Source organism: Polaromonas glacialis, from assembly GCF_000709345.1.
Taxonomy (GTDB): domain Bacteria; phylum Pseudomonadota; class Gammaproteobacteria; order Burkholderiales; family Burkholderiaceae_C; genus Polaromonas; species Polaromonas glacialis.
In genome coordinates this window covers 25,952-81,545 of record NZ_KL448326.1, presented here as the reverse complement: position 1 = coordinate 81,545, position 55,594 = coordinate 25,952, and the positions used below count along the sequence as shown (strand labels likewise).

Sequence of the window (55,594 nt, the reverse complement as noted above, 5' to 3'; positions counted from 1 at the left end):
CACCATCAGAAGGTGCAGGCCAGTCACCTCAAGCGCAACGCCTACCTCTATGTCCGCCAGTCGACGCTGCGCCAGGTGTTCGAGAACACCGAGAGCACCAAGCGCCAGTACGGCTTGCGCCAACGCGCCGTGGCCCTTGGCTGGGCAGACGAACGCGTCATCGTCATCGATACCGATCTTGGCCAGTCCGGCGCCGCCACGGATCGCGAAGGCTTCCAGCGCTTGGTCGCCGAAGTCGGCATGGGCCACGCGGGCATCGTGCTGGGTCTGGAGGTCTCGCGCCTGGCACGCAACTCCATGGACTGGCATCGGTTGCTGGAGATCTGCGCGCTCACCTCGACGCTGATCTGCGACGAGGATGGAGTCTATGACCCGGCACACTTCAACGACCGGTTGCTGCTCGGCCTGAAGGGCACCATGAGCGAGGCGGAACTGCATGTGCTGCGCGCGCGCCTGCAGGGCGGAATCCTGAACAAGGCGCGCCGCGGCGAGTTGGAGATGCGCCCGCCCGTGGGGTTGATCTACACCAGCGATGGCACGCTCGTGCTCGATCCTGATCAGCAAGTCCAGCATTGCCTGAGGTGGCTGTTCGCGGCGTTCGCCCGCACCGGCTCAGCCTGCGCCACGGTCAAGGCCGCGCGTGATGAGAAGCTGGCATTTCCGCGGCGCTGCGCCAAGGGTCCCCACAAAGGCGAACTGCTGTGGGGCAGCCTGACGCACGACCAGGTGCTTCGGGTGCTGCACAGTCCCCGATACGCTGGAGCGTTTGTTTATGGACGTTGCCATACGGTCAGGACCATCGATGGCCGCACCCGGCTGCGTCGAATGCCGCGCGATGAATGGGTCACGTTGATCCCGGGTAACCATGCGGGGTATATCTCTTGGGACGAGTTCGAGCTCAACCAGCATCGCCTGCATGCCAACGCGCAGGCGATGGGCACCGATCGGCGGCGCGGACCACCGCGCGAGGGTCCTGCGCTGCTGCAAGGAATGGTCTTGTGTGGGCGCTGCGGTCAACGCATGACGGTTCGCTATCACGATCGTCATGGGCAATTGTGTCCCGACTACATATGCCAGCGCGAACGCATCAAGCACGGTCAAGCGGTGTGCCAACACGTGCCCGGAACCGGCATTGACCAAGCGGTCGCAGCGGTGCTCATCGAGGCGGTCAATCCGGTTGCGCTCGAGGTGTCGCTGGTCGTTCAACAGGAACTGCAGTCTCGCTTTGAAGAGGCGGACCGCATGCGCCATGCCAATGTTGAACGCGCGCAGTACGAATGCGAACTGGCGCAGCGACGCTATATGCGCGTTGATCCCGACAACCGGCTGGTGGCCGACTCCCTGGAGGCGGATTGGAACGAGAAGCTGCGCGCGCTGGGCGATGCACGCGAGGAGTACACCCGTCGCCGGGATGAAGACGCACGCTTGTTGACCGACGAGCAGCGCAAAGCGATCGTGCAACTGGCCACCGACTTCCCTCGCCTGTGGAACGATCCGGGTACGCTCGATCGCGATCGCAAACGCATGGTCAGATTGCTGGTGGAGGACGTCACCTTGAATCGTGACGACAAGATCACCATACATATTCGCTTCAAGGGTGGTGCGCGCAAGTCGCTGCATCTACCCCTGCCCAAGTGCTCCTGGCAGCAGCGTGTGACGCCCACTGCCGTGGTCCAGGAGATAGACCACTTGCTTGACGAACACACCACGGCGCAGATCGCCGACGTTCTCAATGCTCGTGGATTCGCGCCGGGTGCGGGATCGGCATTCAATACACGGATGATCGCGCGTTTGGCGCGCGACTACCATCTCAAACCGCGGTACGACCGATTGCGCGAGCGCGGCATGTTGACACTGCAGGAAATGGCCGACGCATTGCACGTCACCCCCCACACTGTCAAGATCTGGCTGCGGCGCGGCCTGTTGCGAGGCCACGCCTACAGCGACAAGAACGAGTCCTTGTATGAACCACCAGGCGACCTGGCTCCCCGCAAGAAGCCCGGCGCCAAGCTCTCGCAGCGGCGTCTGGAGGCAACGGTTCCACCTGAACGTACGGAAGGAGTGCAGTATGCGACGTAGTCCTTGTCGTTGCTTACGGACGGCCGGCTGCGCGTGTGCGCCACTCCCAGGCGCTGCATCGTGGCCAGCATGGTCTCGCCCTTCATCGGCGCGCCATTGTCCGAATGCACCGTCAGCTGGCCCGGGGGAATGCTGTGCCGCGCGCAGATGTCGCGCAGCAACTGGCTGGCCAGCTCGGCACTCTCGCAATCGAACACCTGCCAGCCAACGATCTTGCGGCTGAACAGATCCTCGAACAGGTACAGGTAGAAGTGCTGGCCGCGCACCTGGGTTGGCAGGTACGTGATATCCCAGCAAAACACCTGATCGGGCCCGGTCGCGGCCAGGGCGCGCGGCCGGCTGCGCTTTTGCGCTGAACGCTCTGCGCGCCGATGGGCCAACTGGCCCTCCTGGCGCAGCAGGCGGTACATCGTGGATTCGGACGCCACATAGACGCCGCTGTCGGCCAGGCGAGGCACGATCTGGCTCGGCGGCAAGTCCTTGAACGCTTCGCTGTTGAGCGTGGCCATCACGGCCTGGCGCTCTTCTTCAAGCAGCTTGTTGGCCGGGCGTGCATAGCGCCGCTTGCCTGAAGGGCGCTGGTCACCCTCGGCCGCCTCAGAGCGCTGCCAGCGCTGCACGCTGCGGCACGACAAGCCGATCTGGCGGCAAGCCGGTTGCAAACGCGCCCCGTCGGCGCAGGCCTTGTCAATGAGGCCGAGCAACTTTTGGCGCTGCTGGACGGACGTCATTTGTCCGCGCCCTCCAACAGCGCCTGGAAGTTTTTTTGCAACACCAGCAAGGCAGCCACCTCGGCCAGCGCCTTTTCCTTGCGCCTGAGTTCGCGCTGCAACTGATCATGCTGGCGCTGCAGCTCGCGAAAGGCGCCGCTCGCCTCGCGTGAAGCGGGCACGGCAGGGGTGCAAAACGCCTGGTGCCACTGCACCAGCTGATGCTCGAACACGCCATGCTCGCGGCACCAGCTGGCCCGGGCCATGTCATCCAGTGCATAGCTTTGCTGCAGCGCCATCAAACGCTGTGCAGGCGTCCAGGCCGACGCCGGGCCGTCCAGTGCAGCAGTTGCAGCGGACACCGGGGGGGCTATCGTGCCGGTTTTCTTGCTTGCGCTTTGCAGCCACTTCCTGAGCGTGCCGGCGGACATGTTGAGTTCACTGGCAACGCTGATAACGGAACGCGTGCCGCGATGCCTGGCTTTGAGCAATGCCTGCTCTTTAAATTCAAGGGAGTGATGTGAATGCGGTGTTCTGGTCATGAAATGTCGTTGCCGGGCAGTTAGCCATTGAAGAATTGGACGCGACAACAAGTCTGACACCCGGGGACGACATCGCCCGTGTGGCGCCGTCGATTTTTGCTGCCCAGGCGCACGCTAGCCGCTCAGAGCGCTACACCTACATTCCCACCATCGACGTGCTGCGCGGCCTGCGCCGCGAAGGCTTCGAGCCCTTCATGGTGGCGCAAACGCGCGTGCGCCAAGAAGGCAAGCGCGAGCACACCAAGCACATGCTGCGCCTGCGCCATGCCGACCAGATCGAGGGCAGGGAAGCCAACGAGATCATCTTGCTCAACAGCCACGACGGCACCAGCAGCTACCAGATGCTCGCCGGCATGTTCCGGTTCGTCTGCCAAAACGGCATGGTCTGCGGCGATACCGTGCATGAGGTACGCGTCCCGCACAAGGGCGACGTGGTGGGGCAGGTCATCGAAGGCGCCTTCACCGTGCTGGATAGCTTCGAGGCGGCCCAGGCGCAGCGGGACAGCATGCAGCGCGTGTGCCTGTCCAGTGGAGAACAGAGAGCGTTTGCCCGCGCGGCCCTGGCGCTGAAATACGACGAGCAAGCCGCGCCGGCGCCGGTCAGCGACGTGCAGCTGTTGACGCCGCGCCGCCTGGAAGACGGTGCGCCGGACCTGTGGACCACGTTCAACCGGGTGCAGGAAAACCTCACCCGGGGCGGCTTGCGCGGGCGCAACCGCACCGGGCGCGCGACCACGACGCGCCCGGTGAGCAGCATTGACCAGAGCGTCAAGCTCAACCGCGCCTTGTGGGTGCTGGCCGATGAAATGAGAAAGCTTCGCGGCTAAAAGTCCACGCCCTGGCATGGGGCCAGTCCCCGGTCCCCTGTCCAGGGCGTGTACTTCCCATAGGATGGCGCGCCTTGGATCTTGCCCTTTGTGGAGGCATAATTTATTGTCAATAAACAGCCATGCCTTGTTGACAACCATTGACCCACCATCCGGCGACCGAAGGACACCATGCCCACCCTTGAGAAAATGACATTGCAAGAGTTCGAGGCGCTACGTCCCCTGCTGGGGCGCCTGGCGCTGGACACGGTCGATATCGCGCGGGCCGTGCTGGTCGAGGGCGTCAAGCCCGCCGAGGCGGCCACGCGCAACCACATGAGCCGCCAGCGCGTGCATGGGATCGTGCAGCGCTTTCGCGCCGCTGCCCGGCAAGTGCCGGCCACCTGGCGGCGGGTCGAGGTCTGGCTGCCGCCCGAGCTGGCCGCGCAGGTGGAGGCCATCGCCGCCAAGGCGCGGGACGACCACGCGGCCGGCGTTCCTCATGGAAAAAAAGCCGTGCAAGCAGGCAGCACCCGTGCGCCCGGCGCCGATTCACTGCACGGTGCCGCAGAAGGCTGACCTGCCGGACAAGCCAAGCCATCCATTTTTTCTTCCTCCTGCCCGAATGGCGTTGCACCCGGCGCAGCGCCAGCGACACCGCGCCAAGGACTTGAACAGTGCAAGCGTTGGCGCCTTGGCCGACGGACCTGGACGACATGAATTTGCAAACAATTGTATTCATAACCTTTATAGCTATTTACTGAAATAGCACCAAACGTTAAAATAGAGGTATTGGATTCCCTGGTCCAATGGACGTCGCGGTGGTGGCAGCTGCTGCGGTATTGGCTGCTTTCCAGCAGGAGGAGACGGGATGAAAACCTTGGTGGTGATGAACGAGAAAGGCGGCGTGGGCAAGACCACCCTGGTCGCGCATGCCAGCTGGTATTTCGCCGAACGCCACCGAACCCTGGCTATCGACCTGGACCAGCAGGCCAACCTCACCAGCACGCTGGGCGCGCAGGTGGGTAGCGTAGACAGCGTGGCGCTGTTTGCGCAAGTCACGCGGGTTCCCAGCCTGGGCGACTTGACGGTCACGCGCTCGACGCGCGACCTGCTGGGCGTTGAAAGCGTGGACCGTGCCTGCATCGAGACATTCCGGGACAGCTTGGGCTGCATGGGGGACGACTACGACGCGTGCGTGATCGACACCCCGCCGGCCTTGAGCAATCGCACCTTTGCCGCCTTGCTGGCCGCCGATGCGGTGCTGGCGCCCATCGGCATCAACGACTACTCCATCCAGGGCGTGGCCGAGCTGCTGCGGGCAATCAAGGGCGTGTGCAGCCACTATGGCCGCGCCGAGCCGCAGTTCCTGGGCCTGCTGCCCTCGATCTTTGACCGCAAGAGCCGCCGCGAGCGCGAGATGTTCGAGGACCTGGCCGGGCAGGTCGGCCAGTTGCTGTTTCCCGGCATTGTCGCCAAGCGCGACAGCTATGCGCGCGCGGCCAGCGAAGGCGCGCCGGTCTGGCGCCTCAAGGGCGCTTCGGCCAGGCAAGCCGGCCAGGAAATCCGCACTGTTTTTGGCGCCGTCCAAACCCTGATGGAGTTCAAGCCATGAGCCAACAATCTATCAAGACCGCCGCCGCCCAGCCGGCAACTCCCGCCAGGGCGCGCGCGACGTTTGCCGCCGCCTCGTTCGGCAACCTGCGCGCCGCCAGCGGGGAAGGGCGGGGCCAAGCCCTGCGCCTGCTGCTGGCCGACATCGACGAGGACCCGCACCAGCCCAGGACCGTCTTTGACGCGGACGCGCTGCAAAGCATGGCCGAGAGCGTCAAGGCGCATGGTGTGGTGCAGCCCATTGTCGTGCAGCCACCTGTGAACGGGCGCTACCTGCTGGTGTTTGGCGCGCGCCGCCTGCGTGCGTCGAAGCTGGCCGGCGTGGCCGACATTCCGGCTGTGGTGCGCCCCCGGGGCGCGGGGGACTTTGCCGCGCAGCTGATCGAGAACCAGCAGCGCGCCCATCTTTCGAACCGCGACCTGGCTGCCGCGATTGCCCGGCTGGCTCGGGAGGGCTCGACCAACAGGCAGATCGCCGCGATCTGCTCGCTCAAGGACTACCAGGTGGCGGCGTTCCGGCAGGTCGGGCATTTCCCGCCCGAGTTGGCCGCGCGCCTGGACACGGCCGACATCCGGGCGCTGTACGACCTGTTTCGCCAGTGGGGCAAGACACCCGCGCAGGTCATCGCCGGCTTGCCGGAGCCGGAAATTTTCCTCACGGTGACCGAGGCGCGGCGCATCATTGGCGCCATCACGGGCAAGCCAACCGGCTCGTTTGTGCTGGACCGGCCAGCGGCGGATGCAGGCAGCATTCCGCCGCCTCCACCACCACCACCACCACCGCCGGTCGGCGATCCCGTCACGCCGGCGCCGGTGCAAGACCCGCCAGCGGCCCCGATGGTGCCGCCTGTCCAGGAGCCGCCGCCGGAAGCGCTGCTGGCCGCGCCCGCGTTTGACCCGGCGTCCCCGGCCCTGCAGCGGGCCGAGGCGCCCAGGACCGGCGAGCCCGTGTTCATCGTTGACCTGGGGGAGGGCCGGACGGGCCGCCTGGTCGTGCACCGGCGCGCCGCGCGCGAGGGCTGGGCGCTGGTGGCCTGCACCACCGGGAGGGAGAAGGCCGTGGTGGAAGTGGAAATGGAAATGGAGGTAGAGGTGACGCGGTTGCGCATTGTCCGCATCGCGTAGCACGCGCAAGGACGTTGATTTCTTCGTCGCGGGAGGTGCCGACATGGACCAGGAACTGGAAGACTTGCGCCGCCTGGTGGACTGCCGGGCGGTGCTGGAGCACGCCGGCTGGACGCTGGACGCGCGCCAAAGCAGTGTCAACTGTGCCAAGTACCGGGGCGGCCAAGCGCAAATCGTCATCGTTACGCACCAGGGCCAGGGCTGGTTCGATCCCTTGAGCGATGCGCGCGGCGACGTGTTCGCCCTGGCGCAGTACCTGTGGGGCGGAACGCTGGGGCATGCCAGGCGCGCACTGCGCCCGCTGGCGGGCATCGCGCCGGTAATGCGCCCCGAACTGCACCCGGGCCAACACCCGCCCGCGCCGGTCGACGCGCCCAAGGTCTGGGCGCAGGCCAAGCAGCTGGTGGCCGGCTCGCAAGGCTGGGTTTATCTCACCGAGCAACGCGGCTTGCCTGCGGCTACCTTGAACCGGGCCGTGCAGGCCGAGGTGCTGCGCGAAGGTATTTACGGCACGGTGTGGGCGCTGCACCGGACCGCCCAGGACGCGCCGTGCGGCTGGGAGATGCGCGGGCCGCACTACAAAGGCTTTTGCCGGGGCGGGGGCAAGGCGCTGTTCTGGCTGGGCGCGCTGGCCAACGCCCGGCGCGTGGCGGTAGCGGAAAGCGCGATTGACGCGCTGAGCCTGGGCACGCTGGAGGACTGGCCGCCAGGCACGGCGTACCTCTCGACCGGCGGCGGCTTTGGAAGCAGGACCGCCGAGGTGATTCGCGCCTTGGTGCCGCCCGGTTCGCGCTTGGTCGCAGCGACCGACCAGGACCCGGGTGGCGAGTTGCTGGCCGAGCGGTTGCGCGGCATTGCCCGGGCGAGCTGCGCTGGGTTCGGGCGGTTGCGGCCGAAGGCGAAGGACTGGAATGCGCAGCTGAAGGGAGAGTGAGGGGAGAGTAATACCAATCCCGTGTCATGAAATAACCGAAGCCGAAGGCAGCACTGCCCAGCTGCGGGAGCACAAAGAGCGGATGGCGCCAGGGATTTGCGTGAAGGCATTCCAGGCGTCGCAGCAGGCGTCAACAATCTGCTCGTAGCCGTCGTAGCAGCGGTTGGCCAAGTGCCGGTCGCGCAGTTGCGCCCACACCTGCTCGGCCGGGTTGAGCTCGGGCGACCCCGCTGGCAGCGGCAACAAGGAAACGTTGGGGAACTGCGGCAGTTTGAGCGTGGTGTGCCATCCCGCCCGGTCCAGCACCAGCACGGCGTGGCGCCCCGCAGGCACCGCCTCGCTCAGGGCCTGCAGGTGGTGGGCCATCGCCTCGGTATTGGCGTGCGGCATGACCAGACCGACGGCACTATCCTGCTGTGGACAGACGGCGCCAAAGATATAGGCCGACTCGGACTGCTGCTGGCGCACCACCCGGGGCCGCGTTCCCTTGCGCGCCCACAGGCGCGTTTGCGTGCCGCGCTGGCCGATGCGCATTTCATCCTGAAACCAGATGTGTACCTGCTCAGGCGCAATGCCTGGCGGCAGCGTTTGCAGGACTTTTGGGGCGAAGTTATTTTTTGAATTCGGCTTGTGCAACCGGATCGGCATAGGGCTTGAGGGCGCGTGCCGAAATCCATACCATGCCCAAGCGCTTCATCAGGTCATACACACCGTTCAGGCTGTAGGCCACGCCAAACTGCCGGGTCAGTAACTGGCGTATGTCTTCACCGCGCACCCGACCGCCGCCGCGTTCGCCCTACAGTTGCTCGACCGCCTGGCGAAACGCTTCCTCCTGTGCTTTGGCAAGGCGCTTGCCGTGCTCCAGTCGTGCGGCAGACCGGCCAGACGGGCCACGCCGCCAGCGCTAAACCACTGCACCCAGCGCATGACGGCGTGGCGGGTCACGCGCAGTGCAGCGGCCACTTCGGTATAGCTCTTGCCGTCCTTGAGGTGCGCCAGAGCAATCAGGCGCAGTCGCCGGCGCCCATCCTTTTCCTTGTGGGCCAGTCGGTCGAAATCATAGGGCTGCAGCTGATCAATGATGTGCTGAGATGACATTTTCGTAATCTCCTGCGAGAGCCAAGACTGCTCTGACTCCGATCGCTGGCTTTGGTTCTCTATATCTTGGGATTGGTATAAGGGCAAGTAGGCCCGGCGAAGGCTTGCACAGTGCAAGCGTTGTGCGTCCCCTGATTTTTCCTTTTCGCCTGCCCAGTTCGGCGCTCAGCCATAGGGGAACGTGCGTGAGAAGGGACTAGGGCAGGATATGTTTGGTGGTAGCAGGTTTAAAACTTGGAGGATTTATGCCGGTAAAACCTGGACACAAGATGCTTGGCGTTTACGTGGACGCAGCCCTTGCTGAGCAGTTCCTGGCCATGGCGCGTCAGATGGACGGCGGCGCTTCAGGCGCGCTGCGCCGGCTGATTGCGCAGGCGGTCGAGCAGGAAGGTCAAGCCCAAGGCTTGCACAGTGCAAGCGCGCAAGAAGCCATTGCTCCGCGCGGTGTGGGCCGGGGCGAGCAGGTCGGCGTGCGATTGAAAGCGACCGAGCGACAAGCGCTCGCCGAAGCGGCGCGTCTGCAGGGCACGAGCCCGGCGAACTGGCTACGTTCACTGGCGCTGGTTCACCTGGCGCGCCGGCCGCAGTGGAACCCGGATGAACTGGAAGCCTTGCGCGCGCTGTTCGGCGAACTGCGCGCCATCGGCAACAACGTCAACCAGATGGCGCACGCGCTCAACATCGCGGTCACGACCGGCGACTATCCGCCCGAACAAGGCACTGCAGCCCAGCAGGCGGCCGAGCGCATCCGGCTGGAGATGCGGCGCGTGGCGGCCGTCATCACGGGCAATTTTGACTACTGGGGCCTGCCCGACGCCGATCGTCCGAAAGCCGCGCCCGGAGCGCTTCAGCGTGAAAAAGCACAGGAAAGGGCCATGGAGACCGCACGCAAGCTGCGACCGAGGCGGCGCCCGGCACGCTTTGCGGGCGATGATGATTATTAAAAACGCCCTTTGGGAAAATGGCACTTACTTTGGCTGTTTGGCATTGAGCGACGGGCGTAAGTGCTTGAATGCAAAGGCTATTCACCTTTCGTGCAAAAATTCAGCAACGCTCAGGCAGGTATCCAAACCGTTGAATTGCATGTTGCGAAGCGGCAACAAAACAAGGGTTTTCCATGTGATTTGATTTCATTTTGCGCCGCACCATGAAAAAGCATTCACTGCTTTTTGAACATGCCCCCAGTTCATCTAATCAGTCAAGTAAATCCTATGCGTACTGATGACGGCCCGGCTTGCATCTTTTCAACGGATTTCGTTAACGATGCTTCCACGATGCAGAGCCATGCATCGTTTAAAGGGGAGGTCGCCGACGACGGTAATTTCGAAGTGTGTGCCTGTATGCTGACAAGAGTCGATTTCAAATGGTTGATGGCCGGTCAAGGGTGGTGGATTGACCCCCATCGCTTGGAGCACGACTGCCTGTACGCCGAAGAGGTGCTGAGTTTTGCGCTGGCATCGCCATCTCTCGTCTTGCGTGCATGCGCGGCTTCGCTACAGATGCAACTCAGGTGCCCGGTTTCTCATTGACTGGCGGCCCTGGCTCACCAAGCGGCTGCTTGCAGGCGTGACTTCGAACAGGAAACTATCGTGGATACCAACTCGACATCACACGGTCTGGAGCGTTTTGTGGAGGCGCAAGACCGGATCTATGCGGCGGTCAAGGAAGAGCTCGCGGCGGGCAACAAGACCAGCCATTGGATGTGTTTCGTTTTTCCGCAGCTCAAGGCCCTGGGACGAAGCAGCATGGCCAAACATTTCGGCATCGAATCCGGAGGTGAAGCGCTTGCTTATTGGCAGCACCCCGTCCTCGGCAAGCGTCTGAAGGAATGCACGGAACTGGTTTTGGCTGCTGGTGGCAAGACGGTCCACGAAATTTTTGGCTCGCCCGATGACCTCAAGTTCAGGTCATGCATGACGCTTTTTGCGCAGGTCGCCCCGGAGGAGCCGGTCTTCAGCCAAGCGTTGGAACACTTTTTTGACGGGAAGCCTGACACAATGACGCTCAGTTTGCTTCAGCCGGTTGCGGAGCATTGAGCTATTGGAGGCTTAAATCAGCGAAAGCAAAAGCGTTTGTTTCTTGGTCAACGCTGCAGGGCTGTCGAAACCCGCAATGGCACTTCCTTAAAGGGCTGTGGTGAACATTACTATGTTTGGGTGGTTTTCGCGATTCATCGGTAAAAGGGTGACTCTACTTTGCATTTGCTCCAAATTCCCAACGCCGTAGCTGCAGCTTGGCTACTGTTCGTCGGGAAAATGGCTGTTACTGGCAATGGCTATAAATGAAGCGTTTCGACTCATTGCACCATCTGACCAAACGGGCGCACTATTTTGGCGTGCAGCAGCCGCACACTGTGGCCCAGCGAGCGCAACTCACGCGCCCAGTAGTGAGCGCCACCACACGCTTCAATGGCGATCAGGCACGCTGGTTTGTTTGCAAAGCGCTCCAGTACCTTGGCCCGTTTGAGCTGAACGTTGACGATCTCGCCCGTGTTCATCTCCACCGTATGCATCTGAAACACCTGCTTGGCAATATCCAGACCGACCACCTGCAGGCCGTTCATGGTGCCGATCACTTGTCCCGCGTTCATACCCGTATTACGATTCATGATGGATCCTCTGTGGTGTTTGTGAAGACCGTGGTCTATCACGCCTTGGGCACTTTGATGCCGTATCCATCAGAGGATCCGCCTCGGCAGCGAGGCTTTTCTTCCTGAGCTTTTCTTCCTGATTAACGGCTACTCAATCTCAGGGCTCCAGTTTTCTTCCCTTTTAAAAAGGGGAGGCATCCATAGCATCTGGCATGACAACGGGAAACCCTGGCAATGGTTGAAGCCCGGGTGCAGCGCGCGATTGCCTTTCAAACACCTCCGGATTGCCGGTTGCTGCAGATCCATAACGACACCAGCCTTGACGCAGCGGGATTGAACCTTGTGCAATCTCTCAACCGCTTGGAAAAATGGCCGTCAGCAGTTTGGGTATGTACGCAAGCGCTGAATTGATCCGTTCTTCGGCAATACGCCCAGCATCGCATGAGAACCCCCCGCTTCATCAGTTTTTGTGGCTGGCTATGACTGATCGCAGGGATTGAATCGGCCGGGCCGACTTCATGGTCAGGAGCGACCGGGCGATCCAAAGCCACTGGAAGCCGGTGTGCTGCGCGTTTGCTTTTTGCTGGTGGCACGCTGTCTCGCAAGCCGGCACAGGCGAATCATCCATGAAACTGGCGGATACGCCGACAACGCTATCCAAGCAGAGGAAAAAACCAGCACCGCGCTGCCGTGCTGGCCGCGCAGTTCAAGCGTCTGCCGTCGTTCCTGCCAGGAATCCTGGATAAATCGTGCCTGCCACCTGGCGAATATGCCTGAGCAGCAGCTGGGCCCCTGGAGACAGTTCATGGTCGGCTCGCGTGATGATGCCGAAGTTGTCCATGCTGCAGCGCAGGTCGAAGGGCAAGATGGCCAACTCGCCTGACTCAACGTAGTACTGGGCAATCTCCATCGGCATGACATGCAGGAAGTCTGTTTGCTGCAGCAGGCTTTTGATCACCGACATGGCGGTGGTTTCCACCACGTTGGTCGGCGCCTCCAGGCGGCTGCGGTGAAAGACCATGTCGAACTGGTGACGCAAGATGCTCCCCCTGGGCGACAGGATCCAGCCTGCGCAGGCCAGTTCACGCAAGCTGATGTCCGGGCGCTGCAGCAGAGGATGGCCGATCCGCGCCACCGCGCAGTCGGTTTCCTTGGACAGGTCTTCGTAGCGCAGGCTCAATTGATCTTCCTGCGTCTGAATGCGGGCGATCAAGAAGTCGAGCTGGCCTTTTTTGAAGCGCTCCATCAGTACCGCGCTGGTGCCCACGTCAACGCCGATCGTCAACTGCGGCGCTTCCGACTTGGCGCTGGCAATGGCCCGGGGCACCAGGGTCATGGACGCGGTGATGATGACGCCCACATCGGCCTGGCCGCTCAGCCCGGCCTGCAGCGCGGTGATGGCATTCTCGCCTTGCGACAGCTTGTCCAGCGCCATCCGGACATGGCGCACCAGGGTCTCTCCGCAGGCGGTCGGCTGCATGCCTCTTGGCAGGCGCTCGAAAAAGGCAACGCCAAACGACTCCTCCATGTCCTTGAGCATCTTGGAGGCGGCCGGCTGGCTCATGCTCGTCGCCTGGGCCGCCCGGTGCAGGTTGCGCGTCCCATCGAGCGCCATCAGCAACTCCATCTGGCGAATCTTGAATTTGGGACGGGGAGCGGTCATCTGGCGATCATTCCTGTCGAACATTGATATTAATAAGTGTATCAATGACGCGTATTTATTCATTGGATATATATGAACAAACGCCCTACCATAACGCAACTTTTCACCACTTTGCCTTGAAAGACGCCCGATGTCCGACTCTCCAAAACGCCCCTTGCGGTCTGCTGCATGGTTTGGCAGCGCTGACAAAAACGGCTTCATGTACCGCAGCTGGATGAAGAACCAGGGCATCCCGGACCATGAATTCCAGGGCAAGCCGATCATCGGCATCTGCAACACCTGGTCGGAGCTGACGCCGTGCAATGCCCACTTCCGCAAGATTGCCGAGCATGTCAAGCGCGGCATCTCCGAGGCCGGCGGCTTTCCGGTCGAGTTTCCGGTGTTTTCCAACGGCGAATCCAACCTGCGGCCCACCGCCATGCTCACGCGCAACCTGACCAGCATGGATGTGGAGGAGTCGATTCGAGGCAACCCGATGGATGCGGTCGTGCTGCTGGTCGGCTGCGACAAGACCACGCCGGCGCTGCTGATGGGCGCAGCCAGCTGCGACATTCCGACCATCGTCGTTACCGGCGGCCCGATGCTCAACGGCAAGCACGAAGGCCGCAACATTGGCTCTGGCACCGTGGTATGGCAGCTGCATGAGGCCGTGAAGGCCGGAAAGATCACGCTGAACCAGTTCATGTCGGCCGAAGCGGGCATGTCGCGCTCGGCCGGCACCTGCAACACCATGGGCACCGCCTCGACCATGGCCTGCATGGCCGAGGCGCTGGGCACCTCGCTGCCGCACAATGCAGCGATTCCGGCGGTCGATGCGCGGCGCTACGTGCTGGCGCATATGTCGGGCATGCGCATCGTGGACATGGTGTGGGAAGACCTGAAGCTGTCCAAGGTGCTGACGCGCCAGGCCTTTGAAAACGCCATCCGGGTCAATGCGGCCATTGGCGGCTCGACCAACGCGGTGATCCACCTCAAGGCGATTGCCGGACGCATCGGCGTGCCGCTGGCACTGGAAGACTGGACCGAGATCGGCAAAGGAACCCCGACGCTGGTGGACCTGCAACCATCGGGCCGCTTCCTGATGGAGGAGTTCTACTATGCCGGCGGCCTGCCGGGTGTGCTGCGGCGCATGGGCGAAGGCGGCCTGCTGCCGCACAAGGAGGCGCTGACGGTCAACGGCAAGTCAATCTGGGACAACGTGCTGGACGCGCCGATCTACAACGACGAGGTCATCCGCACGCTGGACAACCCGCTGGTCGCCGACGGCAGCATGTGCATCCTGCGCGGCAACCTGGCGCCGCGCGGCGCGGTGCTCAAGCCTTCCGCCGCAACGCCCGCCCTGATGAAGCACCGGGGCCGGGCGGTGGTGTTCGAGGATTTCGACCATTACAAGGCGCGCATCAGCGACCCGGACCTGGATGTCAATGCCAACTCGGTGATGGTGCTGAAGAACTGCGGCCCCAAGGGCTACCCCGGCATGGCCGAGGTTGGCAACATGGGCCTGCCGCCCAAGCTGCTGGCCCAGGGCATCACCGACATGGTGCGCATCTCGGACGCCCGCATGAGCGGCACGGCCTACGGCACGGTGGTGCTGCATGTGGCGCCCGAAGCGGCCGCCGGCGGACCGCTGGCCATCGTGCGCGATGGCGACTGGATTGCGCTGGACAGCCATGCCGGCAAGCTCGACCTGGAGGTCAGCGATGCCGAGATTGCCCAGCGCCATGCAGAGCGCGAGACCGCGCAAGCCCAGACGCCGGCGACACCCAAGAGCGGCTACCAGCAGCTCTACATCGACCGTGTGCTGCAGGCCGATGAAGGCTGCGATTTCGATTTCCTGGTCGGCTGCCGCGGCGCTGAAGTGCCCCGGCATTCGCACTGACCGCCGGCACTGTGGACCCACTGACTCATCACCCCATGACCTCATCAATGCAAGCCCGCTACCGGGGCGTTTTTCCGGTGGTTCCCACTACTTTCTTCGAAAACGGCGAACTGGATCTGGCCAGCCAGAAGCGCTGTGTCGATTTCATGATCGATGCTGGCTCCAATGGCCTGTGCATCCTGGCGAACTTCTCCGAGCAGTTTTTGCTTTCAGATGACGAACGCGAGGTGCTGACCGCCGCCATCCTCAAGCACGTCGCCGGCCGGGTGCCGGTGATCGTCACCACCACGCATTTCAGCACCCGGGTCTGTGCCCAACGCAGCCGCCGGGCGCAGGACCTGGGCGCGGCCATGGTGATGGTCATGCCGCCCTACCACGGCGCCACCTTCCGGGTTTCCGAGGACAAGATTCATGCGTTCTATGCCGGCGTGTCCGACGCACTCGACATTCCCATCATGGTCCAGGACGCGCCGGCCAGCGGAACGCCCTTGTCGGCCGCGTTTCTGGCCCGCATGGCGCAGGAGATCGAGCAGGTAGCGTATTTCAAGATCGAGACCGCCGGCGCCGCGTCCAAATTGCGCGAGCTGATCCGCCTGGGTGGCAATGCCATCGAAGGCCCCTGGGATGGCGAGGAAGCCATTACCCTGCTGCCCGATCTGGACGCTGGGGCCACCGGCGCCATGACCGGCGGCGGCTATCCCGACGGCATCCGGCTGATCGTCGATGCCCATGCCGCCGGCCAGCGCGCCAAAGCCATTGACCTGTACCAGCAGTGGCTGCCGCTGATCAACTATGAAAACCGCCAGGGCGGCATCCTGAGCGCCAAGGCCCTGATGAAAGAAGGCGGTGTGATTGCCTGCGAGGCACCGCGCCACCCGTGGCCCGACATGCATCCTGAAGTGCGCAAGAGACTGATAGAGGCGGCACAACGCCTGAACCCCCTGGTGTTGCGTTGGGGTAAATAGGGAAAGTCCTGACGCGACGCCACGGCGCATGCGTCAACAATCAAAGTTGTCATACAAATTACACCTTGCTGTCACAGGACCAACCGATGCCCTTCAAAAAATTGCTGATCAGCCTGACCCTTCCGCTGGTGACAACCCTTGCGTTGGCCCAGGCGCCTGACAAGGCGACCTACCCAAACCTGAAGGAAGGCGATTACATCGTCAAGGACTTCAAATTCCACACTGGCGAAGTTTTTTCTGCGCTGAAAATCCATTACACAACCCTTGGCAACCCGGACGGTGAGCCGGTGCTGGTGCTGCACGGCACCGCAGGCTCGGGCACGGCAATGATCAACCCGGCTTTTGCCGGCGAGCTGTTGGGGCCGGGCCAGCCGCTGGATGCGGCCAAGTATTTCATCATCCTTCCCGACGCCATCGGCACCGGCAAAAGCAGCAAGCCGTCAGACGGGCTGCGTGCCAAATTCCCGCGCTATAACTACGACGACATGGTGGCCGCGCAGCATGCGCTGGTGCGCGATCACCTGGGGCTCAAGCGTCTGCGCCTGGTGATTGGCAACTCGATGGGAGGCATGCAGACCTGGATCTGGGCGCAAAAATACCCCATGATGGACGTTGCCGTGCCCATGGCTTCTCTGCCTGTCGAAATGTCGGGCCGCAACTGGATGCTGCGCCGCCTGATTGTCGATTCCATCCGCCGCGACCCGGAATGGATGGAGGGCAACTACACCGTTCAGCCCAAAAGCGCATCGTTCGCATCCACCTATTTCGCCATTGCCACCAATGGCGGCAACCAGGCGCTGTTCAAGGCAGCCCCGACCCGCGAGCGGGCCGATGCCTTTCTCGATGCCCGCCTGAACGCCAAATTTACCGGCGACGCCAACGACCTGCTTTTCCAGTGGGACTCGTCGGCGGACTACAACCCCAGCGCCGGTCTGGAAAAAATAACGGCTACCGTGCTGGCCATCAATTCGGCGGACGATGAGCGCAATCCGCCCGAGCTCGGGGTGCTGGACAAGGAGATCAAGCGCGTCAAGCAGGGGCGCGTGTTCTTGATTCCTGCCAGCGAACGCACTGCCGGACACGGCACGACAGGGCAGGCCCGTTTTTGGAAGGGCGAGCTGGCGCAACTGCTGCAAACCGCCCCCCGACTGATACAGGCTCCCTGAGCCGGAACCCGATAATTTTTCCAGGAAACACCATGTCCCAGACTTCTTCTCCCCAAGGCGGGTCCTGCAACATTGTCATCACCGGCGGCGCCGGTTTTCTGGGCGTGCGCCTGGCGCGCGCCCTGCTGGCGCAAGCCCAGTTGTCCGTGGCGGGCGGCCCGGCCCGTCCGATCACGCGCCTGACCCTGGTGGACCGCGCACTGCCGCCCGACGACCTGATGGCCGACCCGCGCGTGGCTGCGCTGACCGGCGACCTCAACGCACTGTTGGCGCCCGGCGCAGCAACGCCGGTCGTGGAGGCGCAGACCGACGTGGTGTTCCACCTAGCCGCAGCCGTCAGCGGTGAGTGCGAAGCCGACTTCGACCTCGGCATGCGCAGCAACTTTGCCGCGACGCTGGCCCTGCTGGAAGCATGCCGTGCCCTGAAGACCCGGCCCATGGTGGTGTTTGCCAGTTCCTTGGCGGTCTTTGGCCATGCCCCCGGCCTGCCGCTGCCACCGGTGATCGAGGACAGCACGCTGCCCACGCCGCAAAGCAGCTACGGCATCCAGAAATTCATGGGCGAGCAACTGGTGGCGGACTTCAGCCGCAAAGGCTTCATCCAGGGCCGCAGCGTTCGCCTGATGACCGTGAGCGTACGGCCAGGCCTGCCCAATGGCGCGGCGTCGAGCTTCCTGAGCGGCATGCTGCGCGAGCCCCTGGCCGGGGTGCGGGCGACCTGCCCGGTGCCGCCCGATACCCCGGTAGCCTTGTCTTCGCCCGAGCGCACCATCGCCGGGCTGGTCTGCGCCGCGCAGACCAGCGACCCGGCCTGGGGGCCGCGCACGGCCCTGACGCTGCCCGCGCTCACCACGACACCGGCCGACATGGCCGCCGCCCTGGCGCGCGTGGCCGGGCCGCAGGTCGCCGCGCTGATCGACTGGACGCCCGATGCGGCGATCTACAACATCGTCAAGACCTGGCCGGCCCGCATCGACGCCGTGCGGGCGCGTGGTCTGGGTTTGCTGCCCGACACCTGTTTTGAAGACATTGTGTCGGCCTACATCAGGGAAAACACTGATGCCTTAAAGCCGCCGGCGCGATAAAAATCCATCAACCCAAAGTTGTCATACAACTTTTATGATTTAAAACGAAGGAGACATCAGATGAAATTGAGCAAACTGTTTATTGGCCTGTCATTCGCTGTCGGCCTGGTGGCGACCGCCGCCGCGCAGACCAGCATGAAGATCAATATTTCCATCGCGCAGAATTCGCACCAGGGCGTGGCCATCGACACCTTCGCCAAGGAAGTCGAAAAGAACACCGCCGGGCGCTACAAGATCCAGCCGTTCTACAACGCATCCTTGGGCAGCGAGCGCGAATCCATCGAGTCGGTCCAGCTAGGCACGCAGGAACTGACCTTCACCTCGTCCGGCCCGGTGCCCAACTTTGTGCCCGAAACCAAGATCCTGGACATTCCCTTCCTGTTCCGCGACAAGGCCCATGCCCGCGCCGTGCTCGATGGCCCTATTGGCCAGGACATGCTGGCCAAGTTTGACTCCAAGGGCTTCAAGGCGCTGGCCTGGGGCGAAAACGGCATGCGCAATGTGACCAACAACAAGCGCGCCATCAACACGCCCGAGGACCTCAAGGGCCTGAAGCTGCGTACCATGGAAAACCCGGTGCACGTCGCTGCCTACAAGGGCCTGGGCATCGTGACCACGCCGATGGCCATGGCCGAAGTCTTCACCGCGCTGCAGCAAGGCACTGTCGACGGCCAGGAAAACCCGTTGTCGGTGATCATGGCGGCCAAGCTCGACCAGGTGCAAAAGCATGTGTCCCTCACCGGCCACGTCTATTCGCCCGCCATCTTCCTGATGAACAAGGAGGCCTTTGGCAAGCTCGCACCGGCGGACCAGAAGGTGTTTCTGGATGCGGCCAAGACCGCCGTGGCCGCCAACCGCGCCCGTGTCGATGCGGATGACGCCATGGGCGTGACCTACCTGCGCGGCAAGGGAATGACCGTGACCGAGAACCTGGACAAGTCCAAGTTCGTCGCGGCGCTCGGGCCGGTCTATGCCGACTTCGAGAAGCAGTTCGGCAAGGCCAACATGGACCGGATCCGCAACACCAAGTAACTCGCTTCCTGCGACGCCAAACGCCCGACGGCTTAGCACGCTCGGGCGTTTTTTTAACTTCGATTTCAAGCGGAGAATGCGATGAAAGATAAATTTCTGCGCCTGGAGCACTGGACCAGCCACTTTTCGCTGGTCACGGCCTGCCTCATGCTGGTGGTGTCCGCCAGCCTGGGCATGCTTCAGATCATCACCCGCTTCGTGCTGGAAACTCCGGCCGAATGGAGCGAGGTGCTGATCCGCTTCAGCCTGATCTGGATGGTGTTCATGGGCATTCCCATGGCCTTCCGTCAAGGCGCCATGGTCAGCGTGGACGTGCTCTACCGCTGGAGTCCGCCGCAGATACGCCGCATTCTGGACTGGGTGGTCTGCCTGGCCGCACTGGCGCTGATTCTGGTCATCATCTGGTGGGGCTGGGACTACACCCTGCGCGGCCGGGTGCAGTCCATGGCCGGGCTGGAGTCGATCTCGATGTTCTGGGCCTACCTCGCCATGCCCGTGGGCGGCGTGTTCAGTGTCCTCAGCATTATTGGAAACCTGCTGGACCCCCAGCGCCTTGAACTGGAAACCGCCCAATGACCCTCACCATGCTTGTCACCATGGTGCTGTGCTTTGCACTCACCGTTTCGGTGGCCGTGTCCATCGGACTGTCCGCCATCCTGGGCATCCAGGTGGCCGACGTCAACATGCTCATCTCGGTCAAGGAGATGTTCAACTCGATCAACAAGTTTCCGCTGGCCGCCATCCCGTTCTTCATCCTGGCGGGCAATGTGATGGAAACCGGCGGCATCTCGCGACGCCTGGTCGAGTTTGCCAAGAGCCTGGTCGGCGGCGTGCAAGGCGGCTTGCCCATGACCTGCGTGCTGACCTGCATGATCTTTGCGGCAGTGTCGGGCTCGTCGGTCGCCACCACCTTTGCGATTGGCACCATCTTGATTCCGGCGCTCATCAAGCACGGTTATCCGGTCACCTGGGCCGCTTCGCTGCAAGCCACCAGCGCCGAGCTGGGCGTGATCATTCCGCCTTCCATTCCCTTGATTCTGTATGGCGTGAGCGCTGAAGTCTCGATTGGCGAGTTGTTCATCGCCGGTTTTGGCCCGGGCCTGTTCATCAGCGGCGCGCTGATGCTGTTCGTCTGGCTGTACTGCAAGCGCAAGGGCTGGGGCAAGAACGACGGTGACGGCCGCCTGTCGGTCGGCAAAGCCACGCTCAATGCCGGTTGGGCGCTGCTGATGCCGGTCATCATCCTGGGCGGAATCTACGGCGGCGTGTTCACGCCCACTGAAGCGTCTGCGGTGGCGGTGTTTTATGCCTTGGTCGTCGGCATGGTGATCCACCGCGAAATCAGGTTCGCTGATCTTTACACCATCTTGCGCAAGTCGGTGCTGTCGTCGGCTGTGATCATGTTCATCATTGCCAACGCGGGCCTGTTTGCGTTCATGATCACCCGCGCCGGCGTGCCCGAGATGATCGGCCTGTGGCTGCAGGATGTGCTCAAGAGCCCGGCGTATTTCCTGCTGGGCGTCAATGCGGCGCTGTTCCTGATCGGCATGTTCATCGAGACCGGCGCGGCCATCATCGTGCTGGCGCCGATCCTGGTTCCCGTCGCCATTCACTTCGGCATTGATCCGGTGCATTTCGGCCTGGTCATGGTGGTGAACCTGGCGCTGGGCATGATCACGCCGCCCTTCGGCGTGAACCTGTTTGCCGCCTGCACGGTGGCGCGAATATCGCTGGACCGGATGATCAAGGACCTGATCCCCTTCGTGCTGGTGATCCTGGCCTGCCTGATGGTGATTTCCTACGTGCCGGTCCTGTCGCTGGGATTGCGCGATCTGGTTTACGCCAAATAGTGCGCGACCTAATGCAACGCCAGCCCATGCCAGCCGCTTTCAAGCCTGCCACACCCGGCGCCTACCTGTCCGATCAGGTGGCCGATGCGATGGCGGCCGAGATCCGGGCGGGCCGGCTGGAGGCCGGCGACAAATTGCCGACAGAAGCCACGCTGGTGGAGCAGTTTTCGGTCAGCCGCACCGTGGTCAGGGAGGCCTTGTCACGGCTCAAGTCGCTCAGCCTGGTGGAGTCGCGACAAGGCAGCGGCGTGTATGTCAAGGAAATCGGTTTTTCGCCGCTGAACTTCGATGTCAAATCGTCCGTGTCACGGCAAGCGGTGATCCAGATGGTCGAGCTGCGCCGTGCCCTGGAGGCCGAGGTGGCGGCACTGGCCGCGCAGCGCCGCAACGAGGCGGACCTCAAGCGCATCCGCAAGTCGATCACGCTGCTGGACCAGGCGGTACGCGCCGGCGGCGACGGGGTGGATGAAGACGTGCAATACCACCGCGCGATTGCGGAGGCGGCACGCAACCCTTTTCTGATCAGCACGCTCGAATACCTGGGGCAGTTCTTGCGCGGCGCGACCCGCGTCACCCGGGCCAACGAGGCACGGCGCGCGGATTTTGCCCGCCAGGTGCTCGACGAGCATGCCCTGATCGTCAGCGCCATTGAAGCCGGCGATGCTGAAGCTGCACGCCGGGCGGCCACGTCCCACATGGACAACGCCATTGCCCGGATCGAACAGGCCGACCCGGCGTTCTGGCAGCAGACCGGGGTTGAACTGGCCAGCGCCCTGGTGGCGTCGAAGCCCAAGAGGCTGCCAGACTGAATCTGTACAAATGCCAATACGAATGGAGAATGACCAATGACAAGCAATGTAGGTTTGATCGGCCTGGGCGCCATGGGCAGCGGCATGGCCGGGTCCTTGCGCAGCCACGGCTGCAATGTTTATGTATTCGACGTGCGAAACCAAGCTGCACAAGCCTTTGTGGCGCAAGGGGGCGTGGCCTGCGAATCGCCCGCCGAACTGGCGGCGTATTGCGATGTAATCGTCTCGGTGGTGGTCAATGCCGCCCAGACGGAGGCGGTGCTGTTTGGCGACAAGGGCTGCGCCGCCGCGATGCGCCCAGGCAGCGTGTTCGTGATGTGCTCCACGGTGGACCCCGGCTGGTCGATCTCGATGGAAGCGCGTCTGGCTGAGCTGGGCATTTTGTATGTGGACGCGCCCATCTCCGGCGGCGCGGCCAAGGCCGCCAGCGGCCAGATGACCATGATGACCGCCGCCACGCCCGAGGCCTACGCCGCGGTGGGGCCGCTGCTCGATGCCATGGCCGCCAAGGTGTATCGCCTGGGCAACCAGGCCGGCGCAGGCAGCAAGGTCAAGATCATCAACCAGCTGCTGGCTGGCGTGCACATTGCCGCTGCGGCCGAGGCCATGGCGCTGGGCCTGCGCGAAGGCGTCGATGCCCATGCCTTGTACGAGGTGATCACCCACAGCGCCGGCAACAGCTGGATGTTCGAAAACCGCATGGCCCATGTGCTGGCCGGGGACTACACGCCGCTGTCAGCGGTGGACATCTTTGTCAAAGACCTCGGGCTGGTGCTCGATGTTGCCCGCGCCAGCAAGTTTCCGCTGCCCTTGTCCAGCACGGCGCACCAGATGTTCATGCAGGCATCGACCTCGGGTTTTGCGCGGGAGGACGACAGCGCGGTCATCAAGATATTTCCCGGCATCGAGCTGCCGCAAAAGCCATGAAAAAAATTCTTCTGGGCTGCATTGCCGACGACTTCACCGGGGCTACCGACCTGGCGAACAACCTGGTGCGCGCCGGCATGCGCGTTGTGCAGGCCATCGGCGTTCCGGCGCAGCCGCTCGCAGCCAGCGCCGATGCGGTGGTGGTGGCGCTCAAGTCGCGCACCGTGCCGGCTGACGAGGCGGTGGCCCAGTCGCTCGCCGCCCTGCGCTGGCTGCAGGCGCAGGGGGCGCAGCAGATTTATTTCAAATACTGCTCCACCTTTGACAGCACCGCCCAGGGCAACATCGGCCCGGTGGCCGAAGCCCTGATGGACGCGCTGGCGGACCAGCCGGGGAGCGACTTCACCATTGCCACGCCGGCGTTTCCGGACAACCAGCGCACCGTGTTCAAGGGTCACCTCTTCGTCGGCGATGTCCTGCTCAACGACAGCGGCATGCAGAACCATCCGCTCACGCCCATGGCGGATGCCAACCTGGTGCGCGTGCTGCAGGCGCAATGCCGGCGCAAGGTCGGGCTGATCGACCACCGCGTGGTGGCCCAGGGGCCGCAGGCCATCCAGGACCGCATCGGCCAGTTGCGCGCCGAGGGCGTCGGCCTGGCCGTGGTGGATGCTGTCTCGAATGACGACCTGATGTGCCTGGGACCGGCACTCAAGGGCATGCCGCTGGTGACGGCGGGGTCGGGCGTGGCCATCGGCCTGCCTGGGAATTTCGGTCTGGCCCCCTCTGGCACCGCCAGCGCCTTGCCCGTCGCTACGGGATTGCAGGCAGTAGTGTCGGGCAGCTGCTCACTCGCGACCAACCGGCAGGTCAAGGCCTTCATCGCCTCTGGCCGGCCGGCGCTGGCGCTCGACCCCCTGGCCCTGGCGGCGGATGAACCGGGCGCGGTGGCGCAGGCCCTGGACTGGGCGCGGCCCTTGCTGGGCGCCGGGCCGGTGCTGATTTATTCGTCGGCCGACTCCGCATCCGTCAAGTCGGTGCAGGCGCAACTCGGCGTGCAGGCCGCTGGCGAGTTGGTGGAGCGCGCGTTGGCCACCGTGGCGCGCGGCCTGGTCGGCCGTCTGGGCGTGCGACAGCTGGTGGTGGCCGGTGGCGAAACCTCCGGCGCCTGCGTACAGGCGCTAAACATCACACAGCTGCAGATCGGACCGCAGATTGATCCGGGCGTTCCCTGGTGCCATGCCCGCAGCGATGCCGCGCCCAATGGCGGATTGCACCTCACGCTGAAGTCGGGCAACTTCGGGAGTGACGACTTTTTCAGCAAAGCCTTGGCCCAACTGGCATGACCGAGTCCCAGGCCCGCGAAGAGATCTGCCGCGTCGGCCGCAGCCTGTTCGAGCGCGGCTATGTGCATGCCACGGCCGGCAACATCAGCATGCGCCTTGGTGATTCGGAAGGCGGCGGTTTCCTGATCACACCGACCGATGCCTGCCTGGGTTTTCTGGCGCCTTCCAGGCTGGCCAGGCTCGATGCCAATGCGCAGCAAACAAGCGGTGACAAGGCGAGCAAAACCCTCGCGCTGCACACCCGCATTTACCAGGCAGCGCGCGCCTACGATGCGCAAACCTGCTGCGTCATCCACACCCACAGCACGCACTGCGTGGGGCTGACCCTGCGCCCCCCGCTGGACAGGTTGCCCGAGCTGCTGCCTGCTATAACGCCTTACTTTGTCATGAAGGTAGGCCATGTTCCCGTCATTCCCTACCACCGTCCCGGCAACTCTGCGGCTGCGCAATGGGTGGCTGACACCATCCGTCGCTACGGTCAGGCAGGCACCCCGATTCGCGCCGTGATGCTGTCGCGCTTGGGTCCGAATGTGTGGCACGACTCGCCGGCCGCTGCCATGGCCACGCTGGAAGAGCTTGAAGAAACCGCCCGGCTGGTGTGCCTGAGCGCGACAGCGCCCGAGCCGCTAACCGAACCCCAAATCAACGAACTGCGCCAGACTTTTGGCGCCCGATGGTGAAACCTATGCCCCAATTTGCTGCCAACCTGTCCATGCTCTACCAGGAGCATGCGTTTCTGGACCGTTTCGAGGCCGCCGCCCAGGACGGCTTCAAGGCGGTTGAATTTCTGTTCCCGTATGCTTTTTCCAGCGAAGCCATTGCCGAGCGCCTGAAAGCCCATGGCTTGCAGCAGGTGCTGTTCAATGCACCGCCCGGCAACTGGGAGGCAGGCGAGCGCGGCATGGCCTGCCTGCCTGGCCGCGAAGCCGAATTCCGCACCGGCATGGGCGCAGCGCTGGCCTACGCAGCGGCGCTGGACTGCCCGCGCATTCACCTGATGGCCGGGCTGCTGCCCGCAGGCGCCACGCAGGCAGCGCTGTACCCGACCTACATCGCCAACCTGCGTTGGGCCGCCCGGGAAGCCGCGAAGGAAGGCCGGGACGTTTTGATCGAGCCCATCAATGCGCGCGACATACCGGGCTTTTACCTGAACCGCCAAGATGCTGCGCACCAGGTTCTGGCCGACGTGGGCGAGCCCAACCTGAAGGTGCAGATGGACTTGTACCACTGCCAGATTGTCGAAGGTGACCTGGCTATGAAGCTGCGCAAGTACCTGCCCACGGGCAAGGTGGGGCATATTCAGATCGCCGGTGTTCCCCAGCGCCATGAGCCGGACCTGGGGGAGATCAACCATGCATATTTGTTCGCCTTGCTCGATGAACTGGGCTACGCCGGATGGGTCGGCTGCGAATACCGGCCGGCCGACAGCCAGCTAGGCGGCACATCGGCTGGCCTGGGCTGGCTCAAGCCTTATCTGTCCCGCTGACATCCAGACTGAAAAATCAAAAAATTGAAATCGACCATGAAAGACACACAAGCCAAGCTCAACATCGGCTTTATCGGCCTGGGCATGATGGGCCGGGGCATGGCCCGGCATGTGCTAGCCGAAGGCCATGAGGTCGGCTTGCTGGTGCGCTCGAAGGAAGGCGAGGCGCGCTGCGCGGACCTGCTGGCAGCCGGTGCCCGCCCCCTGGCAACGCCCGCCGACATGGCCGCCATGGCCGATGTCCTGATCATCTGCGTCACCGGCTCGCCCGAGGTCGAGGACGTGGTGCTCGGCCCGCGCGGCGTGCTCAAAGGCGTCAAGCCGGGCTGTATCGTTGTGGACTGCTCGACCTCGCAGCCAGACTCCACGCGCCACCTGTGCGCCGCCATCGAGGCCAAGGGCGCCCGGTTTCTGGACGCGGCGCTGACTGGCACGCCCAAACATGCCGAAGACGGCCAGCTCAACCTGCTCGTGGGCGGCGACAAAGCGGTGCTGGAACAGGTCCGTCCGGTCTTTGCGTTGTTTGCCAAGAACATCTTTTATTGCGGCGAGGCAGGCGCCGGCCACACCACCAAGCTGTTGCACCAGTTCGTGGTACTGGGCAATTCGGCCATTCTTGCCGAAGCGTTTTCATGCGCGCGCAAAACCGGTGTCGATCTGGAGGTGTTGTGCGACGTGATTGATTCGGGCGGCGCCAACAGCACCGCCTTTCAGCGCCTGCGCCCCTATGTGCTGGAGGGCAACGACCAGATGTTCCGCTTCTCGATCGGCAATGCGCACAAGGACATGCGCTACTACGCCCGCATGACGGGCGAGGCCCGCGTGGTTTCGCACCTGGGCGATGCGGTGCACAACACCTACACCGTGGCCATCAACCAGGGCCACGCACCGCACTTCATTCCGCACCTGGTCAACAGCTTGAACACACTCAACTGCTCCGCACCAGAGCCGGCAAAAGGCTAGGCCTAGCTATGCAATACAACTTCATTGCCAATATCTCGCAGGTCTCATCGTCCGGTCTTACCCTGGCGGTGGTGGACCCGTCGGACGGCCAGGTGTTCGACCAGATCCAGCGCAGCAACGCGGCCGATATCGACGCCGCAGTGCGCGCCGCGCGCCAGTGCCTTGACACCGCCTGGCGCCAGTTGGATGCTGTGGAACGGGGCCGCCTGCTCATGCGCCTTTCGGTCAAGATCAGCGCCAGCGTGGAGGAGCTGGCGGCCATCGAGCAGCGCGATTGCGGCAAACCTACGCGCCAGGCGCGCGCCGATGCCGTCGCGCTGGCGCGCTATTTCGAGTTTTATGCCGGCGCTTGCGACAAGCTGCACGGCGACACCCTTCCCTACCTGGAAGGCTACAGCGTACTCACCTGGCGCGAGCCCCACGGCATCACGGGTCATGTTATCCCGTGGAACTATCCGATGCAGATTTTCGGCCGCAGCGTGGGCGGCGCCCTGGCAGCCGGCAACGTGTGCGTGGTCAAGCCCGCCGAGGATGCGTCACTCATCCGGGTGGCACAAATGGCGGCCGAGGTGGGTTTTCCCACCGGGGCAATCAACATCGTCACCGGCTACGGCCATGAAGTGGGCGACGCCCTGGCGCGCCACCCCGGCATCGACCACATCAGCTTCACCGGCAGCCCGTCGGTCGGCACCTTGATCCAGCAGGCGGCGGCCGAGCGGCATTGCCCGGTCACGCTGGAGCTGGGCGGCAAGAGTCCGCAGATCGTCTTCGCCGACGCCGACCTGGACGCCGCCGTGCCCGCCATCATCAACGGCATCGTGCAGAACGCCGGGCAAACCTGCTCGGCCGGCTCGCGCCTGCTGGTCGACCAGGCCATCTACGAGCCGCTGCTGGAACGCCTGGGCGCGGCCTTCGAGGCGCTGCGCGTCGGGCCAGCGAGCAGCGACCTGGACCTCGGCCCGCTGATTCGCCAGAGCCAGCAACAGCGTGTCTGGGATTTTTTGAGCGATGCCCATGCGGGCAACATTCCCATGGTGGCCCAGGGCAGCGTGGTGGAAGAGGCACCGCAGTCCGGTTTTTACCAAGCGCCGACACTGCTTCGCGACGTTCCGGTGAACCACCGCCTGGCGCAGGAAGAAGTGTTCGGCCCGGTGCTGTGCGCCATGCCGTTTCAGGGCGAAGACCAGGCGGTGGCGCTGGCCAATGCCACGCAGTTCGGCCTGGTGGCCGGGGTCTGGACGGCCGACGGCGCGCGCCAGTTCCGCATGGCCCGGCGCATCCGCAGCGGCCAGGTGTTCATCAACAACTATGGCGCGGGCGGCGGCGTCGAGTTGCCCTTTGGCGGCGTCAAGTCCTCGGGCTACGGCCGTGAAAAAGGGTTTGAAGCGCTGCTGGGCTTCACCACGCTCAAGACCGTGGCCTTCAGGCATGGCTCCTAGAGCCAGCCGCTTCATCGAATTTTCATCACAAAGGCAAACCCCATGCGCGTTCAAGACAAGTCCATCATCGTGACGGGCGCCGGCGGTGGCATCGGCAAGGGAATTGCCCTGCGCCTGGCCGCCGAGGGCGCCCGGGTGATCGTCAACGACCTGCATGCCGAATTGGGCGAAAGCGTTGTGCGCGAGATTGTCGGTGCCGGCGGCATCGCCTCTTTTTTTGCCGCTGACGTGACGAAATCCGAGCAAGTCCAGGCGCTGGTGGCCGCCGCCGTGCAGCGCCACGGCAGGCTCGATGTGATGGTCAACAATGCCGGCTGGACGCACCGCAACCGCCCGGCGCTGGAGGTCAGCGAGGAAGAATTCGACAAGGTGTACCTGGTCAACGTCAAAAGCGTTTACCTGGCCACGGTGCATGCGGTGCCGGTGTTCCGCAAGCAAGGTGGCGGTTGTTTCGTCAACATTGCCTCCACCGCCGGTGTGCGCCCGCGCCCGGGGCTCACCTGGTACAACGGCTCCAAGGGCGCGGTGATCACCACGTCGAAATCGCTGGCCGCTGAACTGGGGCCGGACAACATCCGGGTCAACTGCATCAATCCGGTTTTCAACCCGGAAACCGGGCTGGCGGCTGAATTTGCCGGTGGCCCCTTGACCGATGAGCGCCTGGCCATTTTTCGCGCCAGCATTCCCCTGGGGCGTTTTTCCAGCGTGCTGGACGTGGCCAATGCCGTGCTTTACCTGGCCAGCGACGAAGCAGCGTTCATCAGCGGCGTCTGCATCGAGGTGGACGGCGCACGCTGTGTCTAGCGGTAGGATACTGTTGGCGAATTCGATTATGGCTGGGAACAACGACAAATGAGGTGAATCTTCTCGCAATACTGCTGCCGAGGAGGTTTCCACCATGTCGCTCAAGCCTACCCCCATTGAACCTGTTCCGGAACAGACGGCCCGAATTGCGCGTGCCGCGTTTCCCAAGGGCAATTCCTATCTCACGCTGCGTGACGAGTTTGGCACACTGTATCGCGATGAGGATTTCGCCGGACTCTTTTCAGTGCGTGGTCAACCAGCGCTGCCGCCCTGGCGGCTGGCGCTCGTCACCATTTTGCAGTTTCACGAAAATTTGTCGGACCGGCAGGCGGCCCAGGCGGTGCGCGCCCGCATCGACTGGAAATACCTCTTGGGCCTGGAACTGGCGCCGCGCCAACTCTCGTTGCATCCGCAGGCGCACCATGAAGCACTGTCCGCGGCGCGGCAACGTCTGGGCAGCGAGGAAGGGTGGACGTTGTATGCGCGCCGAGCCGGCATCGAGGGTACCTTGTCGCAGGCCGTGCGGGCATTCGGGTTGCGCCGCACGCGTTACCGGGGATTGGCAAAAACAAGCCTGCAGCATGTGGCGACAGCCGTGGCCATGAATGTCGAGCGGGTCACTGCGTGGCTGACCGGCCAGCCTCGGGAGAAAACACGAACATCGCGTTTTGCCCGGCTGGCGACATGAATAAGGCTGCCGGCAATTCGCCAACAGTATCCTACCGCTAAGGTAGTGCCATTGAGGTCAAGCCTGGGATGACAATGGTTCATATGTTCTTCAAATTAATAGCAGAAGGTGAAGGCTGGGCTTGCGGAAGAGGCTGATTTCAAGCTCAGATGCAGTCGTGCAGGCAGTCAGATTTAAGAAATTTGTTCCCGTGGTCGCCCCTGTCCGGACGGGCCGCGCATCAGGCCGGCAGGTCAAACACCGCTTCAGGCAACTCGCCCTCCAGCGCCTGCAGCAAATTGGTCGTTGCCAGCACCGCCATCGCGTGGCGGGTTTCAACGGTGGCCGAGCCGATGTGCGGCAGTGCGGTCACTTTTGGATGGGTGCGCAGCCGGGAGGTCAGGGGCAGTGGTTCGGTGGCGAACACATCCAGCCCGGCAGCGCGCAGGCGGCCCTGTTCCAGTGCCTCGAGCAAGGCGCTTTCCTGTACCGTGGCGCCACGCCCGCCGTTGATGAAGATGGCGCCCGGCTTCATCAGCCCGAACTCGCGCCGGCCCATCAGGTTGCGAGTTTCATCCGACAGCGGTAGCACCGCCGCCACGATGTCGGCGCGCGCCAGCAGTTCGTCGAGCGGCGTGTGCGCAGCCTTGCCGGCCAGCTCGGGCGCCTGCCGGGTCAGGTCCACTGGCCGGCGGCTGTGGTAGAGCACCGGCATGCCAAAGCCCAGCGCCGCACGCCGCGCCAGCGCCTGCCCGATGCGGCCAAAGCCGAGGATGCCCAGTGTCTTGCCGTGAACATCCGTGCCGAACAGGTCTTCGCCGATGTTGCGTGTCCAGCGGCCTTCGCGCACATGATTTGCCAGCTCAACGATGCGCCGGCTGGTCGCCATGACCAGTGAAAAAACGGTGTCGGCAGTGGTTTCGGTCAGCACGCCGGGCGTGTGGCAGAGCATGATGTTTCGTGCAGCAAGCGCTTTCAGGTCGTAGTTGTCCACGCCGACCGACACGCTGGAGATGACCTTGAGTTGTGGCGCCCTGGCCAGCAGCGCCTTGTCCACCGGGTAGCTGGAGCCGATCAGGCCTTCGGCGGTCGCCAGCGAGGTTTCGAAGGCCGGCAGTTGCCCGGCAAGGCGCGGATTGGCAACCGTCACGTCGTGCTGTGCCTGCAGTCGCGCCAGTTGGTCCGGGGGCAGTTCCCTGAAGACCAGAATTTTCTTGCGTTGATTGGAAACAGCCATTTTCAGCATCCTGTCGGATGGAGTTCATTGAATTCATGGAGTTCGGCGCGCGTCGGCAGGCCTTCGCTGTCGCCCTGCACCTGCACCGCGCGGGCGCCAATCCAAGCACCACGCCTCACCGCTTCGACAATGCCCAAGCCATCGAGCAATGCGCTGATCACGCCGACGGCAAAACCGTCGCCTGCGCCCACGGTATCCACCACCTGGGCCACCGGGAACCCCGGCACATGGCCGCTGCCGCCGGTGTCGCTGTCGAACCAGGCGCCATCGGCACCCAGTTTGACGACGACCAGCCGGGCGCCGCGCTGGCGGTAGAAGCGGGCAATGCCTTCGGCGCTGGCTTCGCCTGTTAATAAACGGCCTTCTTCCAGTCCGGGCAACACCCAGTCGGCGCGCGTGGCCAGGTCATTGATCGATTCACGCATCAGCTCGGGGCTGGACCACAGCGTGGGGCGCAGGTTGGGGTCGAACGACACGCTGCGGCCCGCCGCGCGCATCAGGTCCATGGTCTTGCGTGCAGCGGGAAGGGTGGTGGCCGAAATGGCGGCAAACACGCCGGTGGCATGCAGATGGCGCGCCGACAGCAGCCAGGCCTCGTCAACGTCATCTACAGACATATGACTGGCCGCCGAACCCTGACGGTGGTATTCAACCTCCGGGTCGCTGCCATCCAACACCTTGGACTTGAACTGGAAACCAGTCTTTTGCAACGGGTCGCACACCACATGCGAGCAGTCAATGCCTTCCTTTTGCATGGCGGCCAGCAAATACCGGCCCATCGAATCGGTGCCCAGGCGGCTGCCCCAGCCAACCTTTATGCCAAGCCTCGCTAGGCCGATGGCGACATTGGTTTCCGCACCGGCGGTACGCTTGTAAAAAGCTTCGGCCTGCTCCAGCGGTCCGGGCCGGTCGGCCACCAGCAGCAGCATGGCTTCGCCAAAGGTGATCACGTCCAGGGCGGGTGTCATAGGTGTTTTGTTTTTGAAATAGGGGAAACACAAGCGCGGTCTGCCATGGCGACGGCTACGCTGCGCAGCTGATCGATTTCGCGCCGCGTGACTGCCGGCAGGTCTTCGCCAGTCAGCGGGTATTCGATGGCCCATGGCACATCGGCGGGCAGGGCGCGCAGCACGGCGCGCCACGGGGCATTGGATTCAGCCAGCGGCACAGCCACCCAGCGCTGCGGCATGCGTTGCACGCCCTTGCAGTGCACATAACGCACCTGCGGGGCCAGTGCGGCAGCGGCGAGCAGCGGACATTCGCCGGTCCAGTGCCAGTTGCCCATGTCGAACGTCATGCCCAGGAAAATGCCCTGGTCATTGGCCGTGTTAAAAAAGTTTTGCAGCGCCGGCAGCGTGCCGGCGGCTGGGGTCTGGTCGTTTTCAATCACCAGTTCGACTTTGGCGGCCTGCAGCAGTTCTTGCAAGGCGGTCAGCGTGGCGCTGGAAGCATCGTTGAAACCGCCTATCGCCATTTTTAGTCGGGGTGCGCCCAGTGCCTGGCTGGCCGCCAAGGCGTCGTCCAGTGCGGCAGCATCCAGAGTACCGTCCGATTTCCAGAGACAGTCGGCGCTGGAATACACCACGCGCAAGCCGGTTTCCCGCACGTACGCGGCAAGGGCCGGGAATTCGCTGGCAGCATCGACCAGCAGTTCGCTGCGCACTTCGATGCCGTCAGCACCGGCTTCGTGGCTGAGCCGGGTAAACCACAGCTGCCCATGGCGGCGCACTTCGCCAGCGCCAAAAGCGGTCAGGGAAATCAGGATGGGCGGCGCGCCTGGGGCTGCTGGAACTTCAGTGCGCATGTTGCGAATTCAAAATCTGGCCGAGGAAGTTTCGGGTTTTTTCGTTTTGCGGATTGCTGAAGAATTGCTGCGGCGGTGCCTGCTCGACGATCTTGCCGTCAGCCATGAAGATCACCCGGTCGGCCACGCTGCGGGCAAAACCCATTTCATGCGTGACGCACAGCATGGTCATTCCGTCGTCGGCCAGGCTGATCATGGTGTCCAGCACTTCCTTGACCATTTCCGGGTCCAGCGCCGACGTCGGCTCGTCAAACAGCATGATCTTGGGCGTCATGCACAAGGCGCGCGCAATCGCCACGCGTTGCTGCTGGCCGCCTGAAAGCTGGCTCGGGTATTTTTTCGCCTGCTCGGGAATGCGCACGCGGGTCAAATATTTCATGGCGATGGTTTCGGCTTCCTCCTGGCTCAGGCCGCGAGACCGCATCGGCGCCAGCGTGCAGTTCTGCAAAATCGTCAGGTGCGGAAACAAATTGAACTGCTGGAACACCATGCCGACTTCCTGGCGCACCGAATCAACGTTCTTGCCGCCGGCCGTCAGGTCGATGCCATCGACCACGATGCGACCCTTTTGCACCACTTCGAGCCGGTTGATGCAGCGGATCAATGTCGATTTGCCCGACCCGGAGGGTCCGCAGACCACAATGCGCTCGCCCGGCGCGACGTTCAGGTTGATGCCGGTCAGCACCTGGAACTTGCCATACCACTTGTCCACCGCCTCGATGCGGATGATGGGTTCGGCGCCGTCAGCCGGCGAGGGGGAATGCATTGAGTCTGTCATAAAAGCACCGTGGTCAGTCGCGTGTCAAGGATTACTGCAGCTTGGGCAGGTCTGTCTGCAGCCATTTTTGATACAACTTGTTGAGTTCGCCGTTGGCCGTGTTGCGGGCGACAAAGTCATCGACAGTCTTGAGCAGTTCGTCCTGGCCGGGGCGCATGGCCACGCCCATGACCTGCTGGCGCAGGATGAACTTGTTTTCAAACGCATTGGCCGGGGCGCGCTTGGCAATCTGCGCGGCCACCGTGGTCGAGCAGCCGATGGCGTCAACCTGTCCCGACAGCAGCGCCTGCATGGCCGAAGCGTCGTCGTCGAACCGGCGGATTTCGGTGCCCTCGGGCGCCACGGCGGTCAGCGCCACATCCTGGGTGCTGGCGCGGGCGACGCCAACGCGCTTGCCCTTTAGATCGGCCGGCGCCTTCAGGTCAGCCTTCTTGTCGCCGTAGAGCACGATGCTGGCGGCCGCGTACGGCTTGGAAAATTGCACCTGCTTGGCGCGCTCGGGCGTCACGGCCAGCGAGGCGACCAGCAGATCGACCTTGTTGGTGAGAAGAAACGGAATGCGGTTCGGGCCGGTCACCGGCACCAGGTTGAGCTTGACGCCCAGGTCCTTGGCCATCAGGCGCGCCACGTCGGCGTCGTAGCCGTCGGGCTGGTTGCTGCTGTTCATGGTGCCGTAGGGCGGAAAGTCCACCAGCATGCCAACGGTCAGCTCGCCTTTTTTCTTGATGTCGGCCACGCTTTGTGCGCTCGCGGCGGGTGCCCAGGTGCCCAAGGTGGCGGCCAGGCCAAGGGCCAGCGCGGTGCTGGTAAATACGCGGCGTTGCAGATGCTTGATCATGGTGAAGTCTCCGTTTTAGGGTGAAAAACTACTCGAAAAATGAAGCTGAAATCAGCGTGACAGGGCGGCCGCCTGCCGGCGTTCCATACGGGAAGCCATCAGCGACAGCGGCCAGCACAGCGCGAAATAAATCGCCGCGACTACGCTGAAAACGACCAGCGGCTGAAAGGTGGCGTTGTTGATGATCTGGCCGGCGCGCGTGATTTCGGTGAAACCGATGATGGCTGCCAGCGACGTGCCCTTGATGATCTGCACCATGTAGCCCACGGTGGGTGCCAGCGCGATCTTGAAGGCCTGCGGGAGGATGACAAAGCGCATTCGCGAAAAGTACGACAGGCTCAGCGCATGCGCCGCCTCGACCTGGCCCGCGGGAATCGCCTGGATGCAGCCGCGCCAGATCTCACCCAGGAAGGCGCTGCTGTTCAGGATCAAGGCCACGCCCGCCGCCACCCACGGATTGATGTCAAAGCCCAGCACCGGCGCGCCAAAGAACACCAGGAACAATTGCAGCAGCAGCGGCGTGCCCTGGAATATCTGGATGAAAACGCCCGATAAAAACTGCGCCAGCCGGTTTTCAGACGTGCGCCCCAGCGCCACCAGCAGACCGCCCATGGCGCCGCCAAGGAAGGCGATCAGCGACAGGGCCACCGTCCACTGCGCCGCCTGGAGGATGAAGAGGAATTCAGGAAATCCGAAAGTACGCATTACCGACGATCCGGGTAGTTAAGGCTGATCTTGTAGATCACGCGGAACAGCGCCGAGAATGACAGCGCCAGCAGCAGGTAGATGCCCGCCACGACGATGTAGATCTCGAAACTGCGAAAAGTTTGTGATTGCAGATTCGCCGCGACCGAGGTCAGATCGTCGGCAGAAATGGCCGACACCACTGCCGAGCTCAGCATCAGCAAGATGAACTGGCTGGTCAGCGCCGGGTAGATCGCCTTGAGTGCCGGCTTCAAAATGACGAAACGAAAAATCTCGTGGCGCTTCAGGTTCAACGCCAGGCCGGCTTCGATCTGGCCCTTGGGAATCGACTCGATACCGGCGCGGATGATTTCGGTCGCGTAAGCGCCCAGGTTGATGACCAGCGCCGTCAGCGCGGCGGTGTAGGCCGACCAGCGCAGGCCCAATGCTGGCAGAGCGAAAAAGAAAAAGAACAGCTGCACCAGAAACGGCGTGTTGCGGATCAGCTCGATGTAGGCGTTGATCACAAAGCGCAGCGGCTTGGGTCCGGCGGTCTTGCCCCAGGCACAGACGATGGCCACCACCAGCCCGAGCAGCATCGCCAGCAGCGACAGCTCGATGGTGTTCCATGTGCCCTTGAGCAGCAGCGGCCAGGCTGCAAAGACGTCGCCGAACTGGAAGGTGTAGTTCATGGGTGGATTGCTGGTGTCGCAAAGAACGTCAACTCTTTGAGTACAGCGGAAAAGATAAGTTTTTCTGAAAACATGACAAGGCGTTGATTTTTGTTAATCCTGAAACCGGTTTCATTGGATTATAAAATCAGGTGTGCCTCGCCAGTAACCCCGTGAAAACCCTAATTTTTTGAAATAGATTTGACTGCTGCCGGAACCGATGAGCCGCGTGGCAACAGGCGGCCAGACAGCAGGATCTGGCGCGGCGGTAGGTCCAGTCCCTGAAGTCGTTCCATCAGGCATTTGGCGGCCAGTCGGCCGATTTCGTCGGTCGGCTGGGCAATGGTGGTGAGGCCCGGGCCGATGTAGGGCGACCATTCGGTGTCGTCAAATCCCACCAGTCCCAGGTCGCTGCCCAATTGCCAGCCCAGACGCGCCATGCTGGCCACCACCCGCAATGTGACCACGGCATTGCTCGAAATGACGCCGGCCAAACGCCCGCCGGCACGCTGGCGCTGGTCGCGCAAGGCGTTGTCCAGCGCATCGTCGTTATCCTCTGTGCTTTCAAAAATGTGGCCCTGAAGGTCTAGAAACTCTGGCTTGGCATTGCCAATGAAGCTGCGAAACGCGGCATCGCGTTCCACACGTGAACTCACGTTTTTGACCGGCTCCGAGATGAACAGCAGTTCGCAGTAGCCGGCTTCGACCAGATGACGCGCGCCGAGCTGCACGGCGCCCGCATTGTCGAGGGAGACAAAGTCCGCCTGCATATTTTGGTGGCGCCGGTCCACCAATACCACGGGTTTACCGTGGCGGGCAGCATCGGCGGCGGCGCCGGCGTCGCCACCCAGGGTGTTGAGGATGAAGCCTTCGACCTGATAGGCCGAGAGCGCTTCAATGGCCTTGCCCTCGCAACGGCTGTCATTGCCGAGGTTGAACAGCATCAGCAGGTAGCCGGCTTCCTGACAGGCCTTTTCGGCGCCGCGCAACACGGCCACCGAAAAAGGGTTGGTCACGTCGGCCACCACCAGGCCGATCAGCCGCGAACGGCCGCGTTTGAGCGCCCGCGCCATCGGGCTGGGGCTGTAGGCCAGCGCGGCCACCGCCACCTCGACGCGCGCGGCAATGTCGGGCGTGAGCAGGGTTTCACGGTGGTTCAGAAAGCGCGACACCGTGGCTTTGGAAACGCCGGCTTCCCGGGCAACATCTGCAATCGTGGCGCGCACCGGGGGTCGCGCAGAGGAAGGCTGTTTGTTTGAAAAAGGCATGGGCAGGGCAAGGGTAAAAAGCAGGCAGGTTTTGACAAGGTTTTGAAACCAGTTTCAGGAATGGTAGCACTGCCCAAAAGCAACCAAGGATTTCTTGAGGCTATGATTTTCATAGCAATAAAATATTGTGCTGTATGCGCATAGACCATTTTTTATCCACAATTTCAATGGCGGTTGCGATGTCAGCCTTGGCCTTGCTGCATGCTTTCTGACTTATGAGTAAGGCCGCTTAGCCCCCACTTTGGTTTGCTCTCGCACCGGTGGCGATGCCGACCCATCAGAATGATGTCAACCGGGGTGGCCAGCTCCCAGAAAAACACCTTGCCGACCAACGACAATGACGATGCGCGGCTGATCGTGTCGGAGATGGTGATCGATGCACTGGCAGGCCTGAATATGCAGTACCCGGTGGTCAACACCGTGCGCTGGCGGGAACTGCTCTATCCCCGCAGGCAGTTGGCGAAGTCAGGCGGGTCAGGGTCAGTCGATGTCGCCTTTTGGGATCCGAAGGTCCTGGTGTAGACACAGGTGAACTCTGCGCCCACCAGCAGGATCTGCGCTGAAAAGTATACCCAGAGCAGCACCACCACCAGCGAACCGGCCGCCCCGAAGCCCGACGCGATGCCGCTGCTGCCGATATATGCGCCGATGACGAACTTGCCCCCCGTGAAGAACAAGGCAGCAAGCAAGGCCCCGAGCCAGACGTCTGCCGCCAGGACACGCTGGCGCGGCATGAGCCTGTAGATCAGGCCGAACATGAATGCCACCAGCAGAAAGCCACCGATGGCATCGCCAGCCTCCACCACGGTCTGCCAGCCCCCGAAAACAGGACCCAGACGACGGCGCACGGCAGCCAGCATCGCACTGGTAACCAGCGACACGATGAGCAGGAAGCCCACTGCGAGTATCATGCCGAACGCCATCAGGCGGGCACGCACAAGAGTGAGCCATCCGCTCTTGCGCAGCCGTCCTGGCACGCGCCAGATTCGGTCGAGCGCGTCTTGCAACTCGGCGAACACGGTGGTCGCGCCCACGAGGAGAAGCACCAGGCCCACTGCAGTGGCCGTCATACCCTCGGCCGGCTCGCGTACGCTGGACAGCAGATCCTGAACCGCGCCCGCGCCGCGTTCACCCATCAGTTCCTGCAACTGCGCTTGGATCTCGCCACGGGCGGCGTCTTCACCGAACACGAGCCCGGCTACCGAAACCACGATCAGCAGCAGCGGGGCCAGCGAGAACATCGTGTAAAAGGCCAATGCTGCCCCCATGCTCGGCACGTAGTCGTCGAGCCACGAGGTCGCGACCTGCTTGACGAGATCCCACCACGGGGCAGACATCATGGGGCACCGCCAGCCAGGCTGACCCGGCTCCCCGCGCGGCCGGCAAGCATGTCCTTGATCCGGTCGGGCGAGCGGGTCATCGCGCGCTGACCTGTAGCGTGCACGAACACTCGTGCGCTTTCAACCTTCGGACCCACCGAATCCGCCGCTTGCAGCCAGCGATCGATCTTTCGTACTGCCCGATGGCCGAAGCAGCGGATGCCTTCATTGTGCGCAACGCGGACTTGAGGTAGCACTGCGCCGACGACGATCAACGCTGTCACTCCACAGGGCTGTCACTCCAATTCTTGGGATCCGTCCCAGACAGGGGCAGGCCGGACGTCTTCTCGCGATGGTCGTGCAACCGCCCAAGCCTGCTGTCCAGCAGATGCGCCAGTTTCTGCGCTGCGCCTTGCACCGCCTGCTCCAGCGTCGCGGCGTGGTTGGTCACCGCCACCGGCTGACGGCCTTCCAGGCGTGCCTCCAGCATGCAGCGCTGGTCGTGCTGCCCGCTCTTGCCGGCGTTCTCGTCGCTCAGATGAACTTCCACCCTGGTGATGTGTTCGTCAAAGCGCTCCAGCGCCTGCTCGATCGAAGCGCTGACCTGAGCGGCTAGCGCCTCGGTGCCGTGGATGTTGACGTCGGTATTGAATTGAATCTTCATGGAGTTCTCCTGTGGGGTCTGGGGTGCATGCAGAGTCAGTGACGAAAACTCGCCGCCACGCCCGTATGACAGGGCATGCTCTCGGCTGGCAGGATATGGACCTGGCCGCCCATCTTCTCGACCAGCGCACTCAGGTCGTCGAGCACGTCGTCGACGCGGGGGTTGCCGAGTTCTGCGGGATCGATGCGCCCGGTCGACTGGTCGATCCGGCCAGCCACTTGGCGCTCGGCCTCGATCAGCAGCGTCGCCACGCGCCCGGCCACTGCGGCATGGGCGACCTCCGACAGGTCTTCGCTGCCCAGCCCCTGGGCCGCGGCGGCCGCGTAGGCATCGCTCCATGCCGACTGCTGCGCCTCTAGCTGTGGTGCTACCACGTCCCAGGCGCGCTGCCGCAACTCGTCTTGCGTCAGGCCCTGGGGGTCGACCGTCAGGCCGCTGGCCATCAGGAATGGGTTGTGGCTGACCTCGCGGAACAGGTGGTGGTGTTCGGGCAAGGCCGCCAGCATCAAGGGTAAGCCTGACGGGCGCGAGTGGTGTTCCAGCACGGCACGGTCCACCGCACGGAAGAAGCGCTGGGCGTCGCCGTCGATCTCGTCTTTCTTGCCGCCTTGGCCGTGGTGCATGGCCATGTGGCCACTGCCAAGGCCGCCATGCGACGACACGGTGGTGTGCGGCTCGGTGAGCTCGTCGCCCAGTGCCGCGGTCATCGTCTGCGGCACGCCAAGGGCCAATGTCACCGCATCAAGCGCGTTGCGGTCCCCTTCAAAGAGCTGCACCTTATGCAGGCTCAGGGCCAGCACCTGGTAGCGCCCGGTCGACTGCAGGAATTGACGCAGCGGTTTGGTGTGGAAGCTGTCAGCCACCACGGCCAGCTCAGCCACTGGCCGCTGTAGCAAGAACACGCGGAACAGGCCCGGTGCGCCCAGTACGCCCTTCGTGTGGTTCCAGAAATCGTGGTCTTGTGCCAGGGCTTCAAACGGCTCGACCAGAGCCTGGACGGCATCGGCCGCGTGCTGCCTTAGCAGTGATGTCTCCATCGCCTTCACCAAGTGGCGGAACCTGATCGGGTCTTGCTGATTGTCCGGATGGTGTCGATGGGTCGGCTGGTAAAGCGACAGGCAGGGCCGTTCCTAGAACGATGCCAGTTCGGCCAAGCTTGGCTGGTTGAGGGTGTCGGGCGTGTGGACGGTTTTCATGTCGCTTCCTTATGGGGGTGTCAGTGGCGCGGCGGCACGCAGCGGCTTGTGCATGTGGCGCGTTCGCTGGAACGAGAGCACTGGCCAACGCGGTGCCGGGCGATCAATCAGTTTGCCCGTCTGGTCTCGCACCGTCTGTGCGACAGCGAACATACAAGCGGCAGCGGATTTCGCGTTTGCTGCGCAGACGGGTCAGCACCGTGGGACCTGTCCGACCGCGTGGCCCGAAGCTTTCCCACACGTTTCAGATGGACCGCCTTTGACAATGGCAAACGCTTACGGTGAAGCCTTGCCTGTCGATGCTTGCAGAGTGCGACAGACGCCTGATCGTGCAAGGGTCCGCCCAGACCCGTTTGCATGTCAGTCAGCGACCGTGCCACCTCCCCCGGAACCAGGAAACCCACCATGCCGTCACCCACCCATGAATGGAGCCGACGCGGCTTGCTGTCGATGATTGGCAAGGTGGCCGGCGGTGGCCTGATGTACCAAGCCATGGCATCGCTGGGCCACGCACAGGCATCGAGCTACCGGGGTCCGCTGCAATTGAGCCAATCCAAAAAAGGCGGCACGGTGCTGGTGCTCGGGGCCGGGCTGGCGGGCATGACGGCGGCGTTCGAGTTGCGAGCCGCTGGCTACACCGTGCAGATTCTGGAATATCAGGAACGCGCCGGTGGACGCTGCTGGACGCTGCGTGGAGGTGATTCGTTCACCGAACTGGACGGCACACGTCAGACCTGTGAGTTCGACAAAGGCCTGTACATCAACCCCGGCCCGTGGCGCGTGCCTTACCACCACTACGCGGTGCTGGACTACTGCAAGCGCTTTGGCGTGCGGCTGGAGCCGTTCGTGCAGGTCAATTACAACGCGCTGGTGCATTCCACCCAGGCCTTTGGCGGCAAGCCGCAAAGATTTCGCCAGGTTCAGTCAGACCTGCACGGTTATGTGGCCGAGCTGCTGGGCAAGGCGACCAACCAGGGCGCGCTGGACCAGGCCGTCACCAAGGAAGACCGGGAACTGTTGATGCAGGGTTTGAAGGACTGGGGCGCTTTGGACAGCCAATACCGCTACCGCGAAGGCCTTGTGGCCAGTGAGCACCGCGGTTACCAGCGCGACCCGGCGGGCGGCCTGATGCCGCTGGCCAAACCGTCCAAGCCCATCGACATGAGCGAGCTGCTGCGCTCGCGCCTGTGGTCGCAAATCAACATCGGTCAGCTTTACGAATTCCAGACGGCCATTTTCGAGCCGGTGGGCGGCATGGACATGATTGCCCAGGGCTTCGAGCGCGAAGTGGGCAAGCTGATTCGCTACAACACGAAGGTGACCAAAATCGAGCAGTCGGCGCAGGGCGTCACGGTCAGCTTTGTGGATGCCCGCAGCGGCGGCAACGCCCAAGGCGGTGACGCGGGCAACGCGGTGCAGCAGGTCAAGGGCGACTGGTGCGTGTGCACCATCCCGCTCTCCATCTTGAGCCAGCTCGACGTGCAGGCGGGCGCGCCCATGAAACAGGCCATCGCGGCTGTGCACTACGCCGCCGCGTTTAAGGTCGGGCTGCAGTTCAAGCGCCGTTTCTGGGAAGAGGACGAGGCGATCTTTGGTGGCATCAGCTACACCGACCTGCCCATCGGGCAGATTTCGTACCCGTCCAACAATTTCAACAGCAACGGGCCGGCGGTGCTTCTGGGTGGCTATGGCTACGAGAGCACCCATGCCTACGAATTCACCGCCATGGCGCCGAAAGACCGCATTCGCGCGGCGGTGGAATTCGGCTCGCAGCTGCACCCGCAGTACAGGGAAGCGTTCCAGAACGGGGTGGCGGTTGGCTGGCACCGCGTGCCGTGGATGCTCGGTTGCTATGGCGTCTGGACCGAGGAAACACGCCTGCAGCACTACACCAACCTGTGCGCGGTGGACGGGCGCATCGTGCTGGCGGGCGAGCATGCGTGTTACATCCCGGGCTGGCAGGAAGGCTCGATCTTGTCTTCCCTGGACGCTGTCAGGCGGCTGCACGAACACGCTCAGGCCACCTGAGCGCGCCGACGCAGATCTTTGCACCGTCCCCACACCCGAGAAGGAAGCCACCATGACCACCCGACAAACCCATGGGCTGGCCAGTGCCAGTGCAGCCAGCGCTGCCGTGCTGCTGATCTGGGCTGCCAACGCCGCTGCTCAGCAGCCACCAGCAGCGCCCGCCATGCCTGCCTCTGCCGCTGCGACTTCCACCCAGAGCAGCACCACACCCATCCAGCGGCCATCCCTGGGCACGGCCACGCCTCGGCCGCTCAAGCGCGATGCCCTTGGTGCGGCCAAGCCGGCCGGTTACAACCCGAGCTTTTCCCCCGATGGGCAACACTTTGTTCAACAAGGCGGTGCGCAGCTGTACCAGGCCATCTGCCAGGCCTGCCACATGCCGCAGGGGCAGGGTGCCCAGGGCGCAGGTTTCTACCCGGCGTTGACCAACAACCCCCGCATGGCATCGAGCGCTTACCCGACCTATGTGGTGCTGGCTGGGCTGCGCGGCATGCCGCCGTTTGCTGAGCGGCTGACCGATCAGCAGGTGGCCGAGGTGGTGAACTACGTGCGTACGAATTTTGGCAACACCTACCAGGACGCTGTCACACCTGAATCGGTGAATGTCCAGCGTTCCGCGCTGGAGCGCTAGGAGTCTGCGTGGTGCAAAGCCGTGACAGGTCGGTCAGCCTACGCAACAGACCCGCGCCGCTCTCACGAGTTGTTTGAATCGTCGCACACTGAGACTCGCACCACATGCCCGATGCTCAGGCCCTGCACCAGGATCGAGAACACCACCACGCAGTAGGTGAGCGCGAGTACCGTGTCGCGGTGCGGGCCCAGCGGCAGCGACAGCGCCAGCGCCACCGAAATGCCGCCGCGCAACCCGCCCCAGGTCAGCACGCGCCAGGAGCCGTTGGGCAGGCCGAAGTGGCCACCCAGCGCGGCCACCGGCAGGCCCACGCTCAAGGAGCGCGAGAGCAGGGTGACGACAATCGCCGCCGCGCCCGCCACGAGCACCGGCACCGAGAAATTGATCATCAGCACCTCCATGCCGATGAGCACGAACAGCACGGCGTTGAGGATCTCATCGATCAGCTCCCAGAACATGTCGAGATAGCGGCGCGTGGTGTCACTCATGGCCAGCGCGCGGCCCTGGTTGCCGATGATCAGACCAGTGACCACCATGGCCAGCGGACCGGAGATATGCAGATACCTGGCCAGCGCGTAGCCTCCGGTCACGGCGGCCAGGGTCAGCAGCACCTCGACCTGGTACTCGTCAACGCTTTTCAGCATGCGGTAGGTGACATAGCCGAGCACCAGACCAAAGGCAATGCCGCCGCCGGCTTCGCGCGCCAGCAGCGCCAGTGCCGAGCCGGTGCTGGGGGTGTCGCCACTGACCAGCATGCCCAGCAGCAGTGCAAAGATGACAACACCCACACCGTCGTTGAACAGGGACTCGCCGGCAATCACCAGTTCAAGGTCCTTCGGCGCGCCCGCGGACTTCAGGATGCCCATCACCGCGATGGGATCGGTGGGCGAGATCAGCGCGCCGAACACCAGGCAGTACATCAGCGGCAGTTCCAGGCCCACCCAGGGCAGCGCTGTCCAGATGCCGTAGCCGACGATCAAGGTGGAGACCATGGTGCCGATCAAGGCCAGCGAAGCGACCGGCCAGCGCAGCGCCTTCAGCTCACTTAGGTCCACATGCAGCGCGCCGGCAAACAGCAGCAGCGACAACATGCCCTGCATCAGCACGTCGGAGAAGTCGATCGATCGCAGCAGCGATTCCTCGTAGGTGCGCAGGGCGTGCGACACGCCGATGATGTCCAGCCCGACGATCACCAGCGACAGCACCAGCGCGATGACCATCACCCCGATGGTCGTCGGCAGGCGCACGAAGCGGTGGTTCAGGTAGGCCAGCAGCGCGGTGACGACGAGGCAGGCGGCGGCAATGTCGAGCATGTTGCGTGTGGCGGCTGCTCAGCCGGCGACATCAGGTAGGTCGATGCGATGGCGCGACTCGATGTAGATGCGCGTGACCTTGGGAAAGCGCTCGCGGATGGTGCGCTCGATCTGCTCGACGGTGGCGGCGGCATCGTCCGCGCCGACGCTGTCAGCGAAGACGACGTCGAGCGCCAGCAGCACGTCGTCGGCACCGATGTACATCGTCAGCGGCAGCCCCGCCTTTTTGATCTGCGGCTGCTGCTGCGCGATGGCGCGGATGGCCGCAGCCGTCTCGGGTCGCACGCCTTCGCCCACCAGCAGGCCGCGCGACTCGCGGATCAGCAGCACCGCCACCCCAGCCAGGATGCAGCCGATGACGACCGACGCCGCGCCGTCGAGCACCGGCATGTCCAAGCTGTGGCTGGCCCAGACACCAGCGGCGGCCACCGCCAGGCCGGCCAGTGCGGCGCCGTCTTCGGCCAGCACGGTGTAGAGCGATGGGTCCTTGCTGCCATGCAGCGATGACCAGAAAGGCCGCCCCGCCGACAGGCGGAGAAACTGGCGCAGGGCGATCAGGAAGCTGGCGCCCTCGAACACCGCCGCCATGGCCAGTACGACATAGATCCAGAACGGATCGGTCAGCGGTTCGGGCTCGCGCATGTGCACCACGCCCTCGTAGATCGACATGCCGCCGCCCAGACCGAAGATCAGCACAGCGACGATCAGGCTCCAGAAATACAGCTCCTTTCCGCGTCCGAAAGGGTATTCAGGCGTCGCCGGTTTTTTCGCCATGTGCAGACCCACCAGCAGCAGGCCCCCGTTGCCGGCGTCAACCGCCGAGTGGATGCCTTCGGAGAGCATCGCCGAGCTGCCGGTGATGCCGGCCACGACGAACTTCGTCACCGCAATTGCCACGTTGGCGGCGATGGCGCCATAGATAGCAATTTTCGAGTCAGCCATGTCGCGGGTCCTCGTTCGGGAGTCCTTGGGGCTCAACCAGCAGGGGCCTGCCGGCGATTAGGATCGTGTGTGCTCGCATGGCTGCAAGCAAGGCATCCGAGGTCACACGGGAGATCTCGCCTGTTGTCGCCTTGGTCATTGATGAGGAGCTTTCCTGTTGCATCAGGCGTTCCGCCCGCGCAGCGCATGGCTTGCCTTTGCGAAGGCCGCCTCAACGGCGAGCACATCGTCCGCTTCCGGCACAGCTTCTCGCGCCCCTATGATGATCATGTGGGCGTGGCGCTGGAGGCAGGCTGCGTCCTGTGCGCTCCGAACATGGCCGGCGATCTGGACGATGGCATCGAGCATGCGGATCGACACGGCCGGGTTCAAACGAGCGTTTTGCCTGATTTGGTTGAAGGCCGTGTCCACGATGCCTGAAAACGTGGACCCTTGCGCCACCAGCCGCAGCCGCCCATCAGAGTCGAATCGTTGGGGTGATGGCATGTCGCATCTGGCCAGGCGGCACAGGGCCGATCCCAGCCGGTCCACGCAAGCGATCGCCGTGAACGGATCGTTGATGCCCGGGGACAGCGCCCGCACCGCAATCTCGACCAACTGGTGGAAGGTGAACTCGATGTCCTGGGCGGCGGTGCGCTGGTTGCCGAGCACGAAGGCGGCGTTCACCTTGCCCATCAAGGCCTCCGTGACGCGGTCCCCGGGCCAGACCATCACCATCGCGCGGCCCTTGGCGAGGTAGTGCCCAGGCCGGCGCTCCAGCCGCAGCAGCATATCCTCTTGGCTGGCCAACGCCATCAGGGCGTCAGTATCGATCAACTGGAGATAGCCGTCTTCGACAGCACCCACAGGACGGGCCTGGCGCGCGAACGCCGCTGGCAGGGTGGCGTCGCTTGGCGCTCTAGAGGCTTCAGATCCAGGGGTGCCAAGGTTGCCGGGAAACAATCTGTCGATCCCGTCATCCAGTTCCTTGCCGACCCGTGCCACGACCTGATCCGCCTGGATCGAGACCAAGATGTGGTGGATGAAGTAGATCAACACCCCAACGCTGACAATGGCCAGCAGCATGCCGATGCTGACGGAGAGATGGGGCACGAAGGCCCCCTCGTCGGCGCGCCGGATGGTGCGCAGTACGAGCAGGCAGTACACGAACGTGGCCACGAAGGTGCCCAGCACCACCTGGTTGACGGTGTCGCGCATGAAGTTGCGCAGCAGCCGGGGCCCCAACTGGGACGAGGCGAGCGACAGCGCCACCAGCGTCATCGAGAATACGGTGCCGGCGATGGCGATCATCGACCCGGCCACGGTGCCCAGCAGCAGGCTGGCACCCTCGGCACCACCTGAATAGCTCCAGCCCAGGCGCTGCATCAAGTCGCCATCGACGGCCCTGTCGAGCTCGACGGCAGAGACGGCCAGTGCGGCGGCAAGGCACGCCATGGCCGCTGGCACGAACCAGAAGCTGGATCGAAAGCGCCCCCAGTATTTCAGCAGTAGTGTTTTCATGAAGCTTCACTTCAACTCGTGCGCCATGAACTAAGCGCCCAAGTTGGCGCTGAACAGGCCATTGCTACAGTGTAAGTTCTCTAACCGAAGCTACCTGCTAACAGAACTCGCCGTACGCATCAATGCGTAATTCTATTTCTCAGTAGAAACTGCATTAATGATCCAGTCCCAACCGGCAATGCTGCGCATCCGCTGGGGATCTGCCTCAAATGCCTTGAGCGCTTGCACGAGTTGATCTTCCAATGCGTCGAGGCTGTCGAAAACACGGTTGTGAAAATGCTTCTCGCGCAGCTCATCCCAGATGTGCTCCTGCGGGTTGAGTTCGGGCGAGTACGGGGGCAGGAAATGCGGCCGAAGGTTGTCCGGCAGTTCGAGCGAGCCGGCCTTGTGCCAGCCCGCTCCATCGACGACCATGATGAGGTTCTCGTTCGGGTAGCGGCGGGCGAGTTCATTGATGAACAACTGCATGCACTGGGCGTTGACATGGGGCAGCACCAGGGCGTCAAGGCGTCCATCGACAGGGCTGACTGCTGCGTAGGCGTACACGTACTCGTGCGTGAGCATCGCTTTTACCAGCGGGCGCAAGGGCTTTTTGCACCAGCAGCGGCGCGAGTCGCTGATGCGGCCAAAGCGTGCCTCGTCCTGAAACATCACCCGGATGGGCTGCTGCGCGGGGAATCGGGCGCGCACTTGCGCCAGATCGGACGAGAGTTTTTTTTCCACTCCTCGCGCGCCTGCGCGTTACCTTGCGGGTGCTGCGTGTCGGGGGCCATCTTGCGCCAGCCGTGGCGCGCGAGCATGCGGTACACCCCGGACAGGGAAACGCTGTGGCCCAGGTGGGCCTCGATTTTTTCCTTCAGGCCCGGGATGACCAGCACGGCGCCCTCGGCGGCGCCAGCCAGCGCCGCATCAAGCGCGGCCGCTTCGGCCTGCAGCGTGCTTTGGGCGCGATTGCGCAGTTCTGTTTTTTTGCGACGCGCGGCGCGTAGCCCGCTGGCGCGGGCACAAAAACCGGTCCGCAACGCGCAGGTAGTGCGCCTGGAGCGGCCCAATACGAGGGCGGTTTGCGCCAGATTCAAGCCCGCTTCAAGGGGCAACAAGACGGCCAAGGCGATGCGCAACTCGTCGGCAGTACGGGCCTCGTCGCGCGCTTGCCTGGCCGCTTCGATACTACTTTGTCCTGTGAACGGGCGTGCCATGACTGCTCCTCAATTGAGAGCAAATATTATGGCCAATTTCATTGGCAAATGGAATAAGTCCTAATTAAATTGACTGTCTACTAGCCTGCTCACGCAGCTTCAAACGCAAAGCGTGATGGGCTCCAGCGCTTCGTCTTGCACCAGGATCCGGCCAATCGCCGCCGTATGGTTGTAGCCCAGCGCGCGCAGCGCCTCAATGCACGCCTCGGCGCGCTCGGCCGGGACGCTGGCCAGCAGCCCGCCCGCGGTCTGGGGGTCGAAGATCAGCGGATAGCGCGGATGCTTGAGCATGGCCTCCTGGTTGCGCAAGGCGCGGCGCAATCGCACGTTGGCGCTTTGCAGTGAGCTGACAATGCCGGCGTCCACGCATTCCTGCGCGCCGTCGAGCAGGGGCAGGGCGCCCAGGTCGATTTCCGCGTCCACGCCAGAGGGGCGGGTCATTTCCACCAGATGGCCCAGCAGCCCGAAACCGGTCAGATCGGTGCAGGCAGTGGCGCCAAATTCGCGCAGGCACTGCGCACCCCGCTGGTTCGACACCACCATGGACTGCAGGGCTGCGTCGATCCAGCGGCCCTTGGCCGCCAGCCGTGCGTGCGCGGCAAACAGGGTGCCGGTTCCAATGGGTTTGGTCAGAATCAGCACATCGCCTGGGCGCATGCCGCTTTTTCGCAGCAGCTGGGACGGGTCGTCATCGATCAGGCCGTTGATGGCAAAGCCCAGCGCCAGTTCCTTGCCCTCGCCCGTGTGGCCCCCCACCAGCGCACAGTTGGCGGCGTTCAATACCTCCAGCGCGCCGGTCATCATCTGGAACAGCACGTCTTCGACCTTGCTCTCCAGGCCAGAGGGAACGGTCGCAATCGCGGTGGCCGATTGCGCCTGCGCGCCCATGGCCCAGATGTCGCCCAGTGCATGGTTGGCCGCGACCTTGCCGAAGAGGTAGGGGTCGTCAATGAAGGAGCGGAAAAAGTCCACCGAATGCACCATGGCTTTGCCGGGGGGGACCCGCACCACGGCGGCGTCGTCCGGGTCTTTCAGGCCCACCACCACGTCGTCGAGCTGAACCGGGTGCAGTTGGGCCAAGGCGCGTGACAGCACCGTGGCGCCTACCTTGGCACCGCAGCCGCCGCAGCGCATGGCGATGGCCGAGATGGCCTGCAACGATTCTTCTGAAGTGAGTTGCACCGTGCCAGGTGAAGCAGCTGCAGAGGCTGCGGCGCGGGTGTCCATCGGCGCCAGGTCTTGAAACTTGCGCATGAAGCGCTGGTCAATCCAGTCCTTCCAGCGCCACACCCAAGGGCCGCCAAAACCCAGCCAGCCGCGCGATGCCACGGCGTTCTGATCGCCCGTGCTGATGAGGGCCAGCCAGCTGCGCTGGGGGTGGTACGGCTTCAGGCGCAGGCCCTGTACGCTGCGGCGCAGGTTCTCGGTCAGCGGCGGCCCCTGGCGCACCGCAAAGACGCCGGCTTTTTCCAGCGGATGGTTGACCATGCTGGCGATGTCGCCGGCGGCAAAAATGGCCGGATCGGTCAGGGTCTGCAAGGTGTCGGCGACTTGAATGAAACCGTCCGGCTCAAGCGCCAAGCCGGTGTCCCTCAACCACGCGGCACCGCCGGCGCGGGTCACCCACACAATCTCGTCGGCCTCGACCACTTCGCCCGACGCCGTTTGCAGGCGTCCCGGCATGACCTGGGTGACGGCCGCATTGCGATGCACGCGTACGTGGCGCTCGGCCAGCACGGCATCAAAACGCCGTCGCACACCGGGGTTGTGGGTGGGCAATATGCAGGCGCTGTTGGTAAACAGGTGAAACACCAGCTCATCCGGGTTGCGGCCCAGCGCGGCTAGGACATTGCGCAGGCGAAACTGCATGGCCAGGAGCAGTTCCACGCCGCCCGCGCCAGCGCCCACCACGGCCACGGTGGTTTTGCCAGGGTGGCGCTGCACGCGTTCCAGCAGCGCCAGCCAGCGGTCATTGAAGCGCGTGATGGGCTTGACCGCCACCGCATGCTCCACAGCGCCGGGCACATCCTGAAGCCGGGGCGTGGAGCCAATGTTGATGGACAAGACATCAAAAGGCACGGGCGGGCGGTTGCGGCACAGCACCTTGCGGTTGACGCGGTCCAGCCCAATCACTTCATCGCGGTACAGCCTGGCCCCGGCGAAAACCGCCAGGCGGCTCAAATCGATATGCACCGCGTCATAGTCATAGTGGCCCGCCACATACCCGGGCAGCATGCCTGAGTAAGGCGTGTGCATGTCGGTGCAAATCAGGGTGAGGCGCACGCCGGCAATGGGCCGCATGCCAAAGCTCTTGAGTACGCCGACATGGCTGTGGCCACCGCCCACCAGAACGATGTCTCTCAAAATGGGTTGTTCAGGCGCAAGCATGGGTGTGTGATTTCTCGGGTTGGCGTTTGGGGGGCAGCAACGCCTGGACTAATTTCATCAGCGCGGCTTTCTCGGCAGCCGGTGCAAACAGGGGCGCCCGCCGGGCGCACTGGGCTTGCAGCAGGCTGTAAAAACTGTCGGTACGGGTTTGTTCGGCGCGCAGGCGAAGCAGCAAACCGGCCAGTCCCTGCGCGTCGCCATGTTCAAAATACCCTGCGTAGTCGGGCCCCAGCATGCCCAGGTTGCCCGCAATTTTCGAGGCCAGGACCGGTGTGCCGCTGGCTATGGCCTCCATCACCACATGGGCGCCGCCCTCCATGCGGCTGGTATGCACCAGCACATGCGCGCGCTGGATGTGGCGGCGCGTGGCTTCATGCGACAACCCGCCCAGCCAGCGGTAGTGGGGGCATTCGGCGGCGCAGGCCTGCGCTTGTCCGCCCAGTTCAGCGTCCAGCGCATCGCCAATGTGATCGATGAAGATGTCGGTATGGTCTTTGAGCCGTCGCGCGGCGGCAAAAAGGGTTTGCGGCGACTTTTCATCGCGCAAATGCCCCACCATCACCGCACGCAGATGCCGCTGAGGCTTCACGGCGGTTTGCCTGGGGGTAACGGACTGATAAATCACGCGGGCCTTGGGCCGGACAGCCGTCGGCAGGGCCTCGGGTGCGCATTCCTGCAGCACCACCAGCTGCGCTGCATAGGCCAGGGACGCTTGCGCCGATGCATCGGTTTGAATGTCGCGGTACAAGTCGGTGCCGGTCAGCACCACACCCAGGCCCGGTGCTGCGGCGCTCGCACCTTGTGCCTGCGCCCAGCGGGCAATAGAGCCGGCTGAGCGTCGGGCATGCAGCGCCAGCATCACATCAACAGGCTCACCGCCCCAGGACGGTGCAATCGTGACCTCAAAGGCCGGGCGCAGCAGGCGTGACCAGCGCCAGGCGGTTTGCCAATTGCCATTGTTGGCATCGGCTGATGCAGGGGAAATGATGAGTATGTGGGGGCGTTTCATGAGGCAATTGGGGGTGTGAGCCTCCAGATGAAAAACCAGGCGGGTCGTCCATGGAGCAAGAAACAGGCACTGATTTTTACCGCACAGTGCAGTCTGCAGGAGTCCCCGATTTCAAGTCTAATCGACAACTCTTTTGTTTATTCCCACGAGGTTTTTCATGGCTGGTATTGTCACTTCCCGCTCGCTTCGCGCCGTGATCGCGTTCGGGTTGCTCGCCTTTGGGTCCCTGTTGCATGCCCAAGGGGTTTTCAGGGTCACCGCCATTCCTGACGAGTCTCCGACCGAGCTGGCGCGCAAGGCCGCCCCGCTGATGAAATACCTTGAAAAAACCCTGGGCATGAAGGTTGAATTCACGCCGGTGACCGACTACGCCGCATCGGTCGAGGCGCTGGCCAACAAGCAAGTGGACATGGCCTGGTACGGCGGTTTTACCTTTGTGCAGGCCAATGTGCGTTCGGGCGGCAAGGCCATTCCCCTGGTTCAGCGTGAGGAAGATGAAAAATTCCGCTCGGTTTTCATCACCAGTGACCCCGGCATCAAAACCCTGGCAGATCTGAAGGGCAAGACCGTGAGCTTTGGCTCGCAATCCAGCACCTCCGGGCATTTGATGCCCCGCAGCTTTTTGCTCCAGGCCCGTATCGACCCGGACAAGGACTTTAAGCGCGTGGCCTATTCGGGTGCGCACGATGCCACCATTGCGTCGGTGGCGGCTGGCAAGGTCGATGCAGGTGCCCTGAATATCTCGGTCTGGGAAAAGTTTGTGGCTGAAGGCAAGGTGGACACCACCAAGGTCAAGGTGTTTTTTACCACCCCTGGTTACTTTGACTACAACTGGACGGTGCATGCCGATATGCCTGTCGCGCAGCGTGAAAAACTGACCAAGGCTTTCTTGAGCCTGGATCGAAACACCGCAGAAGGCAAGGAGATTTTGGATCTGCAACGCGCCACGCGCTTCATCCCCACCAAGGCCGACAACTACAAAGGCATTGAGCAGGCCGCGCGCAGTGCTGGCCTTTTGAAGTAGCCGTGTGCGTAATTTTGCTATTAATTTAATAGCTGTTTGCGCATATGCAACAAGCGCCGGATGCCATTTTCGTTCATGAAAATAGAGTTCTTCGACGTTTCGGGCAGGCACCCGGCGGCCAGGCCGGGGGATGCTCCTGCGGTGCGGGCGCTGAGTTTGAGCGTGCGTGCCGGTGAGCAAGTGGCCATCATCGGCCCTTCAGGCGCTGGCAAAACCACGCTGCTGCATTTGATGGCCTGCGCGCTCAGGCCGTCAGCCGGGCGTCTGCTGCTAAATGACAATGATCCGTGGCAGCTGTCGCGCAGTGCCTTGCAAGACCTGCGCGGTGCGCTGTTTCTCGCGCCCCAGTTGCCGCCGCTGCCGCCCCGCCAGCGCGTGGTCACTGCGGTGCTCGCCGGGCGGCTGCCGCATGAGAGTCTGTGGACCAGCTTGTGCAGCCTGTTCTACCCGGTGGACATCCCCAGGGCCGAGCGCGCCTTGGCCGGTTTTGACGTGAGCGACAAACTGTTTGACCGCGTGGACCGCCTCTCGGGCGGCGAGCGCCAGCGCGTGGGCTTGGCCCGGGCGCTGGTGTCTGAAGCCAGCCTTTTGCTGGTCGATGAGCCCTTGTCAGCGCTGGACCCGACCCGCTCGCAACACGCCATCGAAACCCTGACCCAGGCGGCATGCGAACGCGGTGCCACACTGGTGGCTACGCTGCACCATGTGGAGATGGCCCTGGCCCATTTCCCGCGCATCGTGGGCTTGCGCGATGGCGCGTTGGCCTTTGACCTGCCCGCTGCTGCGGTCACGCAGCAACATCTGCAGGCGTTGTATGCGCAGAAACTGCACGAGCTGACGGAGCCCGCAAGCGTTGATGCGGATGCTTTTCCCACAGCCGCCGCACCCGTGGTGATGCATTGCCGATGACCTGCAGCGCGTCATGACGAACGCTGTGCCTGGAACTGCCTTGGCCGGACGCAGCCCAGCCCTGCGCGACCCGGCATGGGCCGGGCGGGTTTTCTGGGTGCTGGCAGGGTTGGCCTTGCTCTGGCCCACCCTGGTGCTGACCGAATTCAACCCCTGGCTGTTGATGGAGCCGGGCGCGTTGAAGCCTGCGCTGAATTTTGTGGGGGACTTCTTTCCACCCCGCACAGACGCTGCTTTCTTGGGGCTGCTATTGCGCGAGACCTGGCGCACCGTGGCGATGGCAACGGCCGGCTTGACGCTGGCGCTGTTGCTGGCGATACCGCTGTCGCTTTTGTCGGTGCGGGTATTGTCCCTGTCGGCACTCACCGGTCGCATGGCCTTTTTGCCCGCTGTGCTGCGGCAAGTGGTCCGTTGGGTGCTGATGGTGTTGCGCAGCGTGCCTGAGCTGGTGTGGGCGCTGGTGTTTGTGAGGGTGGTGGGCCTTGGGCCTACGTCGGGCGTGCTGGCGATTGCGCTCACTTATGGCGGCATGCTGGGCAAGGTGTATGCCGATATTCTGGAGAGCGGAGACGACCACGCCACCTCCAGCCTGATGCGCAATGGCTCGGGCCGCCTGCAAGCCTTCTTCTATGGCCTGCTGCCCCAAAACGCCGGGGAGCTGACCAGCTACACCGTGTACCGCTGGGAGTGCGCCATTCGCTCCAGTGCCGTGCTGGGTTTTGTCGGAGCCGGTGGCCTGGGCCAGCTGATGGACTCCTCCATGAAGATGTTCAACGGGTCTGAAGTCGCCAGTATCTTGCTGGTCTTCATGGCGCTGGTGTGGCTGGCCGATCGCATGAGCGCGGCACTGCGCAAGGGCTTGGCCTGAGGACACCGCATGAAACCCAGCGCCGCCAACGACACTTACAAATTGCCGCCCAGGCTGTTCGACGCACGATGCAAGGCGTGCTGGCTGATGCTGGGCGTCGTGCTGCTGGTAGTCGCCAGTTTTGCCACGCTGAATTTGCAATGGGCGCAGTTCTGGTCGTGGGACGCGGCAAACCGGATGGGCCGGTTTTTGGGGGAGCTTTTGCACCCGGAGACCGGCACGGTATTCCTCGACAAGGTGGTGATGGCCGCGCTGGAGACCCTGGCCATGTCGGCATTGGGGACGCTGTTGGCGGTGCTGCTGGGCCTGGCGCTGGCGCTGCCCGCCAGCAAAGCCCATGCGCAGGACCCGGCGCACTGGCGCGCTGCGACCCGGCTGCTGCTCAATGCCTTGCGCAGCACGCCCGAGCTGGTGTGGGCGGCACTGCTGCTGATCGCGGTGGGTTTGGGGCCTTTTGCGGGCACGCTGGCCTTGGGTCTGCACACCTCTGGCGTTCTGGGTCGCCTGTTTGCCGAATCCATAGAAAACGCTGCGCCGGGGCCTGCTTTTGCGCTCAGGGTGCGCGGTGTGGGCGAGGGCCGGGTGTTCTTTTATGCCACCTTGCCGCAGATACTGCCGCAGCTGATGAGCTACACCTTGTACCGCTGGGAAAACAACATCCGCGCCGCCGCCGTGTTGGGTGTGGTGGGTGCAGGGGGCCTGGGGCAGATGCTGGCGTTTCACATGGGCTTGTTTCAGATGGCCGAGACCAGCACGGTCTTGTTGGCCATGCTGGTTCTGGTGGCCCTGGTGGATGCGCTGAGCTACCTGCTTCGCAACGCGTTGTCGCGCTAAATGAATTTTGCGAGGCACAAACAGGCCATGACCGGGTTTTTAAGGCTGCTGAACTTCGGTGTGCTCGCAGCGGCATGTGTTTCGGGCGTTTGTGCCGAAAGCATTCATACGGCGGCGTATCGGAATCCGGCAGAACGATATAGTCATTTCGCTCTCGGCCGTCCGCATCACCCGATAAAGGTGGTGATCGGTGTAACGATCTGGTGCGGTCGAATGACTATATCCACGAGTGACTGTTCAGCCTACGCGAGCGCCAGGGCCTGTCCCGAGAAGACGGCGCGCATGGCGTGAAGCATGCCAAAGCCTTGCTTGCGCGCGGTGTCCAGATAGGAGCGGATGGTGCAGAAATTCTGCGCGCCCGGCAAGGTACGAAAGCAGCCTGAAATTCTCTGCTTGACCTTTGGCATGCGAATGGCGCGCTCGGCCAGGTTGTTGGTAAAGGGCACACCCAAATCGCGCATGAAGCGCAGTACCTCCTGCTCTCGCTCCAACAGCCGGCGCAGCAGGTTGAAGGCACCTGACTGCTTGGCCCGGCCACGTTGTCCTAGCGCCTTGGCCGCTGGCAGGTTTTGCGCCTGGCCTTCCTGCACCAAGGCGCGGTATTGGCTGGCAAAGACCTCGACCTGCACAGCCTGTAGTGCCGTATCGGTCTGACGCGCCGCCTTGCAGGCTTGGTCAGCGGCCAGCAACAACTCGATAAGGCCCTGGGGCCACGCTTGCGCAGTGGTCTCTTTTTGATAAATCAGCTCGCGCAGTAAGTGTGCGCCGCACAGCGAGTGCGCGCACTCCAGGCTCCAGTAGGGCGCCCAGCAGTCGTGCACCAGCGTGCCCGCGTAGTTGGGCAGCACCCCATGGTCGGCTATTGCTTGCATGCCCCGCTTGGGATGCACGCCGTACCAAGTGTGGGTGGCCGTGGCGGCCGTATGCAGCCACTGCAGGCAAGACGCTACGCGCAGGCCCGATTCATCGAC

The 55,594-nt window shown here is 63.3% G+C and carries 56 protein-coding genes and 2 pseudogenes (1 of these 58 only partly in view); 31 read left to right on the top strand and 27 right to left on the bottom strand.

Annotated features, from left to right (window positions below):
- Positions 1-2,079, top strand: the 3' portion of a protein-coding gene (locus EC86_RS30185) for a recombinase family protein (RefSeq protein ID WP_029528226.1). Its footprint begins 12 nt before the window's first position; 2,079 of the gene's 2,091 nt are visible here — the last part of the coding sequence; the start codon falls outside the window, past its left edge; the stop codon is at positions 2,077-2,079.
- Between the two features lie 32 nt (positions 2,080-2,111).
- On the opposite strand, the pseudogene EC86_RS30510 reads toward EC86_RS30185, so the two are convergent.
- A pseudogene (locus EC86_RS30510) lies at positions 2,112-2,489 on the bottom strand (transposase); the annotation flags it as partial.
- A gap of 317 nt (positions 2,490-2,806) precedes the next feature.
- Positions 2,807-3,331, bottom strand: coding sequence for a transposase (locus tag EC86_RS0123760; RefSeq protein WP_029524731.1), 525 nt, complete (start codon positions 3,329-3,331; stop codon positions 2,807-2,809).
- Between the two features lie 35 nt (positions 3,332-3,366).
- Here EC86_RS0123760 and EC86_RS0123755 point away from each other — a divergent pair, with 35 nt between their 5' ends.
- From EC86_RS0123755 to EC86_RS0123735, 5 genes are all read left to right on the top strand, one after another.
- The gene (locus EC86_RS0123755; protein ID WP_232230037.1) at positions 3,367-4,158 is read left to right on the top strand and encodes a DUF932 domain-containing protein; all 792 of its coding nucleotides are present in this window, start codon (positions 3,367-3,369) and stop codon (positions 4,156-4,158) included.
- A 171-nt stretch (positions 4,159-4,329) separates the two neighbouring features.
- Positions 4,330-4,716, top strand: a complete 387-nt coding sequence (locus tag EC86_RS0123750) for a TrfB-related DNA-binding protein (RefSeq protein WP_051676325.1) — start codon at positions 4,330-4,332, stop codon at positions 4,714-4,716.
- 292 nt (positions 4,717-5,008) lie between these two features.
- Positions 5,009-5,752 carry a ParA family protein gene (locus EC86_RS0123745; RefSeq protein ID WP_029528289.1) on the top strand — a complete coding sequence of 248 codons (744 nt, stop codon included), beginning with the start codon at positions 5,009-5,011 and terminating at the stop codon, positions 5,750-5,752.
- Positions 5,749-6,876 (top strand): ParB/RepB/Spo0J family partition protein, encoded by a 1,128-nt coding sequence (locus EC86_RS27320; protein ID WP_051676324.1) that lies wholly within the window; start codon positions 5,749-5,751, stop codon positions 6,874-6,876. The genes EC86_RS0123745 and EC86_RS27320 overlap by 4 nt, the downstream gene beginning before the upstream one ends.
- A complete protein-coding gene (locus EC86_RS0123735; RefSeq protein WP_156955489.1) occupies positions 6,860-7,810 on the top strand; it encodes a DUF3991 and TOPRIM domain-containing protein in 951 nt (316 codons plus the stop codon). The genes EC86_RS27320 and EC86_RS0123735 overlap by 17 nt, the downstream gene beginning before the upstream one ends.
- A gap of 24 nt (positions 7,811-7,834) precedes the next feature.
- Here the strand turns inward: EC86_RS0123735 and EC86_RS0123730 are convergent, their stop codons facing one another.
- The 3 genes from EC86_RS0123730 to EC86_RS26640 are packed head-to-tail and all read right to left on the bottom strand — an operon-like array spanning position 7,835 to position 8,908.
- Positions 7,835-8,446: an IS630 family transposase gene (locus tag EC86_RS0123730; protein ID WP_198026904.1), complete on the bottom strand. Its 612-nt coding sequence runs from the start codon at positions 8,444-8,446 to the stop codon at positions 7,835-7,837.
- Entirely contained in the window at positions 8,421-8,540 is a 120-nt protein-coding gene (locus tag EC86_RS30180; RefSeq protein WP_232230036.1) for a helix-turn-helix domain-containing protein, read from the bottom strand. Before EC86_RS30180 ends, EC86_RS0123730 begins: the two co-directional genes overlap by 26 nt.
- Positions 8,541-8,554: 14 nt before the next feature.
- Positions 8,555-8,908 (bottom strand): helix-turn-helix domain-containing protein, encoded by a 354-nt coding sequence (locus EC86_RS26640; RefSeq protein ID WP_232230035.1) that lies wholly within the window; start codon positions 8,906-8,908, stop codon positions 8,555-8,557.
- 245 nt (positions 8,909-9,153) lie between these two features.
- Here EC86_RS26640 and EC86_RS27315 point away from each other — a divergent pair, with 245 nt between their 5' ends.
- The 3 genes from EC86_RS27315 to EC86_RS0123710 all read left to right on the top strand — a co-directional run bounded on the left by EC86_RS27315 (position 9,154) and on the right by EC86_RS0123710 (position 10,944).
- Entirely contained in the window at positions 9,154-9,852 is a 699-nt protein-coding gene (locus tag EC86_RS27315; protein ID WP_084181727.1) for a plasmid mobilization protein, read from the top strand.
- A 267-nt stretch (positions 9,853-10,119) separates the two neighbouring features.
- Positions 10,120-10,437: a hypothetical protein gene (locus EC86_RS0123715; RefSeq protein ID WP_156955488.1), complete on the top strand. Its 318-nt coding sequence runs from the start codon at positions 10,120-10,122 to the stop codon at positions 10,435-10,437.
- Between the two features lie 60 nt (positions 10,438-10,497).
- Positions 10,498-10,944: a DUF1810 domain-containing protein gene (locus EC86_RS0123710; RefSeq protein WP_029528283.1), complete on the top strand. Its 447-nt coding sequence runs from the start codon at positions 10,498-10,500 to the stop codon at positions 10,942-10,944.
- Between the two features lie 278 nt (positions 10,945-11,222).
- Here the strand turns inward: EC86_RS0123710 and EC86_RS0123705 are convergent.
- Positions 11,223-11,471: pseudogene (locus EC86_RS0123705) on the bottom strand (IS110 family transposase); the annotation flags it as partial.
- Between the two features lie 733 nt (positions 11,472-12,204).
- The gene (locus EC86_RS0123700; RefSeq protein WP_051676341.1) at positions 12,205-13,161 is read right to left on the bottom strand and encodes a LysR family transcriptional regulator; all 957 of its coding nucleotides are present in this window, start codon (positions 13,159-13,161) and stop codon (positions 12,205-12,207) included.
- Between the two features lie 130 nt (positions 13,162-13,291).
- Between EC86_RS0123700 and EC86_RS0123695 the strand changes: the two genes are divergently transcribed.
- From EC86_RS0123695 to EC86_RS30440, 16 genes are all read left to right on the top strand, one after another.
- Positions 13,292-15,040 carry an IlvD/Edd family dehydratase gene (locus EC86_RS0123695; protein WP_029528280.1) on the top strand — a complete coding sequence of 583 codons (1,749 nt, stop codon included), beginning with the start codon at positions 13,292-13,294 and terminating at the stop codon, positions 15,038-15,040.
- 47 nt (positions 15,041-15,087) lie between these two features.
- A complete protein-coding gene (locus tag EC86_RS0123690; RefSeq protein ID WP_029528279.1) occupies positions 15,088-16,005 on the top strand; it encodes a dihydrodipicolinate synthase family protein in 918 nt (305 codons plus the stop codon).
- Positions 16,006-16,091: 86 nt separating this feature from the next.
- Positions 16,092-17,171, top strand: coding sequence for an alpha/beta fold hydrolase (locus EC86_RS0123685; protein ID WP_029528278.1), 1,080 nt, complete (start codon positions 16,092-16,094; stop codon positions 17,169-17,171).
- A 32-nt stretch (positions 17,172-17,203) separates the two neighbouring features.
- Positions 17,204-18,256 carry a D-erythronate dehydrogenase gene (denD, locus tag EC86_RS0123680; protein ID WP_029528277.1) on the top strand — a complete coding sequence of 351 codons (1,053 nt, stop codon included), beginning with the start codon at positions 17,204-17,206 and terminating at the stop codon, positions 18,254-18,256.
- Positions 18,257-18,316: 60 nt separating this feature from the next.
- Positions 18,317-19,288 (top strand): TRAP transporter substrate-binding protein, encoded by a 972-nt coding sequence (locus EC86_RS0123675; protein WP_029528276.1) that lies wholly within the window; start codon positions 18,317-18,319, stop codon positions 19,286-19,288.
- An 81-nt stretch (positions 19,289-19,369) separates the two neighbouring features.
- Complete coding sequence (locus EC86_RS0123670) at positions 19,370-19,864, top strand: TRAP transporter small permease (protein ID WP_029528275.1); 495 nt, start codon at positions 19,370-19,372, stop codon at positions 19,862-19,864.
- Entirely contained in the window at positions 19,861-21,138 is a 1,278-nt protein-coding gene (locus EC86_RS0123665) for a TRAP transporter large permease (protein ID WP_029528274.1), read from the top strand. The genes EC86_RS0123670 and EC86_RS0123665 overlap by 4 nt, the downstream gene beginning before the upstream one ends.
- A gap of 26 nt (positions 21,139-21,164) precedes the next feature.
- On the top strand, positions 21,165-21,947 hold the full coding sequence (locus EC86_RS0123660) for a FadR/GntR family transcriptional regulator (RefSeq protein WP_029528273.1): 783 nt from the start codon (positions 21,165-21,167) through the stop codon (positions 21,945-21,947).
- A gap of 36 nt (positions 21,948-21,983) precedes the next feature.
- Positions 21,984-22,874: an L-threonate dehydrogenase gene (gene ltnD / locus EC86_RS0123655; protein WP_029528272.1), complete on the top strand. Its 891-nt coding sequence runs from the start codon at positions 21,984-21,986 to the stop codon at positions 22,872-22,874.
- On the top strand, positions 22,871-24,160 hold the full coding sequence (otnK, locus tag EC86_RS0123650) for a 3-oxo-tetronate kinase (protein WP_029528271.1): 1,290 nt from the start codon (positions 22,871-22,873) through the stop codon (positions 24,158-24,160). The genes ltnD and otnK overlap by 4 nt, the downstream gene beginning before the upstream one ends.
- Positions 24,157-24,840, top strand: a complete 684-nt coding sequence (locus EC86_RS0123645) for a class II aldolase/adducin family protein (RefSeq protein WP_029528270.1) — start codon at positions 24,157-24,159, stop codon at positions 24,838-24,840. Before otnK ends, EC86_RS0123645 begins: the two co-directional genes overlap by 4 nt.
- Positions 24,841-24,845: 5 nt before the next feature.
- Positions 24,846-25,646 carry a 2-oxo-tetronate isomerase gene (otnI, locus tag EC86_RS0123640; protein WP_029528269.1) on the top strand — a complete coding sequence of 267 codons (801 nt, stop codon included), beginning with the start codon at positions 24,846-24,848 and terminating at the stop codon, positions 25,644-25,646.
- 36 nt (positions 25,647-25,682) lie between these two features.
- A complete protein-coding gene (locus EC86_RS0123635) occupies positions 25,683-26,609 on the top strand; it encodes an NAD(P)-dependent oxidoreductase (RefSeq protein ID WP_051676321.1) in 927 nt (308 codons plus the stop codon).
- 8 nt (positions 26,610-26,617) lie between these two features.
- Complete coding sequence (locus tag EC86_RS0123630; RefSeq protein ID WP_029528267.1) at positions 26,618-28,048, top strand: aldehyde dehydrogenase family protein; 1,431 nt, start codon at positions 26,618-26,620, stop codon at positions 28,046-28,048.
- Positions 28,049-28,090: 42 nt separating this feature from the next.
- Positions 28,091-28,852: an SDR family oxidoreductase gene (locus tag EC86_RS0123625; protein ID WP_029528266.1), complete on the top strand. Its 762-nt coding sequence runs from the start codon at positions 28,091-28,093 to the stop codon at positions 28,850-28,852.
- Positions 28,853-28,946: 94 nt separating this feature from the next.
- Positions 28,947-29,540 (top strand): IS1182 family transposase, encoded by a 594-nt coding sequence (locus EC86_RS30440; RefSeq protein WP_029528265.1) that lies wholly within the window; start codon positions 28,947-28,949, stop codon positions 29,538-29,540.
- A gap of 220 nt (positions 29,541-29,760) precedes the next feature.
- On the opposite strand, the gene EC86_RS0123615 is transcribed toward EC86_RS30440, so the two are convergent.
- From EC86_RS0123615 to EC86_RS26635, 12 genes are all read right to left on the bottom strand, one after another.
- A complete protein-coding gene (locus tag EC86_RS0123615) occupies positions 29,761-30,756 on the bottom strand; it encodes a 2-hydroxyacid dehydrogenase (RefSeq protein WP_029528264.1) in 996 nt (331 codons plus the stop codon).
- A 2-nt stretch (positions 30,757-30,758) separates the two neighbouring features.
- Complete coding sequence (locus EC86_RS0123610; RefSeq protein WP_029528263.1) at positions 30,759-31,724, bottom strand: sugar kinase; 966 nt, start codon at positions 31,722-31,724, stop codon at positions 30,759-30,761.
- On the bottom strand, positions 31,721-32,560 hold the full coding sequence (locus EC86_RS0123605; protein ID WP_029528262.1) for a sugar phosphate isomerase/epimerase family protein: 840 nt from the start codon (positions 32,558-32,560) through the stop codon (positions 31,721-31,723). Before EC86_RS0123605 ends, EC86_RS0123610 begins: the two co-directional genes overlap by 4 nt.
- Positions 32,550-33,338 (bottom strand): amino acid ABC transporter ATP-binding protein, encoded by a 789-nt coding sequence (locus tag EC86_RS0123600; RefSeq protein ID WP_051676320.1) that lies wholly within the window; start codon positions 33,336-33,338, stop codon positions 32,550-32,552. The genes EC86_RS0123605 and EC86_RS0123600 overlap by 11 nt, the downstream gene beginning before the upstream one ends.
- A gap of 31 nt (positions 33,339-33,369) precedes the next feature.
- The gene (locus EC86_RS0123595) at positions 33,370-34,176 is read right to left on the bottom strand and encodes a transporter substrate-binding domain-containing protein (protein ID WP_029528260.1); all 807 of its coding nucleotides are present in this window, start codon (positions 34,174-34,176) and stop codon (positions 33,370-33,372) included.
- Between the two features lie 51 nt (positions 34,177-34,227).
- Complete coding sequence (locus tag EC86_RS0123590; protein ID WP_029528259.1) at positions 34,228-34,881, bottom strand: amino acid ABC transporter permease; 654 nt, start codon at positions 34,879-34,881, stop codon at positions 34,228-34,230.
- Positions 34,881-35,552 (bottom strand): amino acid ABC transporter permease, encoded by a 672-nt coding sequence (locus EC86_RS0123585; protein ID WP_029528258.1) that lies wholly within the window; start codon positions 35,550-35,552, stop codon positions 34,881-34,883. The genes EC86_RS0123590 and EC86_RS0123585 overlap by 1 nt, the downstream gene beginning before the upstream one ends.
- Before the next feature lie 161 nt (positions 35,553-35,713).
- A complete protein-coding gene (locus EC86_RS0123580; RefSeq protein WP_051676319.1) occupies positions 35,714-36,799 on the bottom strand; it encodes a LacI family DNA-binding transcriptional regulator in 1,086 nt (361 codons plus the stop codon).
- A 440-nt stretch (positions 36,800-37,239) separates the two neighbouring features.
- Positions 37,240-38,139 (bottom strand): YihY/virulence factor BrkB family protein, encoded by a 900-nt coding sequence (locus tag EC86_RS0123575; RefSeq protein ID WP_036774082.1) that lies wholly within the window; start codon positions 38,137-38,139, stop codon positions 37,240-37,242.
- Complete coding sequence (locus EC86_RS29215) at positions 38,136-38,393, bottom strand: hypothetical protein (protein WP_156955487.1); 258 nt, start codon at positions 38,391-38,393, stop codon at positions 38,136-38,138. The genes EC86_RS0123575 and EC86_RS29215 overlap by 4 nt, the downstream gene beginning before the upstream one ends.
- Before the next feature lie 5 nt (positions 38,394-38,398).
- Positions 38,399-38,782, bottom strand: coding sequence for an HPF/RaiA family ribosome-associated protein (locus EC86_RS0123570; RefSeq protein WP_051676318.1), 384 nt, complete (start codon positions 38,780-38,782; stop codon positions 38,399-38,401).
- A 35-nt stretch (positions 38,783-38,817) separates the two neighbouring features.
- Positions 38,818-39,684, bottom strand: a complete 867-nt coding sequence (locus EC86_RS26635) for a baeRF3 domain-containing protein (protein WP_198026903.1) — start codon at positions 39,682-39,684, stop codon at positions 38,818-38,820.
- A 699-nt stretch (positions 39,685-40,383) separates the two neighbouring features.
- Between EC86_RS26635 and EC86_RS0123560 the strand changes: the two genes are divergently transcribed.
- Positions 40,384-42,006, top strand: a complete 1,623-nt coding sequence (locus tag EC86_RS0123560) for a flavin monoamine oxidase family protein (RefSeq protein WP_029528254.1) — start codon at positions 40,384-40,386, stop codon at positions 42,004-42,006.
- A gap of 52 nt (positions 42,007-42,058) precedes the next feature.
- Positions 42,059-42,637: a c-type cytochrome gene (locus EC86_RS26630; RefSeq protein ID WP_051676317.1), complete on the top strand. Its 579-nt coding sequence runs from the start codon at positions 42,059-42,061 to the stop codon at positions 42,635-42,637.
- A 62-nt stretch (positions 42,638-42,699) separates the two neighbouring features.
- Here EC86_RS26630 and EC86_RS0123550 read toward each other — a convergent pair whose 3' ends face one another.
- The 7 genes from EC86_RS0123550 to senB all read right to left on the bottom strand — a co-directional run bounded on the left by EC86_RS0123550 (position 42,700) and on the right by senB (position 50,988).
- Positions 42,700-43,950: a cation:proton antiporter gene (locus EC86_RS0123550; RefSeq protein WP_029528252.1), complete on the bottom strand. Its 1,251-nt coding sequence runs from the start codon at positions 43,948-43,950 to the stop codon at positions 42,700-42,702.
- Between the two features lie 18 nt (positions 43,951-43,968).
- Positions 43,969-44,892, bottom strand: a complete 924-nt coding sequence (locus EC86_RS0123545) for a cation diffusion facilitator family transporter (protein ID WP_029528251.1) — start codon at positions 44,890-44,892, stop codon at positions 43,969-43,971.
- A gap of 162 nt (positions 44,893-45,054) precedes the next feature.
- Entirely contained in the window at positions 45,055-46,392 is a 1,338-nt protein-coding gene (locus tag EC86_RS0123540; RefSeq protein ID WP_029528250.1) for a DUF2254 domain-containing protein, read from the bottom strand.
- Positions 46,393-46,524: 132 nt separating this feature from the next.
- Positions 46,525-47,115: an IS630 family transposase gene (locus tag EC86_RS30165; RefSeq protein WP_232230034.1), complete on the bottom strand. Its 591-nt coding sequence runs from the start codon at positions 47,113-47,115 to the stop codon at positions 46,525-46,527.
- Positions 47,043-47,591 carry a winged helix-turn-helix domain-containing protein gene (locus EC86_RS0123530; protein WP_029528248.1) on the bottom strand — a complete coding sequence of 183 codons (549 nt, stop codon included), beginning with the start codon at positions 47,589-47,591 and terminating at the stop codon, positions 47,043-47,045. The genes EC86_RS30165 and EC86_RS0123530 overlap by 73 nt, the downstream gene beginning before the upstream one ends.
- Positions 47,592-47,690: 99 nt before the next feature.
- Positions 47,691-49,979 (bottom strand): selenide, water dikinase SelD, encoded by a 2,289-nt coding sequence (gene selD / locus EC86_RS0123525; RefSeq protein ID WP_029528247.1) that lies wholly within the window; start codon positions 49,977-49,979, stop codon positions 47,691-47,693.
- The gene (gene senB, locus EC86_RS0123520; protein WP_029528246.1) at positions 49,966-50,988 is read right to left on the bottom strand and encodes a selenoneine biosynthesis selenosugar synthase SenB; all 1,023 of its coding nucleotides are present in this window, start codon (positions 50,986-50,988) and stop codon (positions 49,966-49,968) included. Before senB ends, selD begins: the two co-directional genes overlap by 14 nt.
- Positions 50,989-51,145: 157 nt before the next feature.
- Here senB and EC86_RS0123515 point away from each other — a divergent pair, with 157 nt between their 5' ends.
- The 4 genes from EC86_RS0123515 (at position 51,146) to phnE (ending at position 54,623) form a co-directional block, all read left to right on the top strand.
- Entirely contained in the window at positions 51,146-52,012 is an 867-nt protein-coding gene (locus EC86_RS0123515; protein ID WP_029528245.1) for a putative selenate ABC transporter substrate-binding protein, read from the top strand.
- A 75-nt stretch (positions 52,013-52,087) separates the two neighbouring features.
- Complete coding sequence (locus EC86_RS0123510; RefSeq protein WP_029528244.1) at positions 52,088-52,921, top strand: phosphonate ABC transporter ATP-binding protein; 834 nt, start codon at positions 52,088-52,090, stop codon at positions 52,919-52,921.
- Positions 52,922-52,934: 13 nt separating this feature from the next.
- Positions 52,935-53,789, top strand: coding sequence for a PhnE/PtxC family ABC transporter permease (locus EC86_RS0123505; protein WP_051676316.1), 855 nt, complete (start codon positions 52,935-52,937; stop codon positions 53,787-53,789).
- 9 nt (positions 53,790-53,798) lie between these two features.
- A complete protein-coding gene (phnE, locus tag EC86_RS0123500) occupies positions 53,799-54,623 on the top strand; it encodes a phosphonate ABC transporter, permease protein PhnE (RefSeq protein ID WP_029528242.1) in 825 nt (274 codons plus the stop codon).
- 242 nt (positions 54,624-54,865) lie between these two features.
- Here the strand turns inward: phnE and EC86_RS30160 are convergent.
- The coding region (locus EC86_RS30160; RefSeq protein ID WP_036774116.1) for an IS66 family transposase at positions 54,866-55,594 on the bottom strand (729 nt) is incomplete at its 5' end.

Excerpts from the sequence above, each read along its gene's own strand:
- EC86_RS0123760 (WP_029524731.1), bottom strand. The coding sequence starts at position 3,331 with ATGACCAGAACACCGCATTCACATCACTCCCTTGAATTTAAAGAGCAG.
- EC86_RS0123750 (WP_051676325.1), top strand. The coding sequence starts at position 4,330 with ATGCCCACCCTTGAGAAAATGACATTGCAAGAGTTCGAGGCGCTACGT.
- EC86_RS0123745 (WP_029528289.1), top strand. The coding sequence starts at position 5,009 with ATGAAAACCTTGGTGGTGATGAACGAGAAAGGCGGCGTGGGCAAGACC.
- EC86_RS27320 (WP_051676324.1), top strand. The coding sequence starts at position 5,749 with ATGAGCCAACAATCTATCAAGACCGCCGCCGCCCAGCCGGCAACTCCC.
- EC86_RS26640 (WP_232230035.1), bottom strand. The coding sequence starts at position 8,908 with ATGTCATCTCAGCACATCATTGATCAGCTGCAGCCCTATGATTTCGAC.
- EC86_RS27315 (WP_084181727.1), top strand. The coding sequence starts at position 9,154 with ATGCCGGTAAAACCTGGACACAAGATGCTTGGCGTTTACGTGGACGCA.
- EC86_RS0123715 (WP_156955488.1), top strand. The coding sequence starts at position 10,120 with ATGCGTACTGATGACGGCCCGGCTTGCATCTTTTCAACGGATTTCGTT.
- EC86_RS0123700 (WP_051676341.1), bottom strand. The coding sequence starts at position 13,161 with ATGACCGCTCCCCGTCCCAAATTCAAGATTCGCCAGATGGAGTTGCTG.
- EC86_RS0123695 (WP_029528280.1), top strand. The coding sequence starts at position 13,292 with ATGTCCGACTCTCCAAAACGCCCCTTGCGGTCTGCTGCATGGTTTGGC.
- EC86_RS0123690 (WP_029528279.1), top strand. The coding sequence starts at position 15,088 with ATGCAAGCCCGCTACCGGGGCGTTTTTCCGGTGGTTCCCACTACTTTC.
- EC86_RS0123685 (WP_029528278.1), top strand. The coding sequence starts at position 16,092 with ATGCCCTTCAAAAAATTGCTGATCAGCCTGACCCTTCCGCTGGTGACA.
- denD (WP_029528277.1), top strand. The coding sequence starts at position 17,204 with ATGTCCCAGACTTCTTCTCCCCAAGGCGGGTCCTGCAACATTGTCATC.
- EC86_RS0123675 (WP_029528276.1), top strand. The coding sequence starts at position 18,317 with ATGAAATTGAGCAAACTGTTTATTGGCCTGTCATTCGCTGTCGGCCTG.
- EC86_RS0123670 (WP_029528275.1), top strand. The coding sequence starts at position 19,370 with ATGAAAGATAAATTTCTGCGCCTGGAGCACTGGACCAGCCACTTTTCG.
- EC86_RS0123665 (WP_029528274.1), top strand. The coding sequence starts at position 19,861 with ATGACCCTCACCATGCTTGTCACCATGGTGCTGTGCTTTGCACTCACC.
- EC86_RS0123660 (WP_029528273.1), top strand. The coding sequence starts at position 21,165 with ATGCCAGCCGCTTTCAAGCCTGCCACACCCGGCGCCTACCTGTCCGAT.
- ltnD (WP_029528272.1), top strand. The coding sequence starts at position 21,984 with ATGACAAGCAATGTAGGTTTGATCGGCCTGGGCGCCATGGGCAGCGGC.
- otnK (WP_029528271.1), top strand. The coding sequence starts at position 22,871 with ATGAAAAAAATTCTTCTGGGCTGCATTGCCGACGACTTCACCGGGGCT.
- EC86_RS0123645 (WP_029528270.1), top strand. The coding sequence starts at position 24,157 with ATGACCGAGTCCCAGGCCCGCGAAGAGATCTGCCGCGTCGGCCGCAGC.
- otnI (WP_029528269.1), top strand. The coding sequence starts at position 24,846 with ATGCCCCAATTTGCTGCCAACCTGTCCATGCTCTACCAGGAGCATGCG.
- EC86_RS0123635 (WP_051676321.1), top strand. The coding sequence starts at position 25,683 with ATGAAAGACACACAAGCCAAGCTCAACATCGGCTTTATCGGCCTGGGC.
- EC86_RS0123630 (WP_029528267.1), top strand. The coding sequence starts at position 26,618 with ATGCAATACAACTTCATTGCCAATATCTCGCAGGTCTCATCGTCCGGT.
- EC86_RS0123625 (WP_029528266.1), top strand. The coding sequence starts at position 28,091 with ATGCGCGTTCAAGACAAGTCCATCATCGTGACGGGCGCCGGCGGTGGC.
- EC86_RS30440 (WP_029528265.1), top strand. The coding sequence starts at position 28,947 with ATGTCGCTCAAGCCTACCCCCATTGAACCTGTTCCGGAACAGACGGCC.
- EC86_RS0123615 (WP_029528264.1), bottom strand. The coding sequence starts at position 30,756 with ATGGCTGTTTCCAATCAACGCAAGAAAATTCTGGTCTTCAGGGAACTG.
- EC86_RS0123610 (WP_029528263.1), bottom strand. The coding sequence starts at position 31,724 with ATGACACCCGCCCTGGACGTGATCACCTTTGGCGAAGCCATGCTGCTG.
- EC86_RS0123605 (WP_029528262.1), bottom strand. The coding sequence starts at position 32,560 with ATGCGCACTGAAGTTCCAGCAGCCCCAGGCGCGCCGCCCATCCTGATT.
- EC86_RS0123600 (WP_051676320.1), bottom strand. The coding sequence starts at position 33,338 with ATGACAGACTCAATGCATTCCCCCTCGCCGGCTGACGGCGCCGAACCC.
- EC86_RS0123595 (WP_029528260.1), bottom strand. The coding sequence starts at position 34,176 with ATGATCAAGCATCTGCAACGCCGCGTATTTACCAGCACCGCGCTGGCC.
- EC86_RS0123590 (WP_029528259.1), bottom strand. The coding sequence starts at position 34,881 with ATGCGTACTTTCGGATTTCCTGAATTCCTCTTCATCCTCCAGGCGGCG.
- EC86_RS0123585 (WP_029528258.1), bottom strand. The coding sequence starts at position 35,552 with ATGAACTACACCTTCCAGTTCGGCGACGTCTTTGCAGCCTGGCCGCTG.
- EC86_RS0123580 (WP_051676319.1), bottom strand. The coding sequence starts at position 36,799 with ATGCCTTTTTCAAACAAACAGCCTTCCTCTGCGCGACCCCCGGTGCGC.
- EC86_RS0123575 (WP_036774082.1), bottom strand. The coding sequence starts at position 38,139 with ATGATGTCTGCCCCGTGGTGGGATCTCGTCAAGCAGGTCGCGACCTCG.
- EC86_RS0123570 (WP_051676318.1), bottom strand. The coding sequence starts at position 38,782 with ATGAAGATTCAATTCAATACCGACGTCAACATCCACGGCACCGAGGCG.
- EC86_RS0123560 (WP_029528254.1), top strand. The coding sequence starts at position 40,384 with ATGCCGTCACCCACCCATGAATGGAGCCGACGCGGCTTGCTGTCGATG.
- EC86_RS26630 (WP_051676317.1), top strand. The coding sequence starts at position 42,059 with ATGACCACCCGACAAACCCATGGGCTGGCCAGTGCCAGTGCAGCCAGC.
- EC86_RS0123550 (WP_029528252.1), bottom strand. The coding sequence starts at position 43,950 with ATGCTCGACATTGCCGCCGCCTGCCTCGTCGTCACCGCGCTGCTGGCC.
- EC86_RS0123545 (WP_029528251.1), bottom strand. The coding sequence starts at position 44,892 with ATGGCTGACTCGAAAATTGCTATCTATGGCGCCATCGCCGCCAACGTG.
- EC86_RS0123540 (WP_029528250.1), bottom strand. The coding sequence starts at position 46,392 with ATGAAAACACTACTGCTGAAATACTGGGGGCGCTTTCGATCCAGCTTC.
- EC86_RS0123530 (WP_029528248.1), bottom strand. The coding sequence starts at position 47,591 with ATGGCACGCCCGTTCACAGGACAAAGTAGTATCGAAGCGGCCAGGCAA.
- selD (WP_029528247.1), bottom strand. The coding sequence starts at position 49,979 with ATGCTTGCGCCTGAACAACCCATTTTGAGAGACATCGTTCTGGTGGGC.
- senB (WP_029528246.1), bottom strand. The coding sequence starts at position 50,988 with ATGAAACGCCCCCACATACTCATCATTTCCCCTGCATCAGCCGATGCC.
- EC86_RS0123515 (WP_029528245.1), top strand. The coding sequence starts at position 51,146 with ATGGCTGGTATTGTCACTTCCCGCTCGCTTCGCGCCGTGATCGCGTTC.
- EC86_RS0123510 (WP_029528244.1), top strand. The coding sequence starts at position 52,088 with ATGAAAATAGAGTTCTTCGACGTTTCGGGCAGGCACCCGGCGGCCAGG.
- EC86_RS0123505 (WP_051676316.1), top strand. The coding sequence starts at position 52,935 with ATGACGAACGCTGTGCCTGGAACTGCCTTGGCCGGACGCAGCCCAGCC.
- phnE (WP_029528242.1), top strand. The coding sequence starts at position 53,799 with ATGAAACCCAGCGCCGCCAACGACACTTACAAATTGCCGCCCAGGCTG.